Origin of the sequence: Nocardia anaemiae NBRC 100462, assembly GCF_001612725.1 — a bacterium.
Classification (GTDB): Bacteria; Actinomycetota; Actinomycetes; order Mycobacteriales; family Mycobacteriaceae; genus Nocardia; species Nocardia anaemiae.
On record NZ_BDAZ01000034.1, the window covers coordinates 1 to 57,671 of the forward strand.

A 57,671-nucleotide genomic window follows, 5' to 3' on the forward strand; every position below is an offset into this window, starting at 1 on the left:
ACGCACAAACATTCACTCCGGCCTTAAATCCGGAGCTTCAGTGAGGCAACTTGATGAAGCTTAGTCCAGCCGACTCCCGACACAAAATCGGGAACCTTCCGAACCAGTGTGATCGTCAGGCGCTCCTCGTCCTACCTCGTTTCCCAGGCCTTTCGGCTCCGGGTCGGTGTCCGTGTCGCTCTGACTTGGACAAAGTTACTTACCGCCGTGCACGATGTCAAATCGCCTGGCCAGCGGGTGTTTACAGCGAGTTCACCCAATTGCGGAGCAGCTGTGCCCCCGCATCACCGGACTTTTCGGGATGAAACTGGGTCGCCGACAGCGGACCGTTCTCGACGGCCGCCAAGAATGGGACGCCGTGTTCGGCCCAGGTGAGCTTCGGCGCGGCGAAGTGTTCGCTCGGTGGCAGGTCCCAGGTCTGTGCGGCATAGGAGTGCACGAAATAGAAACGGGTATCGCTGGCCATTCCGGCGAACAGGACACTGTCGGTAGGAGCCGACACCGTATTCCAGCCCATGTGCGGGAGCACCGGTGCGGACAGGCGCTCGACCACACCCGGCCATTCCGCGCATCCTTCGGTTTCCACACCGAATTCCACTCCGCGCTCGAACAGGATCTGCATTCCGACGCAGATACCGAGCACCGGACGACCACCGGCCAGCCGCTGACCGATGATGCGCTCACCTCTCACCTCGCGCAGGCCGGCCATGCAGGCGGCGAACGCGCCGACGCCGGGGACGACGAGTCCATCGGCGGCCAGCGCGATGTCGGCATCGGCGGTCACTTCGACATTCGCACCCGCGCGGATCAGCGCGCGGTGCGCGGAGTGCAGATTGCCGGAGCCGTAGTCGAGCAGTGCGACGGATTTGGTTGTCACAGCGTCCCCTTCGTCGACGGCACACCGCTCACCCGCGGGTCCAGTTCGACGGCGGCGCGCAAGGCCCGCGCCACCGCCTTGAATTCGGCCTCGGTGACGTGGTGCTGGTCGCGGCCATACAGCACGCGCACGTGCAGCGCGATGCGGGCGTTCAGTGCGATCGACTCGAAAACGTGCCGGTTGAGCACGGTTGAATAGGGCGCGCCGGGTCCGGAACCGGGAATCACCGCGTGCAGCAGGTGATCGGGTTCGCCGGTGTGTACGCAGTACGGGCGACCGGAGACGTCCACTGCCGCGTGCGCCATGGTCTCATCCATCGGGATGAAGGCATCGCCGAAACGACGGATGCCGGACTTGTCGCCCAGCGCCTTACCCAGCGCCTGGCCGAACACGATGGCGGTGTCCTCGACGGTGTGGTGCGCCTCGATCTCGATATCGCCCTCGGCGCGCACCGTCAGATCGAAGCTGGCGTGTGCGCCGAGCGCGGTCAGCATGTGATCGTAGAACGGGACGCCGGTGGCGATATCGGTCTTGCCGGTGCCGTCGAGGTCCAGTTCGACGACGATATTCGATTCCTTGGTGACGCGCTCCACCCGCGCGGTGCGATTCATCTTTGCTTCCTCCACAGGCGGATTCATCGGATGGTGAGGTCGGTATCGGCCAATGTGCCGCTGACGCGCAGGAATTCGTCGTTCTCGGCGGCCAGGCCGATGGTGGCGCGCAGATATCCCGGAATTCCGACATCGCGGATCAGCACGCCGCGGTCCAGATAGTGCTGCCAGGCGCGGGGGGCGTCGGTGAAATGACCGAAGAGCAGGAAGTTGGCGTCACTGGGGATCACCTCGAAACCCATGGCGGCCAGCGCTTGCGCGACCCGGTCGCGCTGTGCCGCCAGTTCGGCGACGCTGGCGAGGGTTTCATCGGCGTGGCGCAGGGCCGCGCGGGCGGCGGCCTGGGTCACGACCGACAGGTGATACGGCAGTCGCACCAGCAGCATCGCGTCGATCACCGCGGGGGCGGCGACCAGGTAGCCGAGGCGGCCGCCCGCGAAGGCGAAGGCCTTGCTCATGGTGCGGCTGACCACGAGTTTCGTCGGATACCGGTCGATGAGGGCGATTGCGCTCGGCTCTGCGGAGAATTCGCCGTATGCCTCGTCGACGACCACGATGCCCGGTGCGGCCGCGAGGATCCGGGCCAGGTCGGCCTGCGGAATGCTGTGTCCGGTCGGGTTATTGGGGCTGGTCACGAAGACCACATCGGGTCGGCGCTCGGCGATGACGGTGAGCGCGTAGTCGATATCGAGGGAGAAGTCGGCATTGCGTTTCGCCTCGACCCATTCGGTATCGATGCCCTCGGAGATGATCGGGTGCATCGAGTAGGACGGCACGAAACCCAGTGCGCTGCGGCCGGGTCCGCCGAAGGCCTGGAGCAATTGCTGCAGGATTTCGTTGGAGCCGTTGGCCGCCCAGACATTGGCGGTGTGCACCGCGACACCGGTCTGGCGGGTCAGGTATTCGGCCAGGTCGGTGCGCAGCGCGACGGCGTCGCGGTCCGGATAGCGGTGCAGGTCGGTGGCGGCGGCGCGAATGGATTCGGCGACGTCGTCGATGAGGGCCCGGCTCGGCGGGTGCGGGTTCTCATTGGTGTTCAGCTGCACCGGCACCGTCAATTGCGGTGCGCCGTAAGGCTTCTTGCCGCGCAGGTTCTCGCGCAGCGGCAGGTCGTCCAGGGTGATTTCGGAGCCGGGCACGGTGCCTGTGTCTATTCCCGCCCCGCCACCCCCCGGCGTCATGCCAGTGCCTCGAATCGTGCTTGTACGGCCTGGCCGTGTGCGGGCAGGTCTTCGGCATTGGCCAGGGCGACCACGTGACCGGCGACGTCTTTGAGTGCGGCCTCGGTGTATTCGACGACGTGGATACCGCGCAGGAAGGTCTGCACGCTCAGCCCCGATGAGTGCCGCGCGCAACCCGCCGTCGGGAGTACGTGATTGGAGCCCGCGCAGTAGTCGCCGAGGCTGACCGGGGCATAAGCACCGACGAAGATCGCCCCGGCGCTGCGTACTCGGGCCGCGACGCTCGGCGCATCGGCGGTCTGGATCTCCAGGTGTTCGGCGGCGTAGGCATTCACCACCCGCAGGCCCTGCTCGATACCGTCGACGAGCACAGTGCCGGATTGCTTGCCGGACAATGCCTCTCGCACCCGGTGCGCGTGCTTGACCACGGTCATCTGGGTGGTGAGCGCGGCGTCCACCGCGTCGGCGAGTTCGACGCTGTCGGTGACGAGCACGCTGGCGGCGAGCACGTCGTGTTCGGCCTGGCTGATCAGATCGGCGGCGACGTGGGCCGGATCGGCGGTGGCATCGGCCAGGATCGCGATCTCGGTGGGGCCCGCCTCGGCATCGATGCCGACCAGGCCGCGGCACAGGCGCTTGGCGGCGGTCACGAAGATATTGCCGGGGCCGGTGATCAGGTCCACCGGCTCGAGCTGTGCGCCGTCGGTGTCGATACCGCCGTAGGACAGCAGCGCGACGGCCTGCGCCCCACCGACGGCCCATACTTCCTCGACCCCGAGCAGCTTCGCGGCCGCCAGGATGGTCGGGTGCGGCAGCCCGCCGAACTGTGCCTGTGGCGGCGAGGCCACCACCAGCGAGTCGACTCCCGCCGCCTGTGCGGGCACCACATTCATCACGACGCTCGACGGGTAGACGGCATTGCCGCCGGGCACGTAGAGCCCGACCCGCTCGACCGGCACCCACCGTTCGGTGACCGTGCCACCTGGCACGACCTCGGTGGTGGTGTCGGTGCGGCGCTGATCGGCGTGCACCTTGCGGGTCCGTTCGATCGCGACCTCGAGCGCGGTGCGTACGGCCGGATCCAACTTCTCCAGCGCGGCATCGAGTTCGGCCGCGGGCACCCGCACGCTCGCCGGAATAACGCCGTCGAACTGCTCGCTGAACTCCAGCGCCGCCGCGACCCCGCGGTCCCGGATCGCCTCGACCACCGGTCGCACCTGATGCAGCACCGAGTCCACGTCGACTCCCCCGCGCGGCAGCGCGGTGCGCAGCTCGGCAGCGGAGGGAGTACGGCCGCGCAGATCAACGCGGGCGAGCTCGAGGCGGGATGTCATGAGGTCTGCGATCCTGTCTGTCCTGATTCTCGGACGCCGTGGCCGACGCCGAGCGGTCGGTATTTTCCGCTCCGCTCCAGTTACCAGCCTATCGGTCCGGTGCCATCCGTTATCCGCTGCGGTCGCCGGATGTGTTCCGGAGTACGGCCGCCTGCCCCGGTCCGGATAGGGACCGGGGCGCGGCGGGGTGTCAGGCCGAGACGAGACGCTTGATGATCATCGGTTCGGCGAGGATACGGCCGAGTACGTCACGCACATGGAAGAAATGTGGCGTCGTGAAGTGCTCGTCGAGGGCGTCGAGGCTGGTCCACTCCTCCACGAGGACCATGTGGGCGGGATCGTTGGGGTCGGTATACGGGTGGTAGTTCAGACAGCCGGGCTCGGCGAGGGACGGTTCGATCATTGCTTCGAGTGCCGTGCGCAGGCGGTCTTCGCGGCCAGGGGTCGCACGGAATTCGGCGACGACATGCAGTGTCATGGTGGTTCCTCGGAAATTACGCGCGGGCGGGGCCGGTGCCCGCGCCGGTCGTGGTGATAGCGGTCTCGATCGCGGCCAGGTCGTCGGTGGTGAGCGTCAGGTCACGGGCACCGAGCCAGCCGTCGATCTGAGCGGCGTTGCGCGCGCCGACGATCGCGCCGGTCACGCCTGGCCATGCGGTCGCCCAGGCCAGGGCCACCTCGGCGACGGTCACGCCATGGCGGGCCGCGATCGGGCGCATGGCTTCGACGAGGGCGAGCTTGGCGGACAGGCCGGTGGTGAAGTCCGGATGCGAACCGCGCCAGTCCTCATCGGGCAGATTGCGCAGGCGTTCCTCGGTGAATGTGCCGGTCAGCAGGCCCGATTGCAGTGGTGAGTAGACGATGACGCCGGTGCCGTTCTCGTGTGCCCAGGCGATATCGGCCGCGGCCGAGCGGTTGATCGCCGAGAACGGCGGCTGGATCGCATCGACATGGGCGATGGATTCGGCGACCTCGAGTTGCGCCGCGTCGTGGTTGGACAGGCCGATCGCGCGAACCTTGCCCTCCTTCTTCAGATCCGCCATGACCTGCCAGTACTCCTCGAGCGGGGTCGCCTGGTCGGTGGCCTCGCCCTCGGCGCCGTAGACGAAGACCGCGCCGGTATCCGGCCAGTGCACCAAATACAGATCGATGTGGTCGGTCCGCAGCCGACGCAGCGAATCCTCGATTTCCTTGCGCACCACATCGGGTCGCATGATCCGGCGCGGCGGGCCGGAACGGTCGTCACCTTCTGCCCAGATCAGGCCGGTTTTGGTGACGAGATAGGGCCGCTCAGCCTCCGGGATGTCGGTGAGCGCGCGGCCGAGGACATCCTCGGCGTGGCCGACGCCGTAGGCGGCCGCGGTATCGATCCAGTTGATTCCGGCGTGCACCGCGTGCCGAATCGCGGCGACCGAATCGGCGTCATCGATGGCGCCCCATGAGTACTCCCAACCGGATCCGCCGAAGACCCAGGTGCCGAAGCCGAGCGGGGTGATGTCCATGCCGGTGTCGCCGAGGGGGCGGGTGTTGCTCATTGTGTCCGTCTCCGTTCACTGCCGGAACCGTTCCGGCGGTGATCACTACTTTCGGCGCGGACAGCGGTGGTAAACAGCGCCGCGCGAGCCTGGGCACGGCATGACCAGGATGCGGCCCGGCACCCGCCTGGATACTGGACGACGTGAGTCTGGATCGACGTGCCGAACTCGGCGAATTCCTGCGTTCCCGGCGGGCGCGACTGAGCCCGGAGCAGGTCGGCCTGCCCGACTACGGCAGCCGACGACGGGTGCCCGGTCTGCGCCGCGAGGAGTTGGCCATGCTGGCCGGGGTCAGTGTCGATCACTATGTGCGCCTGGAACAGGGCCGCACCCTGCACTTTTCGGAGTCGGTGCTGGATGCCGTCGCGCAGGCGCTGCGACTTGATCCCGTGGAACGCGAACATCTGTATCGGCTGGCGCGGCCGTGGTCCGGCGAGGAGCCACCGGCCGAACAGGAAGTCCGCCCCGGACTGCGCAGACTGCTCGATACCGCCGCCGACGTGCCCGCCTACATCGTGGGCCGTGGCACCAATGTGCTCGCTTGGAATTCCCTTGCCGCCGCGCTGATTACCGATTTCGGCGCCCTACCGCCGCGCGAACGCAATCTCGCGCGACTTGTCTTCCTGGACGAGGGGATGCGCGAACTGTACGAGGACTGGGCGGCCAAGGCCGCCGATGTCGTGGCCTATCTACGCCTGGACATGGCCCGCAATCCCGGCGATGCCGGAATCGCTTCGCTCATCGAGGAATTGAGCGTGGACTCCGCCGACTTCGCCACCATGTGGCAGCGTCACGAACTCAAGGACAAGACGCACGGGCGGTACAGCTATCTGCACCCGGTTGTCGGTCGACTCGATCTGGGCTTCGAAACCTTGCGTCTGCCCGATGACCCGGATCAGGCGCTGATCATGCACACCACCGAACCGGATTCGCCGAGCGCGACTGCTTTGCAGTTGCTGGCGACGTGGGCGCGGACGTCGGTGCGCTCCGGATCGCGCTAGACCCGTGCGGGACAACTCGTTTCAGCGAGCGTCGCTGCTGCGAGTGTCGCTGTCGATGAGTGGAGCCCCGCTACCAGGGTTGATCAACCGAAGCGTCACCGACCTGTTCTGGCCTGCATAGGTCACGCTGGCCACATTGACGTCCACCGAACCGTCTGGGTTGCTGCCCGTACCACCGGCCGCATCAACAGTGTTGAAGCCCGTGACGCGATTCTGCGTCCAGTAATCCTGGAAAGCCGACTGATTGCTGTAGACCCGCTGGGCAGCGGGAGTCAACTGTTTCCACGCGGCCGTGAACCTCAGATAGATGAGGTTGTTGTAGAAGTCCACCACTTGATCGATGGATTGCCGCGAGTCTGCCGGGCCGACGCTCTTCGTCTGCCCCGGCGTACCAGCGGCAGTCGTGGAACTGGCCCCTTTGGACACCGATGACGAAGGCGGACTCGCTTGCACCGATGGCGTATTGGTGCCCGACTGATTCAGCGCACCGATCAGGATGGCCACGACGGCCACCACCGCACCGATGGTCGCACCGACCAGCACGGCCTTGCGCTTGCCACCGGACTTGCGTGGCGCCGGACGCGGCTGCGTCGCGGTCCGCGGATGGGCGGCGGTGCTCGGATGCGACGCAGCGGAGTTGTTGGGACGAGCGGAATTTCGCGGCGGCGGCGCCGGGCGGGGCTGCCGCGCGGTCGGCTGGTGCTCCCGCGTCGGATTCGCGGGCGGGCGCAGCGCACGGGTCGCGGATTCGCCGTGCCGACCGAAAGCCTCACTGGCGGGCACGAATCCGGCGTGCACCGGCGCGGAACCGGAATCGGCGAGCGCGGAAAGATGTTCGCGGGCCGCACGCATCGTCGGTCGCTCGGCGGGATCCGGGCTGAGCAGATCCAGCAGGAAGTCGGTCGCCGGGCCCGCGTGCCGCGGTTCGCTCACCTGGCCGTTGGCCGCGGCGTAGAGCACGGCGAGCGGATTGGCGCTGGAACCGTACGGCGGTTCGCCCTCGAGTGCGTGGAAAAGCGTTGCCCCCAAGGCGAATACATCGGCGGCCGGCGTCGGGTCGGCGCCGCGGGCCACCTCCGGCGCGAGATAGGCGGCGGTACCGCAGATCAGGCCGGTCTCGGTGAGGGTGACGTCACCGGTGGCGCGGGAAATGCCGAAATCGGTGATCTTCACCGTGCCGGTGTCGTCGAGCAGGATATTGCCCGGTTTGACATCGCGGTGCACGATTCCGGCGTGATGCGCGGCGATGAGCGCCGAGGCGACCTGTTCGCCGATCCGCGCGACCTGGGTCAGCGGCAGCATGCCCTGCGCGGAGATCACTCCGGCCAGACTCTTCGACTTCAGGTATTCCATCACCAGGCACGGATCGCCGTTGTGCTCGGTGATATCGAAGACCACGATCGCATTCGGGTGCTGGAAGCGGGCCGCATTGCGGGCCTCGCGGAACGCACGCTGACGCACCACGTCGCGCTCGGCTTCGGGCAGGCTGGGCTTGATGTGGATCTGTTTCACCGCGACCGAGCGTTGCAGGCGTTCGTCGACGGCACGCCAAACAACACCCGTGCCGCCGCTACCAATCCGCTCGACCAGGCGGTAGTGCTCCGCGATCAATTGACCGGTATCGATGGCGCCTACTCCGAACCTTCTCGAAATCGTGACATCACGCGTATTGACCATCAACGCGTTCCGCCGACGAGTGTAGCGGGGCGCAATCCTCGGCACGCGGCTGCGGGGGTATATTCGCCGCCCACAACGCGCCGAATGCTAACGCAGTGCCGATTCGACAGTATCGCTTAATGCCGTGCACGCAGCATACGGCCTGCGGCCTCCACTGCCGGACCCGAGCTGTTCGCATCGCTGACGAATACGGCGAAGGCCAGGTCACCGTCTATGCCGACGAACCAGCCGTGCGCGTGCTTGTCATCGATGTACTCGGCGGTGCCGGTCTTGCCGATCAGGCCGGGAATATCGCGCAGCGCGGTAGCGGTGCCGCCGGTAATGGTTTCGCGCATCATGGTTTTCAGCTGCTCATCGGTGGTCGGCGGCAGTGCCGCCTGGGTACGGTCGGCCGCGCCGGGCCGCCCGTCGACGACCATCGGCAGCGGCATCGATCCGCGCGCGATGGATGCGGCGACCAGCGCCATGCCGAACGGCGAGGCAGTCACCTTGCCCTGACCGATGCCGGACTCCACTCGCTGCGCGGGGGTGTCCGCGGTCGGCACTTTGCCGGTGACGGTGGTCAGGCCGGGTGTGACGAAGTCGATGCCGAGACCGAGCTGTGCCGCGGCGTCGGTCAGCCCGTTCGGTGCGAGGTTCACCGCGAGTTGCCCCATGGTGGTGTTACAGGACTGGGCGAAGGCGGTGTGCAACGGCACAGTGCCGAGATCGAAGTTGTTGTCGTTGGGGATGCGGCGGCCCTCGATATTCGCCGTGGCCGGGCACGGCAGCACGGTGTCGGGTGTCACCGCGCCGGATTGCAGTGCGGCCGAGACCGTGACGGTCTTGAAGGTCGAACCCGGCGGATACAGGCCGGTGAGCGCGATCGGCCCCTGTGCGTCGGCGGCCGCGTTCTGCGCGACGGCCAGCACCTTTCCTGTGGAGGGCTGCAGCGCGACGATCGCGGCGGGCTGGGGGATCGGCGTCAACGCGCTCTCCGCGTAGCGCAACAGATCGGTGTCGAGTGTGGTGACGATATCCGCGGTGGGTTTCGGATCCTGTCCGGCGACGCGTTCGGTGCCGTCGGCGGTCTGCGCCCGCACCGCCCAACCTGCCGCCGCGTCGGCGGAGCTCTGCCAGAGGTCGGCGAGGCCGGACAGCACCGGTGATGCGAGGGATTTATCGGTGGCGAGCAGGCGGGTCTGCGGCGCGAGGGTGACGCCGGGAATCGCGGCAAGCGCGGTCTGGATCGGGGCGATATCGGCATCGCGCAGGGTGACCGCGGTGATCGACTTGCCCTGTGCTGACTTGCCTTGGGCCGCAGCCAGATCCGATTGCAGTGACTGGGCGGTGATGTCGGCGGCGACAGGAGCGAGCACCGCCGCGAGCGCGACGGTGTCGGCGCCCGGGGCGACGTTCACCAGGGTGATCACCTGCTCGGTCATCAACTCACCGCCCGATGCCTCCAGCACGCGCGCGGGCTTCGGATAGGTGGTGGCGTAGCTCAGCGGACCGAGAGCGAGACCGGGTGCGATGGCATTGGGATCCCATTTGATCTTCCAGCCGTCGCCGGAATCGCTCGCCGAACCGTTGGTGGTGTAGCTCCACTCGTTCTTGCCGAACTTCCAGGTGGCGGCGAGGGTGAAGGAGTTCTTGTCCGCGCTGCGGACCTCGAATTTCACCTCCTTGCCGAGCCCGTCGTATAGCTTGCCCAGCGCATCCGACGCCTTGGTCGGATCGTCGGTGAGTGCGGCGGCCGCGGCGATATCGTCGCGGCTGAGCGCATCGGCGAACTGCCCGGCGACGGTGTCGGGCTGGTCCGGCGCTGAGCTGCAACCACTCAGGGCCAGGGCGGAGGCTGCGAACAGAACGAGAAAATTCCGGTAAGCACGCACCCGGCCGACTCTAGTGCCGGACGGCAACGAGCCTGGGTAACCCGCACGGAGCGGATTCTCAGGTGAGCAGCCAGGGCCCCTGGGCGAGCGCGGTGGCGTCGGGTTCGGACAGGTCGATATCGAAGACCTCGCTGAGGATTTTCGGCAGTTCGGCGAGTTCGAGTTCGCGGGTTTCGCTGGAGCCGTCCGGATATTCGGTGATGAGGGTGAGGTTGTCCAGTACGTGGTGGACGTCCGGGAGGAAGCGCTGCACGAACGGTCGGGCGGTGAACGGTGAGCGCGGCGAGGTGGAGACGAAGTGGTTGCCGACCGCGAAATCGATGCGGTACTGCGGGTTCAGCGTGAAGGTGTAGCGGTCGATCCAGCCGTCACGGCCGAATTGGTGCAGCACCCACAGGTCGCTGTCGAGTTCGCCGGTGGTGCGTTCGAGGCGGAAAAGCCAGTCACCGAGCGCGAATTCGCCGCCCTCGACCAGTTCGTAGGGCGCGAGCGGTCCGGAGCCGAAGCCGACATCGCAGATCCAGACGCGATCGTCATCGTCGGTGGTAACACGCAGCAGGGCGTGGGTGGCCGGGCGCAGACCGTCGGATACACCCATGGTGACCCGCCCGCTGAGACCGGTCACGCCGAAGCCGAGCCGTTCCAGCGCGGCGGCGAACAGGCCGACGTTCTCGTAGCAGTAGCCGCCGCGTCGATTCCGGATCATCTTGTCCTGCAAGGATTCCAGATCCAGCGGGACGGGACGGCCGAGAATGGATTCCAGGTTCTCGAACGGGATCGTGGTGGTGTGCGCGTAGACGAGGGCGCGCAGGGTGGCCAGCGTCGGGGTGCGCTCGCCGGTGTAGCCGATGCGGGCCAGGTACGCGTCGAGGTCCAATTCCGCGCCGTTCCAGTGGTACGCGGGGTCATTCGGCTTCATTGCACCTCTCCTTGTATCCGATCCTGCCCGAATGAACCACAACACACCGACAGGTGTTCCCTAAGCGGCGCATTTGGCGTTCGGCGGGGCCGCGGGAGCGGTCATGATGTCGTGGCCGACATCGACGAGATAGTCACGGTCGGGTCCGTCGACGGGTTCGGTGCCGAGCAGCAGGCGCTCGACGACGCAGCCGCCCTCGAAGTACGCAGGACCGACGCTGTGATCGCCGGGGACAACGGCGCCGTTCAGATCACGACCGGTGACGATGGTGTACATCGAGGTGGGTTTGCCCGCGGCGAGCAGTCCGGCGCGCATTTCCAGGGTCGCCGGGTACGGCACCACATCGTCACTGGTGCCGTGGATGAGGAAGGCGCGTTTCATGCTCATCCGGGCGGCAAGGAGAACGGGCGAGCGTTCGGCATAGGCCTGCGGGCAGACCGTCGGGGCGCAGCCGCCCGCATCGCGTTCGATCTGGGCGGGCAGTGCCGGATCGACGCCCGCCGAGGCGATCCACATGGTGAAATCGTCCGCCGGGCCGTAATTGTCGACCCAATAGTCGAAGAGTCCCCGTGGACCGTGCGCCACCGCGAGTCCGCTCATGGTGCCGCCCTGGCTCCAGCCCCACAGCACGGTGCGGCCGATCGTCGGGTGCTCGTTCTTGTACCACTGGGTGGCGGTGACGATATCGCGCCAGCCCGCCCACAGATTCCAGTCGCCGGTGCGCCAGACGCTTGTCGCGCTGCGGGCGTCCATGGACAGGATCGGGGTCGCGGTGCGGCGGACGATCGAGGTCAGATATCCGGCGTAATCGGCGGAGGTGCCGTCGTGGCCGTGGACCGCGACAACCAGATCGCCCGGTGTCAGATCGCCCGCCGCACAGCGATACGGCTCGTAGACCCGGCCGGTGGCATCCTCGCCGTCCACCGTCACGGTCACCGGCCGCACGTCGACCTGGACCGCGCATTCGGGTTCGGCCGAAACCGACGGTGCGACAAGGCTTGTCGTCGACACCGCGGCGAACAGCGCGCAGCCGAGCGTCAGCAGGAGGTGTCTCATGCTGGAATGATGACATGCGGCTATCGCTGTCCGGTCACGGTAAAGGGGCGAGTCGCGACGAATACCGCGCCGAGTACCGCCGCGGCACCCACTATGCCCGCGAAGGTGGTCGCGCCCGCGGGCAAACCGATTGCGTCGCTGAGGAATCCGGCCGATAGCGGAAGCACCGCGGCAGGCAGATAACCGCCGACGTTCTGGGCGGCATTGGCCTCGGCGAGCCGATCGGCTGGCACGCTCGCGCTGATCGCCGTGAGGCCACCGAACTGGCCCATGCCCTGGCCGATGCCCGCGAGGATCGCGGCGGCGGCGAAGAACGCGATCGATGACAGTCGCAGCGCCACGACCAGGGTGATCATGCCGAGCAGGGTGGCCGCGGTGCCGCCGAGCAGGATCGTGCGCAGGCGCAGCCGCCGCACCGCGAATTGGATGCCGGTGGCGCCGAGGAACATGACGAAGGCCAGGCCGCCCGCGAGTACTCGGTTGGTGGCGCCCAAGAGGTTCGACAGGACTGAGGGGCCGAGCGAGAGCACGAATGATGTCGCCGTGATACCCGGCGCAAAGACCGCGATGCCGAGCAAGACGGCCGTGCGTCCGGCGGGTGCGACCGCCGGAATGCGGATCCATGGGCCGCTTCCGCGAGCGCCCCTCGGCAGGTCGAGCCGCGCTATGACCGCGAAAGCCGTAGCGAGTAAGACGATTTCGACGACGAAGATGGTGACAGTCGGGCCGGGAAGGAGCTGCGCAAGCAGACCCGCCAGAAACGGACCGAAGCCCGCGCCGAGCACCATGGCCGATGAGGCCGCAAGGGCGGCAAGGCGTTTGCGCTCCGGGCCGCCGATATCGGTCACCGCCGCCATCCCCGCCGAGACGGCCGCGCCGACCGCTATTCCGGTGAGCAGGCGCGCGATCGCCAGCATCGCGACCGAATTCGCGGTGGCGAACAGTACGCACGCGAGCATCGCGAGAATTACCGCGGGTAGCAGTACGGGCTTGCGGCCGATGCGGTCCGAGACAACTCCCGCGACCAGCAGCGCACCCAGCAAACCGACTATGTAGCAGGCGAATACGGCGGTCAACGTGCCCGAGGAGAAGCCGAGCCGGTGCTGCCATACGACATAGAGGGGAGTCGGCGCATTCGAGAGCACGAATACCGCGAGCACAGGCCAGGCCGCCAGCCATACCGCGCCGTCACGCCGCACCTCGGTTTCCGGTTTCGCCGCGAGCGTCGTCATCCCAACCTCCATAGTTCGATATTTCTCGTACCAGTACGACGGGAGTCGAACCTAACATCTAGTACGATAGAAGTCGAACCAAGGATTCGCCGATCCGCAGGAGAGCCGATGCCATCGACCGACACCGTCGCGACCACGCTGCCCGAACCGACGCGTGCCGAACTGCGGCTCGAGGATGTGCTCGGCGTGCTCAGCGATCCGCTGCGGCTGAGCATGGTGCAGAAATTGCTGCTCGAATCTCCCGAGACCGATCGCTCCTGCGGCTGGTTCGAGATCGGTCGGCCGAAATCGACACTGACACACCATTTCCGGGCGCTGCGCGAGGCCGGTGTCACCCGTCAGCGGCAGTACGGATTGGAGCGCCGCAGCCGGGTGCGAATCGAGGATTTGGACGCACGTTTTCCGGGCCTGCTCGATCTGGTACGCGCCTGGCAGCCGAGGTAATTCCGCGGTGTTTCGGGGGCACGCGTGTCCCGGTGGGTTCTGCTACCTTCGCGATAGTCGATCCAGAGTTCGGGCCGGTCTGTCGTCCGAACCTCGTTCCGGGGAGTTTCCATGGCCTTCTTGAACCGTCTCATCAGCAACGCGAGCAGTATCAGCCGCTTGATGGATCTGGTGGACAAGGCCCCGCAGTGGCGAGCGCAATTGCTGGCCAAGAAGAACGAGCTGCGCAGCGGCACGTTCCGGGATGCGAGCATGGGCATGTGCGCACTCGTCGCCGCGGCCGACGGCAGCATCGATCCGGCCGAGCGCATGCGGGTGGCCGGACTCATCGGCTCCGATCCGGTGCTGCAGAACTTCCCGACCGATGAATTACGTGACCTGTTCGAGGACAACTGCAACCGACTGGTCAGCGATCCGGCCTTCGGGCGCGCCCATGTTCTGCAGCAGATCGGCAAGGCGGCGGGTAAGCCCACCGAGGCACGAGCGGTCGTCCAGATCGGCATCATGATCGGCAATGCGGACGGGAATTTCGATCAGGACGAGATCGCGGCGGTGCGGGAGGCGTGCCAGACGCTGCGGGTGGATCCGGAGCAGTTCGGCATCTGACCGCTACCATTCGCATATGCGTTCGATTGATGCGGCGGAACGGCGGGCCCGGCTCGGGCGACGACATCGGCTCACGCCGGCGTGTCGCACCGATGACATTGCCGAGATCGTTCGATCCCTCGTTGTCCTGCATGCGACCGATCCGGCGACGGTGTATCTATCGGTGGGCGCGCGCAGTCTGACCGCCGAGCCCGCACATGTCGAGAAGGCGCTGTACGACGATCGGACGCTGCTGCGCTTGCTGGCGATGCGGCGCACGATGTTCGTCGCGCCGGTCGAATTGCTGCCGGTATTGCAGGCGTCGTGCGCGGATGCGTTGGCGGACAAGCAACGTCGCACCTACGGCAGGTTCATCGAACAGGCCGGGGTTGTGGACGGGGATGTGCGCGCCTGGCTCGCCGACGTCGAAGACGAAACGCATAAGGCGCTTTTGGCGCGCGGGGCGGCGACCGGCGCACAGTTGAGCAAGGACGTGCCTCGGCTGCGCACGCAGGTGAATCCCGCTCCGGGCAAGGCGTATTCGCGTCCAACCAGCATTACCACCTGGGTGCTCGTGATTCTCGGTGTCGAGGGGCGCATCGTGCGCGGTCGCCCGAACGGCGGCTGGACGAGCAGCCAATACACCTGGTCGCCGATCGAAACCTGGCTGCCGCAAGGCGTTGCGACCATGTCCGCCGATGCGGCCCGGGCCGAACTCGTCCGGCAGTGGCTCTACGCCTTCGGCCCCGCGCCCGTCACCGATATCAAGTGGTGGACCGGCTGGACACTTGCGGAGGTTCGGAAGGCCCTGGCCCAACTCGATGTGGTGGAGGTCGATCTCGACGGCACCACCGGGCTATTACTCGCCGACGACCAGGACCCGACCCCCGAGCCCGAACCCTGGGCGGCCCTACTTCCCGCCCTCGACCCGACCCCGATGGGCTGGCAGTCCCGCGACTGGTACCTCGGCCCACACGCCCCGATCCTCTTCGACCGCAATGGAAATGTCGGCCCGACCATCTGGTGGAACGGTCGCATAGTCGGCGGCTGGGCCCAACGCAAAGATGGCGAAATCGTCTACCGCCTACTCGAAGACATCGGCTCCGAAGCCGAATCGCGCATCGAAGCCGAGGCCGCTCGCACCGCCACCTGGTACGGCGAAGTTCGCGCCATCCCCCGATTCCGCACGCCGTTGGAACGCGAACTCACCGCCTGACGACTACATGTCCAGGCCGAGATCGAGGACACGCACGGAGTGGGTCAGGGCACCTACGGCCAGGTAGTCGACACCGGTGCGGGCGTAGTCGGCGGCGTCGGCGAGGGTCAGGCCACCGGAGGATTCGAGCTTGGTATCAGGGGCCTTGGCGTTGCGGCGTTGGACGGCGGCTTGGGTTTGCCACAGCGGAAAGTTGTCCAGTAGCACCAGTTCGACGTTTTCGGCCAGGACGGCGTCGAGTTGTTCGAGACTGTCCACCTCGACCTCGCAGGCGATATCGGGGGCCAAGTCGCGGACAGCGCGCAGGGCGGCGACCACCGAACCGGCGGCGACCACGTGGTTGTCCTTGATCAAGGCGGCGTCGCCGAGGCCCATGCGGTGGTTGACGCCACCGCCGACGCGCACCGCGTACTTCTGCAGGGCACGCAGGCCGGGTAGGGTTTTGCGGCTGTCGCGGATGCGGCAGTTGGTGCCAGCGACCTCGTCGACCCAGGCGGCGGTTGCGGTCGCGATGCCGGAGAGGTGGCAGACCAGGTTGAGCATGGTGCGTTCGGCGGTGAGCAGGCCGCGAGTCGGCGCGACCAGCCCGAGCACCGACCGCCCCGGCTCGACCCGGGTGCCGTCGGCGACCCGATCGGTGATTTCGTAATTACCCGCACCGATCACCTCGTCGAGCACGAGCAGCCCGACATCGAGCCCGGCCACCGTGCCCGGCTGGCGCGAAACCACCGACGCCTTCACCACCGCGTCGGCGGGAACCGTTGCCGCCGTGGTGATATCGGGGCCGTAGCGCAGATCCTCATCCAGTGCGGCGCGGATCAGGGCCAGCACCTCGTCACGATCCAGGCCGGTATCCAGTCCCATCAGTGCACTCCTCGTCCTACTGGAAATTCGCTGTGCTCGTGCAGTGCCGCGGTCATGAGGCGCTGGGAATGGCGTCCTGGGTCCATGTGGTGAGGTCGAGACCGTCGGGGGCGGGGACGGGATGACCTTCTGGGCCCAGACGCACTGCGCGACTGCGGGATTGGTGGTCGTCAGGGGTTGGGTGGTCGGAGCGGGTATGTGAGCCGCGGCTTTCGGTGCGGGCCGCCGCGGAGAGCAGCAGGACCTGGGCGGTGAGGGTGAGGGCGGCGTCCTCGAATGCGGTGATGCGTTGTGCCGCGGCGTTGCGGTCCGCGGTGTCGACACTCACCGCCCCGCTGGTGTTGAGCGCCGAGAGCTCGATCGCCGCACCCGCGAATCGCTGGTTGGTCAGCTCGGCGCGCAGGCGACTTGCCGCACTGTGCGACACGGCATCACGCAACCGCACGGCCGCATCCGACAATCCGGCGGCGTCGCGAACCACCGAGGCGTGCAATGTCATCGACTGCTGCACCAAGGCGCGGGCCGCGCGCGGAATGGTATGGAATGACACGTCGGAGACGTGTGCCTCCTCGTCGAGACGTTCGGCGGCGGCTATCCCGGCCCGCTCGCCGACCACCAGCCCCTCCAACAGACTGTTCGAGGCCAGCCGGTTGGCGCCGTGCAGGCCGGTCCGGGCCACCTCACCCGCGGCATATAGACCGGGAACCGCGGTCCGGCCATGGGTGTCGGTCACGACCCCGCCGCATTGATAGTGCGCGGCGGGTGCGACCGGAATGAGATCGTCACGCGGGTCGATCCCGGCGGCCAGGCAGGATGCGGTGATCGTCGGAAACCGCTGTGGGAAGCTGTCGATCGCGCGGGCGTCGAGATAGACGTGATCGGTGCCGAGGGCGCGCATCCGTGCGGCGATCGCCCGCGACACCACATCGCGCGGTGCGAGATCCCCACGCGGGTGCACCCCGGCGGTGATCGAATTCCCTTCGGAATCGACCAGTATCGCGCCCTCACCGCGGACGGCCTCGCTGATCAACGGGCGTCTGCCGAGTCCACCAGGGGTGTAGAGCACCGTCGGATGGAACTGCACGAATTCGAGATCGGCCACCGTGGCACCCGCCCACAGCGCAAGCGCGATGCCGTCCGCGGTCGCGCCCGGCGGATTCGTACTCAGCGCGTACAGCTGTCCGAGCCCGCCCGTGGCCAGCAGCACCGCCGGTGCGTGCACGACCCCGAATCCGTTCTCCGACACCGCTATCACGCCCTGCACACCGGTCCGCCCGGTGACGACTTCCAGTGCCGCGGCGCCGAACAGGACCGGCAGCCCGGCCGCGTTCAGCGCGCGCTGCACCTCGGCGCCGGTGGCGTCACCTCCGGCGTGGATGATCCGACGCGTGCTGTGTCCGCCCTCGCGGGTGCGCGAGATCTGACCGTCCCGAGCGAGATCGAAGACCGCGCCCAGATCGGTGAGCGCGGCGACGGCGGCCTGACCGCCCTCGACGATCGACCGCACCGCGGCCTCGTCGCACAGTCCGGCACCGGCCTCGACCGTGTCGAGCACATGCGATTCCACCGAATCCTCATGCGGCGCAACAACGGCGATACCACCCTGGGCATACTGGGTCGCGGTATCCGTCGGTCCGCCCTTGCTGAGGATGAGCACCCGCAGACCGCGCAGCGATGCCGTCCGTGCCGCGGTCAACCCGGCGACACCTCCGCCGATCACGACCAGATCGGCGGCGGCTTCCCAGTCGATCCGCGGCGCGACGCTCATGCGCCCCTGCCCTTCTCGACTCGGTCAGCAGCGGTATCGCTACCGACCGCCCCGGCGCTCATTCCGCACCGCCACTCCGGACGAGCGCGCACGTCGCGCTCCGATCGCGGCCGTTCATTCGCCACCACCCGGGTTGCCGATTTCGATCATGCGCTGCACCGAATTGCGGGCCAGCGCGGCGGTTTCCAGGTCGACGTGCACCTCATCGGTGTTCTCCACGAGCGAGCGCAACAGCGCCGCCGGGGTGATCATCTTCATGTACTTGCAGGACGCACGATCGTTCACGGCCTGGAAGTCGATGCCGGGGGCGGCCTTGCGCAGCTGGTGCAGCATGCCGACCTCGGTGGCGACCAGGACCTGATTCGACTTCGCGGCCTTGGCGGCATCGATCATCCCGCCGGTCGAGAGAATGTGCACCCGGTCGGCCGGGAACGAGCCCTCGCCCGCCAGGTACAAAGCCGAAGTGGCGCAACCGCATTCGGGGTGCACGAACAGTTCGGCATCCGGGTGGGTGCGGGCCTGTTCGGTCAGCTCGTCGCCGTTGATACCCGCGTGCACATGGCATTCGCCCGCCCAGATGTGCATATTCGCGCGGCCGGTGACCCGCTTGACGTGCGCGCCGAGGAACTGGTCCGGCAGGAACAGCACCTCGCGGTCGGGATCGATGGAGGCGACCACATCGACGGCATTCGAGGAGGTGCAGCAGATATCGGTGAGCGCCTTCACCGCGGCGGTGGTGTTGACATACGAGACGACCACCGCATTCGGGAATTCGGCCTTCCAGGCCCGCAATTCGTCGGCGGTGATGGAATCGGCCAGCGAACAGCCCGCCCGCTGGTCCGGAATGAGCACGGTTTTCTCGGGGCTGAGGATCTTGGCCGTTTCGGCCATGAAGTGCACACCGCAGAACACGATGGTGTCCTCGGGCGCCTCGGCCGCGATGCGCGACAGTGCCAGCGAGTCACCGACGTGGTCGGCCACGTCCTGGATCGCGGGCAACTGGTAGTTGTGCGCGAGAATCGTCGCGTTGCGCTCCCTGGCGAGGCGTTTGACCTCGGCCGCCCACTCCGGTGTGGCCTCGACACCGGAGAACCCGGTCGGACCATCGACTACCTGCCCCATCAGCGGGGGCGCCAGCTTCACACCCATGGTCGCCATGGATGGCTCCTCTCCTCGTGCGCTCGGCTCTTGTGCCTATTCACATGCCAGCCGATTCGCACCAAACCAGGTTTTCGACTTACAATCGAAAACGTGGCCCATAGTAGCACCATCCACGAAACCCTCACCGCGGTGTTCCAGGTTCGGCGCTTCCTCGAGGACATCAACGCAGGTAGCAGCCCTGCACGCATGACAGATGAGCTGATTCGGCCATGTCCGCCCGGTCAGCGGACCGAACTCGCCGTGCTGCTATGGGAGCGCGCACTCGACCCGCAGAAGGGCACCTGGTCGCTGCCCGGCGGGCGGTTGCGCGATGACGAAGACCTCAATGTCTCGGCCCGTCGCCAGCTCGCCGAGAAGGTCGATGTGCGCGAGCTGGCGCATCTGGAGCAGCTGTCGGTATTCAGCAATCCGGACCGAGTGCCCGCGCCGCGCCGGATCGCCTCGGCCTATCTGGGGCTGGTCCCGCTGACCGCGGACCCGCAGCTGCCCTCGGACACCACCTGGCATCCGGTTTCCCAGCTGCCGCGCATGTCGTTCGACCACGGCACGGTCGTGGAACACGCGCGCACCCGGCTCGCGGCGAAGCTGTCCTATACCAATATCGCCTTCGCACTGGCACCGGAGCGGTTCACCATGTCAACGCTGCGCGAAATCTACTGTGCCGCACTTGGTTACGATGTCGATACCACGAACTTGCAGCGCGTCCTCACCCGCCGCAAGGTGATCACGCCGACCGGCGCGACCGCATCCCCCGGCCGGGCGGGTGGACGCCCCGCAGCGGTCTATCGGTTCACCGACTCCGAGCTCCGGGTCACCGACGAATTCGCCGCATTGCGTCCACCCACCTGACCTCCCCGCGATCGCCTGCCCCACGATCGCCCCCTTCGTTCGGCGACCGCTTCCCCGCAAGCGCTCGCCGAATTCGAAATGGACTGTGCCGTGGCCACTGCCGTAGGGGCCACGGCATCCGAGCGTGCCCTCGTCACCATCGACCAGGGCACTCCCCTTCTACTCGGACAGCCCGCCGGGCGCCCCCAGGCGCCCGGAGCTCAAAACGCACACCGGCCAGATACACGGGAACGCGGCCGAAGCCTCGACCCGGGTGACCGGCACCTCGCCCGGCGGTTCGGCGATCGCTTGTGCTGCGCCGGAAATCATTCCGATCGCCAGCACGGCACCCGCCACCGCCGACTTGCCATACTCCGATTTCCAGGACATTGCTCTCCCCCTCCGAATCGCTGAACCCTTCCGGTGTTTCGCGGAGTCGAGACCGAAATCCGGGCTCCGCGGTTCGAACGATTCGAACAACTCGGACGGTACGGACCGATCGCTCGCAGCGGTACGGAGTGCTGGGGGGCGTCGCCGAATACAGCTGGTCACAGTCGGATACGAGTTATCCGGACCGGAAGGGGCAGGCCGCTCCGCATTCCGGACCGGATGGCCACACGGTGCCGCGAGACGGTGAAAGCCCTGTGGCAGAACACTTTCCGACCTCGCCGCCAAATCCGCCGCAGACCGGTTGCTCAGCGGATGCGACCAGACGGTTGCGCCCGGAAGATCAGGCGCCGGAGAACCTGCGCGCCAGCACCCGGCCTTGTTCGTTCACGTAGCGCCGCGGCGTACTCGGGAGCCGACGGAGCACATCGTCGAACTGGACGGCTCCTCCCCCAGCCAACAACGAAGACCCCGCCTTCACATGCAATCGCACGCGAACGCGGGGGTCACCCACGGATCACGGGAACCTCAATCCCGCTCTCGCCCCTTATGTTTCGCCTTCCGCCGATACCGCCGCGCACTGGGAATCGGCTGCGCGGCACTGGACCGCCGCAACGCATCCCGCCGCCGCCAAGCCGCCAGATCAGCCCGTTCCCCCGCCTCCGGAACCAGCACCCCCTGCCCGTGCCTGATCAACACATCCTCGCTCATCGCCACCTCCTTCCCACTGCTCGACCTTGTGCGCAAACGGTATCCGCGCGATCGCCAGCGCGACTACCGATTTTTCGCCGGCTATTCGCACGTCTGGCGGTATGGCAGCCCCGCCAGGTGTTCCTGCCACACCTCCCGGCTCAGCATCGGCTGTACAGCGTCGCAGATACGGCCGATAGCCTGGTGTGGATCCAGATCCCAAAGCTGGAGTACTCCCCCACCCGCCGCGGCCAGGTACTCGCCGCTGGGATGGAATGCGGTGACCCAATACGTCGACGACCCAGTGGCCGTAATCGCGTGCTTGATCGGCTTCGGCTGGCGGGGGGACGAAAAATCCCATAGCCGAACCGAATCGAATCCACCTGATACCAGGAGGCGGCCATCTGGGCTGAAGGACATCGAACCGACCAGACCGGTGTGGCCGACCAGCGGAACGTCTACCGCAACCGGTTTGCTCGGATGCCCGATATCCCACACGCGGATTCGCAGATCATCACCGGTAGTCACCAGCGTGCGTCCGTCGGGTGCGAAGGCTAGGGCCATTCCGGACTCCGCCTGCCCAGTCGCTAAGTGTCCGAGGTGCTTTGGTGCGGCCGGGTCCGCCATATCCCACAGCGTCACCGATTCCTGCCTGCGTGCGACCGCTAATATGCGGCCATCCGGACTGAACCGCACATCGAAGATGTAATCGTGCGCGGTGGACATCGGCCCGCCTACAGCCCGTGGATGCGCAGGATCAGCCATATCCCAGATGCGAATGACATCGTCCGGAACTGCACCCGACGCCCCAATGATTCCAGCAGTCACCAGGAATCGGGAGTCCGGGCTGAACCGAATGGCGCTGATTTGCCCTGTGTCATTGGGCAATTCAGTGATCACGCGCATGGCGGCCGGTTCGGAGATGTCGATCAGCACGCCCTGATATCGCTCACCAGCGACGATCAGAAGGCGTCCATCCGGTGTCATCGCCATATTGGTGGCGCCGGTAAGCGACAGATTCAGCCTTCCAAGTCGACCGGGCGCCTTCGGATCGCTGGTCTGCCACACCTCGATGACGTCCTCGGCAGGTTGAACCGCCATCTTCGTGCCACTGGCATCGAAGATCGGCTCCGATGCGCGGATCCTGCCGCCCCCACCGATCGTCGGCACCGACCACACGCGAACAGTGCCGTCTTGTCCGCTGGTCACAACGGTCTGACCGTCCGGAGCGTAGGCGACCGCACTGAGCGCTCCCTTGGTCCCAGCCAGCGTTGCGCCGACTGTCGGGGGGCGATCGGGATCGTCAACATTCCAGACGGTGGCGATCCCGCGTGCGGACACGCCGACCAACGCTCGCCCGTTCGGGCTGAATGCGATCGGCGACCCCGTCGAAGGCGGGGCGATCCGCACGGGCTCCCCGAGCCTTCGGGGGCTGGACGGGTCGCGCACGTCCCAGCGGTGAATACCGTCTCCGTTCACCACCGCGACTGCCGCACCGTCCGGACTGAATGTCGCCGACACGGCTCCGTCAGCCCCCGCCCGCGTCGGCGTGACGTTGCTCGTCAACTGTGCGACGGGTTCCGCGGAGATGTGGTGCTCAGATACCCGCCATAGCCGTGTCGCTCCGGTCGTTTCGGCGGTGATCACTGTGCGTAGGTCCGGACTGACCGCAGCGACATCCAATGGCCCGGAGGGCCGCGGTATCGGAGATCCGAGCGGTGTAGGGCGAGCGGGATCGGTGATGTCCCAGAACGCGATCGGGCCATTTCTGCTCGCCGTCACCAGTACCTTGCCGTCCGGACCGAAGGCAAGCACTTTCGGGTAGCCGCTCGGCAGCGGCGTGCCTATCGGAGCTGGATGGGCTGGATCGCGCACGTCCCACAGTCGCACGGTGTCGTCGGCGGCGGCCGAGGCCAGGATTACGCCGTCGGGACTGAACGCTACAGCACGGAGGAACTCTGTATGTCCCGTCAGTGGTTGACCGACCGAGGTTGGGTGTCGGCGATCGGAAATATCCCACAGCCGAACGGTTTTGTCGGAACCGCCCGAAGCGATGAACCTTCCGTCCGGCCGAACCGCTACCGCGTAGACGAACCCGTCGTGGCCTGGCAGTGCAGTCGCCAAGGCGAGGTTCTGTGTATTGAGCAGACGTGCCCGGACTTCAAGATCATCGGGCCGCAATTTGTCAGCAGCCAGCACCAATTGCGCCGACAGTGACGGGTCGCTTGTCTCGAGCCGGTCCGATTCGGCGAGAATGGCCGCGAAAATTGCATTGTCTCGTTGGGTTTTCGCGGTGCCACTCTGCACGAAGGCCACACCGGCCAGCACGAGGGCGATCACACCGAGCAAGCCCAATGCCACCACGAGGGCCGAGGAGCGCCGCTGAGTCCGCCGCCGCGCCGCATGCGACGCTGCGAGGAATTCCTCCGCCACAATGCCGATTGCGCCCTTGTCCGCATGCTCCTGCATGGTGATCAATCGCGCACCGCGATATAGCAGCGACGGATCGCGATCACCCGTCGCCCAGTCGGTCGCATCCGCTTGCAGCCGTTGGCGTTCCAAATATCCGACTCGGTCCTCATCGATCCAGGTGCGCAGGCGGGGCCAGGCGTCGAGAACGATTTCGTGGGTGAGGTAGGCGGATTCGGCGTCGAGGGTGATCAGTCTTGTGCGGGCCAACACTTCTAGTGCGGTCTCGGCAGCTTCTACGGTCTGTTGGATCAGTTCGGTGCGGGTTACTTTGCGGCGGGTGTCGCGGGAGTCGTCGCCGACCGCTACCAGGCCGAGAAGTACCTGTTTGCCGATGGACTGTTGGAATTCGGTCAGTTCGGCCCAGGCCTTTTCGGCGGTCGCGGCGACAGAGCCGATGACGCCGCCCGCTGCGCGGTAGCCGTCGATGGTGAGGCGGGTGCCGTCGCGTCGTTGCCATACGGCCGCCATCACATGCGATACCAGGGGCAGTGCGCCCGGATCGTAGGCCCTGCGGTCGCCGCCGAGTCCGCACAGCTCGCTGATGACGAGTTCTTCCAGGCCGGATTCCAGTTTGTAGCCTGCCGATTCAGCTGGCCGGGTGATGGCTTCGGCGAGTTCGTCGAGGCGCATCGGGCCGAGGAGGTAGCTGCGGTGTTTGAGGGCGTCTTCCAGGACTGGGATGTCGAGGCAGCGGGCGTAGAAGTCGGCGCGGACCGCGATGACGACGGCGGCCGGTTCACGTTCGCCGCGGATGGCGAGGTGTTCGAGGGTCGCGAGGAAGATCGCGCGCTCTTCTTCGTTGCGGCACAGTGTGAACAGCTCTTCGAACTGGTCGATGATGAGCAGTCGACGCTTGTCCCTCCCCCATTGCGCCGCATCGACGGATTCCATAGGGCCGCCGGACTTCTCGGAACCGGATTCGCGGCTGCGCCCAGCGGCGGATTCGGCGCCGTCCTCGCCGCTGTTGTCCGCAGACACGGTCGCGTCCGTCGAATCCGATTCGGAATCAGCGGGCAACGTGGCGGGCCCGTCGCGAAGGGCGGCCAGCAACGCCTCGACGGGCGCGCTGCCCGGAGTCATCGTCGCCACTGCCCATTGATCGACCGGATCCGCCAGCGCCGGAATCAAACCGGCTTCCAACAGTGAGGATTTGCCCGCTCCGGACGCACCGACCAGCATGACGATTCCGCCGTCCCCCTCGGGACCTGCTGTCGCGCTGATCAATTCGGCCAATTCCGCGGTCGGCCTGGAACGACCGAAGAACAACTCCGCATCGGCGCGCCGGTAGGAGGTCAATCCGAGATAGGGGCATTCGGTGGCTTCGGATTCCGGGTCCCAGGCAGTCGAAGCCGCCCACAACCGTTGCCACTCCTGCACATCCAGCAGCGCGGGCGGCACCGGTTTGCTGGACTTGCGCGCTTCGTCGATCAGTGTGAGCAGGACGGGCAGCAGGGATTCGAAGCGCGCGGGAACATTGCGCCCGGACTTCCAGTCGCTGATGCGCTGGACAGAGGCTCCGCTCTTCTGGCCAGGTGCACGCGTCGCCCGCATCCGCGTCTGCGCTGCGGTCGCGACCCGACGTAATGTCGGATTGCCCGCGGCCTCGAACAGCGCGGCGAATTGCTGTGCGAAGACGGTTCTCGGCGACGTTCGCAGACGCGATTCCATCTGTCCTCCTGCACTTTTCGAAAGCGGGAGCGATACCCCCGGCGTGCAATGAGATTAGGACGGGTCGCGCACGCGAACCTGGATCACGAGAGGCGAATACGCAGGTGGGACTGCGGAAAGTGGGTTCCGGACCGGACGGTCATGCGGTCTTCATCTGGGGTTGTGGCGGTGGGGCCGCGGTACGCTGGCCGACGCGTGCCACCACCCAGAACACCAATTCCACCACCCAGAACAGCCAGAGGAATACCTGTACCACGGCGACCGGGACGGCCAGGAACAGAATCGAGGGGACCGCGACGAGCAGGAAGCGTGCGATATCGCCGAGTGTGGCCCCGCGCAGTCCGCTGCCCAAACGCACTGCGGCCCACATCATCCACCGGCGCGGAATCGACACATTGAACTCGTGCAGGCAGCGGCGGAACAGGCCGTCCGCGTCGGCGGTGCTCACCTCATGTGAGCTCCGTAGATAGTCGTGCAGGATGGCGGCGCGGGTGTAGGCGCCGTAGCGGGGTATCAGCCAGACCAATGCCCGTGGCACCGAGGCGAAGTCGGTGCGGAAGCCCGCTGGGATGACGAATTCCTGTGTGGCACCGTGATAGACGAGCGGCTCGACGACCCGCCAGAATTTCGCATCGAGTTCTTCGACCACTGGTCCGCTACCGACGAACGCCATGATCCGTTCCTCTCTGAACGCACAGCGTGTCCCACAATTCTAGGCCGTTCTGGTACGTCTGTGCCGCCGCGCGGGCAACGGTTCGGATAACGTCAGCGCGCGCGATCCGAACCGGGCGGTCCGAAGCCGCCATAAGGCACACCGTAGGGCACCGGCCCGCCGTTCGCAGCGCCACGATACGAATCGGCATTGTCGACGGCCGCGAATCCGCTTGCCGCAGTGAAGTATGGCCGCGCATCGCCGAACGGTCCGCTGAAGCCGGTGCCGAGATCCTCTGTCGGACTGAGTGCCGCGAGGAACAGCACGATCAGCGAGGCGAGCAGCGGTTGCACGATCAGGGCCAGCCAACTGCCGACCTCCACCGGCAGCCGCACGATCTGTCCGACCGCGGGGTCGTACGGCATCGGATGCTGCCACTGCATGATCTGCTCGCCGACCTTCGACATCAGGTAAGCGCCTGCGCCGGAACCGATCAGCAGACCCAGCTGCAGCAGCGGTCCGCGCACGCGGCGCCAACGCCATACGCCGATCGCCGTCACCACACCGAGCACCGCGCCGATGCACACGAAGATCGCCAGCGCGTCGAACTGGTGCACACTCTCCCCGGTCAGGGCCGCGCCCTTGGCCGGTACCGCACCGGCGCGCGCCTTGACCACCAGATACTGCTCGGTGGGCGCGATGAAGGCCCACACCACACCGCCGAGCACGCCCAGCAGTGCCACCCCAACCGCGATCAGCGCTGATGCCCGCAGCTCACGCCGCACGCCCACCATTCGGGCCGCTGCGGGCGGCGCGGGGGCGACATCGCCGTATTCGGCCACCACTAGCGGTGTTCCAGATTCTTCGAATCCAGCACACCGTGCCGCGAGCACTTCGCCCACCAGCCGTCCGGGCTGACCTGCACGATCATCCGCCGACCGCACTGCTCGCAGAAGCGCGGCGGTTCCAGTCCCAACGCCGCGGCGGCCGGGACCGGATCGTCGAGCCCCGGCACGACGCGTTTGCCGGTGAACGGGTTGTAGCGCTCGTCCATATCCATGACAGTACTCACGGCGCCAGCCTCTTTCGTGACCGATCCCACCCGGATCAGAGTGTTTCGTTGAGCGCCTTGATCGGCATCTTCAGCTCACCGAGCAGATCCAGGTCCGCTTCGGCGGGACGACCGAGGGTGGTCAGGTAGTTGCCGACGATGACGGCGTTGATACCGCCGAGAATGCCCTGCTTGGCGCCGAGGTCGCCGAGAGTGATCTCGCGACCGCCCGCGAAGCGCAGCATGGTGCGCGGCAGCGCGAGTCGGAACGCGGCCACCGCGCGCAGCGCGTCGGCGGCGGGCAGCACCTCGAGGTCGCCGAACGGGGTGCCCGGACGCGGGTTGAGGAAGTTCAGCGGCACCTCGTCGGGCTCGAGCTCGGCCAGATTCGCCGCGAATTCCGCACGCTGCTCCAGGGTTTCGCCCATGCCGAGGATCCCGCCGCAGCAGACCTCCATACCGGCCTCGCGCACCATGCGCAGGGTGTCCCAGCGCTCTTCCCAGCTGTGCGTGGTGACGACATTCGGGAAATGCGAACGGGAGGTCTCGAGGTTGTGGTTGTAGCGGTGCACGCCCATGGCGGCGAGCTGGTCGACCTGCTCCTGGGTGAGCATGCCGAGCGAACACGCGACCTGGATGTCGACCTCGTTGCGAATGGCCTCGACACCCGCGGCGACCTGCGCCATCAGCCGCTCGTCCGGACCGCGCACGGCCGCGACGATGCAGAATTCGGTGGCGCCGGTCTTGGCGGTCTGCTTGGCGGCCTCGACCAGGCTGGGGATATCGAGCCAGGCGGCGCGCACGGGCGACTGGAACAGACCCGACTGCGAGCAGAAGTGGCAGTCCTCGGGGCAGCCGCCGGTCTTGAGGCTGATGATGCCCTCGACCTCGACCTCGGGACCGCACCACTTCATGCGCACCTCGTGTGCGAGGGCGAGCAGTTCCTCCAGCCGGTCGTCGCCGAGCCGGAGCACCTCGAGGGTCTGCTCCTGGGTCAGGCCTTCGCCGCGCTCGAGCACCTGCTCGCGGGCGGTCGCCAGAATATCGGTGTGGACGGGTGCCTGGGTCACTGCACGAATCCCTTCGTCCGGCCGAGGTGGCCGTGCAACTTGAACGGTGTTCAGGCTAGGGTAGCGGTAACAGTGAGTCAAAACACGTCAGGGAAGGAAACACCGTGCAGCTGCACCGCGCGGACGTGGTCGACGGCGCCATCGCCATTCTCGACCAGTACGGTCTCGCCGACCTGACCATGCGCAGGCTCGCCGGTTCACTCCAGGTCCAGCCCGGTGCGCTGTACTGGCACTTCCCCAATAAACAGGCACTGCTCGGCGCGGTGGCCGACCGGATCCTGGCCCCGATGGAGGATCCGATCGAGGCCGAGGACTGGTCGGGGCAGATCACCGAATTGGCGCATCGGTTGCGCGGTTGTCTGCTCGCCTATCGCGACGGCGCGGAACTGGTCTCGGCGACCTACGCTTCCCGACTCACCACGAGCAAGGGACGGGAACGACTCGTCGGCGCGGCGATCCGCGGCGGAATGCCGCGGCCGGAAGCGGAACTCGCGGCGTACACGCTGCTGTACTACGTACTCGGACAAACCGTGGACGAACAGTCCAGAATGCAAATGGATTCGGCCGGTGCATTGACCGAGGACGCCTCGCCGCTGAACGAAACCCCCGACGCGACAGCACGTTTCGACTTCGGTCTGCAGCTGTTCGTCGGCGGTGTGCGTCATCTGCTCGGTACCCGCGTACGCTGAATTCCTCGTCGGCGCGCAGGCCAGGAGGGAACGTCCAGATGTCTGATCCGGATGGGGCAGTCGAGGACGGACGCGTGGTTTCGGCCGAGGAATGCGAAAGGCTGTGGGCGGCGTGGACGCCTGCCGAAGTCGCGGAGCGGCTATCGGGTGTCACGGTTCCGTGGTGCGTGACCGCGGGGTGGGCACTGGATTTGTTCACCGGCGGTGCGGCTCGGGAACACAGCGACCTCGAAATCGGTGTGCCACAGGACAGATTCGGCGAGGTTGTCGCCGCCTTTCCCGGCTTCGAGTGGGACGTTGTCGGTGACGATCGGATCCGGCCGTTTCCGGCGAGGTCGGCGGAGTTCCATCAGACCTGGCTACGCGAACCCGAGACCGGGTTCTATCGGCTCGACGTGTTCCGTGAACCGCACGTCGGTGATCGATGGTCCTGCCGCCGCGACCCATCGATCACCCTGCCCTACGACGAACTGATTCGCCATACCAGCGAGGGCATCCCGTACGCGACTCCCGAGGTCGCACTGCTGTTCAAGGCGAAGGCGCGCCGCGACAAGGACGAGGCCGACTTCCGTCGTGCGCTACCCGTGATGGACCGATCCCAGAGGTCCCGGCTGTTCGAGTGGCTCTCCCGGGTGCACCCCGATCACCCTTGGCTGGAAAGCATTTCGCTGCACAAGGATTGACGGATCGACCGGACTCGAACCGATACAACCGTCGGCGCTCTCGAACTGGCGGTCCACGCCTGGGATATTGCCGCCGCCCAATCGGATGCACCACCTATCCCGGACCGCCTCGCCCACGAATTACTCGCGGTAGCACCGGATCTCGTCCCTGTCGCCGACCGATCACCGCTGTTCGCTCTGCCGACCGTGCCCCCGACCACCGCCCCCGGCGACCAACTCCTCGCCTACCTCGGCCGAACCCGACCAGCGCCCTGAGCTGCCCACCCGTGGCCTCGCATACCCAGCGAGCAACTCGCACAAAGCGCAACATATGGGCGCGCCGCGCCCTAGTGTGCGCCACAACAGACCACGCGCGCCGAACCCGACCAGAGTGCTGAAGTACCCGCCGTCGAGCGTCCAGACATCACGTCGCATACCCAGCGAGGACCTCGCAGAGCCTGCAACCTATGCGAGGTACGCACTAGATATGCGCCATAAACGGGACGAGCGCGGCGGACCGATCGGCGGCGGTGTGAGCGCTCAGTCGGTCGGGCGGCGGGCGTCTCGCAGGGAGACGGGGTAGGCACCTGGGAACCAGCGATGCATGGCGACGGCGCCCGCGAATACCGCTGCGGCGACGGCGAGCGCCGCGGCGCCGAGAACTGTTGCGGCGCTGATCAAGCCGACCGCGATGGGACCGGCGAACATGCCTATGTCGTGGGTCAGCCGCCAGGCGCCGAGGAATTCCGCACGTTGGCCCGGCGGTGCGACGTCGGCGCCGACGGTCATGATGATGCCGTTGCTGACACCATTGGCGAGCCCGAGCAGTACTGCGGCACCGGTGAGTTCGACCGCCGTCGAGGTGAATGGAAGAGCCGCGAAGCCGACCCCGAACAGCAACATCGACGGAACCCCCGTGGCGCGGCTGCCGAACCGATCGAGCAGGATGCCGCCCGGATAGGACAGCAGCACGTCCATGGCCCCGGCGATGCCGAATATCAGGCTCGTTGCGGCAGCACTCACACCGATATGCGCGGCCCACAGCGGTAGCAGCGCGGTGCGGGTCGCGCGGGCACCGCCCATCAGCAGCGCCGCCAGACCGAGTGTGCCGAGTACCCTGCGGTTTTCGATGACCACCGAGCGCAGGGTGTGATCGGCGGCGTCCGCATCGTCACCGTCGGCCGACCGGATGGCGAGCATCGCAGCGCCCGCTACGACGGTAGTGCCGAACTGCAACCACAGCGCACCGCTCGGACCCATCGCGTAGACCATTCCGGCCCCGACGAACGGCCCGCAGAACGATCCGAGGCGGGAGGCGCCAGCCAAGGCCGAGAACGCACGCCCCCGCTCATCCGGTGGCACCACGGCCACGATGTAGGACTGTCGCGCCAAACCCCATACCGCACTGGCGGTTCCATTGAGCAGCACACCAACCGCGAGCACCCCGGTATGCGGGGCAACGATCGCACACAGCACCCCGACCAGCCCGAGGCCCGAACCAACCGCGATCGCCCAGCGTTCCCCGATGCGCGCGACGATCCGCCCCGCGGGCAGATCCGCCAGCACCATCCCCAGCCCGCTCAGCGCGACGACGATTCCGGCAACACCGGCCGACGCACCGAGATCCAATGCCCGCAACGCGTACATCGGTGCCGCCGCACCGGATCCGATGCCATAGAGCACCACCGGCACGAACACCGTCCACAGCAGCGAGCGCAGCCGAACGGATTCCGCTGTGGCACCGACCTGCTCGCTCACAGCGGCCGCGTCGTGGGTGGCTGAACTTCGACAGGAACAACATGCCGCTGCCTGAGCAGTTCGACAACCTGATCATGATCGCGCGCAGTTGAACGGATTCCGCTGTGGCGCGGGCCCTCTTGCTCACGGCGGCACGTCGTGGGGTACGGCAGCGGTGGCTGAACTTCGACAGGAACAAGATGCCCGGGCGGTTTCAGATCGGCCCGCGTGCCGCGCAGCAACGTCTGCGCGACAAGCTGATCATGATCATCGATCCGGGGCTCCGGCGCATGCCGCTGGGCACCGAGCGGCAGCGGTTCGAAATGCGGGCGATCGGCGAGGAGAACGACGCCGACTTGCATGATGTCGACCTGCGAATGGACCTGCGCCCGACCGCCCAGGCCAAGCTCACTTCGAAAGCTCATGCAGCACAAGCCCTCCCGCTGCGATGAGCCGCCGCCGGATTCCGGCCAGCACCTGCGGCTGCGCGGTCTTGCCGGGTGCCATCACGCCCGAAGTTGCCGCTCCAGGCTCGATACGGCCGGGTACAGGCGCTCACTGCGCGAGTGCCGGTCGCCGGGCGTACCGGCTCTCCGGTCGCGGCAGACCGAAGTGGTCGCGCAGCGTGGTTCCGGTGTATTCGGTGCGGAACAGACCGCGCCGCTGCAGGATCGGGACGACCTGCTCGGCGAAGACCTCGAGGCCACCGGGATAGTAGGGCGGCATCACGTTGAAACCGTCGGCGGCGCCGTTGCGGAACCATTCCTCGATGGTGTCGGCGACCTGCTCCGGCGTACCGGCGAAGACCCGATGTCCGCGGGCACCGGCGAGCCGGTGCAGCAGTCCGCGCACGGTGGGCCGTTCCCGCTGCACGATTCCGGCGACCACCTGCCGACGGCTGCGCTCGTTATCGGTGACATCGCCCGCGTCGCTGAACAATTCGAGCGGCACGGGTTCGTCCAGCGGCAGGTGCCGTAGGCTCTCACCCGCGATTCCCTCCAACTGCTTCAGTCCGTATTCGGGCACCGTGAGCTCGTTGAACTCGCGCTCCAACTGTTTGGCCGCCGCCTCGGTATCGCCGATGAACGGGCTGATACCGGGCAGGATCTTGATCTGCTCGGCGGCACGGCCGAATTCGGCGGCCTTGGCCTTGATATCGGCGTAGAACGCCTGCGCATCTTCGAGCCGCTGGTGCGCGGTGAAGATCGCCTCGGCGTATCGGCCCGCGAACGCCCGACCGTCATTCGACGCACCGGCCTGTACCAGCACCGGATGCCCCTGCGGAGTGCGCGGTGCGTTGAACGGCCCACGCACACTGAGATATTCGCCGACGAAATCGATCGGATGGATCTTGTCCGGATCGGCGTAGACGCCCGCCTCCTGGTCGAGCAGGATGGCGTCGTCCTCCCAGCTGTCCCACAGCGCGACGACCGCATCGACGAATTCCCGCGCCCGCGCGTACCGCGTCGCATGATCGGGATGCTTGTCGAGCCCGAAATTCGCCGCGGCGAGGTCGGTTCCGGTGGTGACGATATTCCAGCCAGCCCGCCCGCCGGAGATGTGGTCCAGCGTGGAGAACAGCCTGGCCAGGTTGTATGGCTCGTAGTAGGTTGTCGATGCGGTGGCGATCAGCCCGAGATGGGTGGTGGCCGTCGCGATCGCGGTGAGCAGCGTGATCGGTTCCAGCCCGGCGGCCGCATTGTGCTTCACATTGGCGCGCAGTGCGGGCCCGTCGGCGAAGAACACCGCGTCGAGTTTCGCGGCTTCGGCCGTGCGGCCGATCTCCTGGTAGTAAGCGACATCGTAGATCCGGTCGGGTCGGCTCTGCGGGTGCCGCCAAGCCGCCTCATGATGTCCGGAGGGGTAGATGAACGCATTCAGACTGAGTTGACGTGTCATGAGGCTTTCTTCTCATCGTACAGGGCCGCGACATCGACGCCGAGGCTGGACAGCAGCAGCTCGCGCAGTCGGTTGAAGTCCGGATCGATGTGTCGGCGTGGACGTTCCAAATCGATGCGCTGGTCGACGGCGATGCGCCCCTCGTCGAGGACAAGCACCCGGTCGGCGAGCAGTACCGCCTCATCGACATCGTGAGTCACCAGCAAGACGGCTGGCTTGTGCCTGACGCACAGATCCTGCAGCAGCACATGCATTTTGATGCGGGTGAGTGCGTCCAGTGCCCCGAAGGGCTCATCCGCCAGCAGCAACTCCGGCTCCCTGACCAGCGACCGCGCCAGGGCGACACGTTGCTGCTCGCCGCCGGACAGCTCCTTGGGCCATGCCTTCTCCCGACCGGCAAGTCCGACTTCCGCCAAAGCGGTGCGACCGCGCTCGGCGGCATCGGCGCCCTTCAAACCGAGAGACACATTGTCCAGCACCCGATTCCACGGCAGCAGCCGAGAATCCTGGAAGACCACCGCGCGTTCCGTCGGCACCCGCAACTCACCCGACCCCAGCACGTCGCGGTCCAGCTCGGCCAGCGCGCGCAGCAAGGTGCTCTTACCCGAACCACTGCGGCCGAGCAGGGCGACGAATTCGCCGCGCGCGATATCGAGATCGATACCGTGCAGCACAACGCGATCGCCGAAACCCCTACGCAGCCCGCGGGTTCGGACCACATTCAGTCCGCGATCGTCTGTCGCCATGACAGCGCCCTCCGTTCCGTCGCGCGCACGGCGAGATCGCCGAACAGTCCGAGCAGGCCGTAGATCACCAAGCCGACGACGATGACATCGATCTGGCCGTAGGTGCGCGCCTGCGTCATCAGATAGCCGATGCCGCTGGTGGCATTCACCTGTTCCACCACGACCAGCGCCAGCCAGGAAATCGTGACCGCCAGCCGCAGCCCCGTGAAGAATCCGGGAAGCGAACCGGGCAGCGCGATCCGGCGAATGAAGCCCCACCGCGAAAGCCCCACCGTCGCGGCCAATTCCACATATCGACTGTCGACGCCGCGCAGCTGCGCGTGGGTATTGATGTAGATCGGAATCGCCACACTGGTCGTGATGACGATGAGCTTCATTTCCTCACCGATGCCGAACCACACGATGAACAGCGGAATCAGCGCGAGCGTCGGAATCGAGCGCTTGATCTGAATCGGCCCGTCCAGCAAGGCTTCTCCGACACGGCTCAACCCGGCGATCAAGGCGAGCACCACACCGATCACCACGCCGAGCCCGAGACCCCAGGCCGCGCGCTTCAGCGAGGTCATCAGATTCGACTGCAGTCTGCCGTCGGCGAGCAGATCGCGTGCGGTCTCGGCGACCGTCCATGGCGCGGGCAGTGTCTGCTCGTCCAGTGCGCCCGTGGCGGATCCGATCAACCATGCCGCGATCAGCAGCACGGGGCCGATGGCGATTCCGAACGGAATCGGGCGACCCGGTCCCAGGCGGGGCCGAGTCGACTTGCGGCGCGCCAGAACCGGCTCGGCGGCAGTACGCGAACTTTGTCCGATCCGGCCGAGTACGCCGACATCCACGATGGCCATGACTATTTCGCCTTCGGTTCGAACGACGCGCCGCTCTCGGTGACGGCCTGGGTGACGACGGCGTCGAAGCGCAGATCGAAACCGTCCGCGGCACGCACCTTCTTGGGCAGTTCGCCCGCCTTGTCGATCGCGTCGATGGTGCCCTGCTGGCGATCGACGAGCTGCTGATCCAGATGCGGGAAGACATAGGTGCCGAGCGAATCGACAATGCGCTTGGCATCATCGGCGCTGACCTTCTGGTTCTCGACGTAGTACTTGCGCGCCCACTCCTCCTGGTGGGTATTCACCCACTGGTAGGCGCGAATATATGCGGCGACCAGTGCTCGGGTCGCCGCGGCCTTGGCCGGATCCGTCACCACGCTGCGGCGCGCGTACAAGTAGGCGAGGCCGCTGTAGATGCCGGTGGTCTCCGAATCCGGGATCAGCGATGCTCCGGGGGTGCGCAGCAGCCGGGTGACATTCGGCTCTATCAGTGGCGCGACATCCACCTGCCCGGTGCGCACCGCATCCAGGAATTCCGCGAGCTGCAACCGAACCAGTTGCACGTCAGCGGGCTTCAGCCCGGCCTTGGCCAAGGCCCGCAGTACCGCGGCCTGTTGGGCGGTGCCTTCGGCGTAGGCGATCTTCTTACCCTTGAGATCGGCGAGCGTGGCGACCGTCTTGCCGGGTGCCACCGCGAGTTTCAATGCGGTGGGATTGGTTTGGTAGGCGGCGATGATCGGCACATCCTGCCCGGCCACCTGCGCGTGAATCGGCGGAACATCGCCGACCGTCGCGACATCGGCGGCGCCCGCACGGAAGGCCTCCAGAATTGCCGGTCCGCCGACGAAATTGGCGAATTCCACCTTGAACGCCAACTTGTCGAGCTCGCCAGAGAACTGCAGCACCGACTTGAACCGCTCGGACTGATCGGCGAGCACGAGCTTGGTGCCGGCGGGGATTTCGGTGGGCAGCGGGGCGTCGGTCTTACCGACCGGCTTATCGTCGCTCGCGCAGCCGGTCACACCCAGGCTCGCAACGGTCGCCGCAGTGAGCAACGCGGCGATTGTGCGGCCGCGCAGGCCGGTCAGGAACGTACGTGGTCGGAACATGCGGTGATTGAATCAAGACGAAACCGGCGCGCATACGGTTTGCCTTGGCCTGATTCCAACTCGGCGTCCGATTCGAATTCAGCGCGGTGCCGCCGCGGAGATCGTCGCGCGCACCTGATCCTGATATCGCTGGATGAACGGCAGGATCTGCTGGTCGATGATCTTGTTGTACTCCTCGGGGCGCTGCATCGGATTGGCGTGCCCGGTATTTCGCGGCATGACGACCAGCAGCGAGCCATCGACGCCACCGGCCCGCTCGACCAGCACCTGATGGGAGTACTCGACATCCACCACCCGGTCGTTATCCGGATCGCGCGGGCGAATGAAGACGATGGCCGGGCGCGGTTTGCCCTCGGCGGGCCGGGACAGCGCGCGCAGATCGTTGATGGCACCGCCAGCCACGATCGCCAGGAACTGCGTCTCGATCAGGCCGTTGCTGGCCGCGTCTTTGGAGAACACCTTCTCGCGCAACACTTCTTCGACGACGTCGCGCAATGGCTCGAGCCGGACCCCGGGCAGCCCATTGGCCCCGCGATCGACGAATCGGTCACGGCGCGCATAGGTTTCGACCGCAAGCCGCAGGGTACGGCTCTCCCGAGCCCCCGGCAGCCAGCCCATCCAGCGCACCATATCCTCGCCCGCGCCGCGACTCTCCGGACGCACCGCATTCAAATCCACCGGGGTGCAGTCCAGGATCACCCCGACCAGGCGCAGGTCGCTGTCGAGGTGGACATGCCGCGCGACCTCGAGCGCGATCACCCCGCCCATACTGTGTCCGACCAGCACGATGTTCTTCAGCCCCGACATCTGGGCGGCGCGGATGATCAGATCCGCGATCACCTTGGTGTCGATACCTTGATTGTCGTATTTGATGGCCCACACCACGCCCATATCGCTGAGGGCGGGCAGTGCGGCCGCGGTATTGCTGGCATTGAGCCCACCCAGACCGACCATATCGACGACGACGGTGTCCCAGTCCCGATCGTGCGCGGGGGTGGCGATAGGCAGGACCGCGGGTTCGGTGCGCGCGAGCCGATCGCGTTCCGGGGTGACGTCGTGCACCCAGTACTGGGCGAACACGATAAGCCCAGTGAGCAATATCAAGGCGACCCGCAGCAGCGCCAACCTGGTACGACGCAACGTCTGCCACCCGTGCCCGAGACGAGTCTCCCGAAGCCGAGCCCTCCGTCGCGCGTCATCCCAGTCCGAGACGGTGGACGGGTGCCGATCGTCCAACGGCGACATCTATTCCACTGTAGGTACGGTTCGCGAGTGCTGCCAGGCGAGTACGCGCTCCCGCCACCGAGCCGCAGGCGGTCATATTCGCCGACAGCCCTACGACCAGCAGATCGAGGTCGCAGAACTGAGCACAGCTCGAGCGCTGGAATCTGGTGCCTGCCTCCAGCCCACCGCGGACCAACCCGGCCTCAGAGACCTACCAGCGCAGCGAAGTCCGAACCCGGAGTAAACCAACCCGGTGCAGCGGCAGTGAACCGCTCACGTTCCCACGCCCCCGCACCCGCGGGCACCGCACCGACCAACTCCACTCCGGTAACCCGAGGCAGATCAGTGCGATTGCACTCTTCGGCCAGCCCCGGTGAACCGGGCCAGGAACCGATCACCAGCCCCGCACAGCGGACACCGGCGGATGACAGTGCGCGCGTGGTCAATTCGCTGTGGTTGAGGGTGCCGAGCCCGGCCGCCGCGACCACCAGCACCGGGGCATCGAGCTTCTGCGCCAGCTCGAGCAGCGTGAATTCGCCGAGGCGGACCAGCAATCCGCCTGCCCCTTCGACCAAGGTCAGGTCCGCATCGGCGAGGGAATCGATGGCGGCGGCGGTTCCAGTCAGCGTCAACAGCGGCTGCCCGCACCGATGCGCGGCGGTATCCGGAGCCAGCGGATCGGGATAGCGGGCAATCTCGACCGTTCTCGTCACGCCGGTGAGGCGTTCGATTTCGGCGAGATCCCCGGGCTCGCCCGGTGCCACACCTGTCTGGGCCGGTTTGCACACGGCTACCGACCGACCGGCGGCCAACGCGGCAGCGGCGAGCGCGGCGGTCACCACGGTCTTGCCGACCTCCGTCGACGTACCGGTCACGAACAGCACACTCATGCGCTCACCAATCCGCGCGCCCGCGTCAGCACCTCGCCGAGAACTGTTGCGATGGTGGCGAGTTCGTCGGGAGTCAGATTCGCGCGTGCGGTGAGCCGCAGCCGCGATGTCCCCTCGGGCACCGTCGGCGGACGGAAGCAGCCGACGTCGAGTCCACGTTCGCGGCATGCCTGCGCGGCGTCATAGGCGACCTGCGCCTCGCCAAGCACCACCGAGACAACCGCCGAATCCGGTTCCGCCACACCGGCAATGCGCGCGATATCGGCGGCCCGCTCCAACACTCGCCCGGCCAGCTCGGGCTCCCTACGCAATATCCGCAGCGCCGCCCGCGCCGCACCGACGGCGGCGGGTGCGAGCCCGGTATCGAAAATGAATGTGCGCGCCGCATCGATCAGATGCGCACGCACTCGCTCGCTCGCCAATACCACGCCACCTTGTGCGGCAAGGGCTTTCGACAGGGTCGCGGTCACGACGAGATCCGGTTCCCCCGCCAATCCGACCTCGTGCACCAGCCCGCGCCCACCCGCGCCGCGCACACCGAGCCCGTGCGCCTCATCCACGATCAACACCGCACCATTGGCCCGGGTGACGCGATGCAATTCGACCAGCGGCGCCAGATCACCATCGGCGCTGAACACCGAATCGGTAAGTACCAGTGCCCGTTGCTCACTGCGCTCGGCCAGCAACCGCTCGACCGCCTCGACATCGCGATGCGGCGCGATCTCCACCCGCGAGCGCGAGAGTCGGCAGGCATCAACCAGCGAAGCGTGACTGCCCGCATCGGAGACGACCAGCGCACCCCGCCCGGCGAGTGCGGTCACCACGCCAAGATTGGCGGCATAGCCGGAGGCGAAGACCAAACCGGCCTCGGCGCCGACGAATTCGGCGAGTTCGGTCTCGAGCAGCTCGTGTTCGGCCGTGGTCCCGGTGACGAGCCGAGATCCGGTCGATCCGGTGCCCCAGCGGCGCACGGCGTCGATCGCGCCCTCGATCACCTCCGGATGACGCACCAGCCCCAGGTAGTCATTGGAGGCGAGGTCGATCGACGGCGACTGTGCCGCACGAGGTCGAAGCTCACGGCGCAACCCGACGCGCACGCGCTCGGCGGCGCGTTCGTCAAGCCAGCCCAACGGATCGGTAGTCACAGCTCCGCAGCATACTTGAACACCGTTCAGGGCGCCTGTCCCGGGTCAGGTGCGGTACCGTGGGAGCCAATCGTTGTAGGTCGCCACCGACCAACGGTGGCGCGGCATTTCCGCCAAAGGGAGCAGGGCCGGATGCCACGGTGGGCGATAGTCGTCGAAGAGACAACAGGTTCCGGCGATCACAAGCGTTGGTCGCCTCGGGTACTCGCGGAGGTGGTCGGCACTCGCGAGCAGGCCCTGACCAAATTGCACTCGCTCGTGCGCACCTTCACCCCGCAGCATCCGAGACTTCCTGGCCGCCGGATCCTGCTGCGCGACGGCGACACCTATCTGCTGATCGCCTGCGGCTGGGCCGATGACTACCACTGCGTCTTCCGGATCTGGGAGATCGTCTCCGACACCGACCGTCCCCAGAGCGCGGGAACCGAACACAGCATCCACAAACGCGCGTGACCCATCAGGCCTGGGCGGCGGCGACCATACCGGCGGTTATGCGTCCGATGTCCTCGGTCGTGCTGATGAAGGGCGGCATGGTGTAGATCAGATCGCGGAACGGGCGCAGCCAGACGCCCGCTTCCACGGCGGCATGAGTGGCCTTGCGCATATCCACCGGATGATCGAGTTGCACGACGCCGATCGCGCCGAGCACCCGCACATCCGCCACCCCGGGCAGCGAACGCGCCGGGGTCAGACCGGTTTCCAGTTCCGATTCGATCCGGCTCACCTCGGCGCGCCAATCCCGTTGCAGCAGTAATTCGATCGAGGCCACGGCCACCGCGCAGGCCAGCGGATTGCCCATGAACGTCGGACCGTGCATGAGCCCGCCGTGCTCGGCGCTGATGGTCTGCGCGATCCGGGAGGTGCACAGCGCCGCGGCCAAGGTCAGATATCCACCGGTGAGCGACTTGCCGACACACATCACATCCGGACTCACCCCGACGTGATCGGCCGCGAAAAGCGCTCCGGTGCGCCCGAATCCGGTGGCGATCTCATCGAAGACCAACAGCACCCCGTACTGATCGCTCAGCCGCCGCAGATCGGTCAGATACTGCGGATCGTGCCAGCGCATCCCGCCCGCGCCCTGCACGACCGGCTCCACGATGACGGCCGCGAGTTCGTCGGCATGCCCGGCCAGCAACCGTTCGAACTCGGCCACATACTCGGCCGAATACTCGCGTGGTGGCGCCGGGGCGAAGATCTGCTCGGCGAGCACATCGGTCCACAGTGCGTGCATGCCCCCCTGCGGGTCGCACACGCTCATCGGGGTGAAGGTGTCGCCGTGATACCCGCCGCGCCAGGTGAGCAGCCGCCGCTTCTCCGGCTTACCCGCCGCGCGCCAGTACTGCAGACACATCTTCACCGCGACCTCGACCGATACCGAACCGGAGTCGCACAGGAAAACCTTGTCCAGTCCGGCGGGCGTCAGCTCGACGAGCAGTGCGGCCAGCCGGGCCGCCGGTTCATGGGTGAGCCCGCCGAACATCACATGACTCATCCGCTGCGACTGCGCCACCAGCGCGGCATCCAGCACCGGATGCCGATAACCGTGGATGGCGGCCCACCACGAACTCATCCCGTCGACCAATTCCCGACCGTCGGCGAGGGTCAGCCGAGTTCCGGAAGCACCGGAAACCACCAGCGGTTCGGTCGTCGCAGGGAAGCCACCGTAGGGATGCCAGACGTGTTCGGCGTCGATGGCGCTGATTTGGTCGGAGGTCAATGCCACAGGATTCCTCGCGGTCGCGTGACGGCCCAGCAGGGCTTGAACGGTGTTCAAGTTACCACTCGAGCTGCGCGCGCACGATCCCGCGTCGAATTCCGCGCCGACGGGAGCGTTCCGACGTATCCTTTGACTCAGTCAAAGATTGGGAGCCGCCGTGACCACTGTTGCCGCCGCCGATATCGACGCCGTGCGCGAATTCAACCGCCGCTACACCCGAGTCATCGGGGTACTGCGCGAGGGCCTGTTGGACAGCGAATATTCACTCACCGAAGCGCGAATCATGTTCGAACTGGCCAACTCCGGCGCCAGCGAGGTCGTCACCCTGCGACGCACGCTCGACCTGGACCCCGGCTATCTGAGCCGCATCCTGACCCGCTTCGAAAAGGACGGACTGGTCCAACGCAATCGCTCCGAATCCGACGGGCGACGCCAAGAGGTCCGGCTCACCGAACGCGGCAGGGAGATCTTCGCCGTGCTCAATCGGCGCTCGAGCGCCGAAGTCGGCTACCTGCTCAATGCGCACAAACCGGCCGAGCGCGCACGACTGATCACCTCGATGCGCACCATCCAGCGCATTCTCGACGGACCGAGCCGAGGCGAAGTGGTGCTGCGCGCCCCGAAACCAGGAGATTACGGCTGGGTCATCCAGCGCAATGCGGCGCTCTACGCCGCCGAATACGGGTGGGACGCCAGCTACGAGGCACTGGTGGCCCGGATTGTCGCCGACTATCTGGACGACCACGACGAGCGTCGCGAAGACGCCTGGATCGCCGAATACGACGGCGAGCCGGTGGGCTGTGTCTTCTGCGTCGCGGAGAACGAGACCACGGCGCGTCTGCGGCTACTGCTCGTCGAGCCGACCGCGCGCGGCCTCGGCGTCGGCTCCGCACTGGTCGAACGTTGCGTGCGATTCGCCACCGAGGTGGGCTACCGCGACATGGTGCTGTGGACCAACGACATCCTCACCTCGGCGCGACATATCTATCAGCGCGCGGGTTTCGAACTCGTGGAATCGAATCCGCACCACAGCTTCGGCCACGATCTGGTCGGCCAGACCTGGCGACTGGCACTGCCGACGCGGCAGTGAAACCGGCCCCGACCAGGTCTGACTCGCCAGGCCGCAACCACCCGCACGGCGGGCATTCCGGCTGGCGCTAGTGTCGTTGACATGGCTCAGCCCGACGCAGCGCCCGGTGAGGTGACACCCCTCGGTGTCTGGCCAGGAACCGCCTACCCATTGGGCGCCACCTACGACGGCGCGGGCACCAATTTCTCGGTGTTCTCCGAGGTTGCCGACGCGGTCGAACTGTGCCTCATCGCCAGGGACGGCACCGAAACCAGAGTGCCGTTGGAAGAGGTCGACACCTACGTCTGGCACGCCTATCTGCCCACTATCGGACCGGGCCAGCGCTACGGCTTCCGAGTGCACGGACCCTACGATCCCGCGCACGGATTGCGCTGCGATCCAAGCAAACTGCTGCTCGATCCCTACGGCAAGGCCTTCGACGGCGAATTCGACAACGACTCCGCGCTCTACACCTACGGCCAGGATTCGCTGGGGCACACCATGACCGGCGTGGTGATCAACCCGTTCTTCGACTGGGGCGCCGACCGTCCGCCGAATCGTCCCTACCACGAAACGGTCATCTACGAGGCGCACGTCAAGGGCATGACGATGACCCATCCGGAAATTCCGGAGGAATTGCGCGGCACCTACGCGGGTATCGCGCATCCGGCGATCGTGGCACATCTGAAGGAACTGGGCATCACCGCGATCGAGCTGATGCCGGTGCACCAATTCCTGCACGACCGCGTCCTTTTGGATCAGGGCCTGCGAAACTACTGGGGCTACAACAGCTTCGGCTATCTCGCCCCGCACAACGAATACGCCGCGAGCCCGCGCGGCGGCGCCGCGGTCACCGAATTCAAGGCCATGGTGCGGGCGCTGCATGCGGAGGGCATCGAGGTGATCCTCGATGTCGTCTACAACCACACCGGCGAGGGCAATCACCTCGGGCCGACCCTGGCCTTCCGCGGCATCGACAATGCCGCCTACTATCGCCTGGTCGACGAGGACCCATCGCACTACATGGACTACACCGGCACCGGTAACAGCCTGAACGTGCGCCATCCGCATACCCTGCAGCTGATCATGGACTCGCTGCGGTACTGGATCCTGGATATGCACGTCGACGGCTTCCGCTTCGACCTCGCCGCCACGCTGGCCAGGGAACTGCACGATGTCGACCGGCTCTCCACCTTCTTCGATCTGGTGCAACAGGATCCGGTGGTCAGCCAGGTCAAGCTCATCGCCGAGCCGTGGGATGTCGGCGAGGGCGGCTACCAGGTCGGCAATTTCCCCGGCCAGTGGACCGAATGGAACGGCAAGTACCGCGACACCGTTCGCGACTACTGGCGCGGTGAACCCGCCACCCTGGGCGAATTCGCCTCCCGGCTGACCGGATCCTCGGATCTGTACGAGGCGACCGGGCGCAGGCCGAGCGCGAGTATCAACTTCATCACCGCGCACGACGGCTTCACCCTGCGGGATCTGGTGTCCTACAACGAGAAACACAACCAGGCCAATGGCGAGGGCAATCGCGACGGCGAAAGCTACAACCGCTCCTGGAACTGCGGGGTGGAGGGACCCACCGACGATCCCGAGATACTCGCATTGCGCGCCAAGCAGAGTCGCAATCTGCTGGCCACGCTGGTGCTCAGTCAGGGCACCCCGATGCTCGCGCACGGCGACGAGATGGGGCGAGCACAGCAGGGCAACAACAATGTCTACTGCCAGGATTCACCGCTGGCCTGGATGGATTGGTCACTGATGCGGACGAATTCGGACCTGTTCGAATTCACCAAGCGGGTGATCGCACTGCGCACCGCGCACCCGATATTCCGACGCCGCCGATTCCTCGCGGGCCGACCGATCCGATCGAAAGACCATGCCCGCGATATCGCCTGGCTCACCCCGGCGGGTGAGGAGATGACACCCGCGGACTGGGACAGCGGCTTCGGCAAATCGCTGACGGTTTATCTCAACGGCCTCGGCATCAACGAACCCGGACCGCGCGGCGAGCGCATCACCGACGATTCGTTCCTGCTGTGCTTCAACGCCCATGACAGCGGCCTGGACTTCGCGTTGCCGAACTCCGACTACGGCACGCAATGGGCTGTCGCACTGGATTGTTCGGCACCCGACGGCCGCGCCGATGCCACCTATCCGGCGGCGAGCACGATCGCCGTCCCCGCCCGTTGTCTGCTCGTCCTGCACTGCCCCGCATAACCGAAACCGCCGATGACCGAGACGCCGAAGATCGAGACGCGCAAGTCCGATATGCAGACCCAACACACCGATCCCATCTCCCGCGGCCGCACTCCGGCCCGGCAGACACCGGTCCGCAGCACCTACCGACTCCAGCTGCGCCCCGACGCGTTGACCTTCACCGATGCCCGCGCCATCGCGGAATACCTACAGCAGCTGGGTATTTCGCATCTGTACCTGTCGCCGATCCTCACCGCGACGGTCGGCTCGACACACGGCTACGACGTCACCGATCCCACCACGGTTTCGGCGGCCCTCGGCGGCCCGGCCGGACTCAAGGCGCTCGCGGACGAAGTGCGTAGCCGCGGTATGGGTTTGATCGTCGATCTGGTACCCAACCATGTCGGCGTGGCCGACCCCCGGCAGAACCCGTGGTGGTGGGATGTGCTGCGCAACGGCCGCCAATCGCAGTTCGCGCACTTCTTCGATATCGACTGGAGTGCGGGCAACGGCGCGGGCGGTCGGCTGGCGCTACCGGTGTTGCAGAGCGAAAACGATCCGGCCGCGCTGACGGTGGACCGGTCCGGTTCGGAACCGATGCTGGCACTGCACGATCTGCGCTTCCCCATCGCGGCGGGCACCGACGGCGACAACGCGCTGCGCATTCACGACAAACAGCATTACCGGCTGGTCAGCTGGAAGGCCGGGCTGTGCACGTACCGGCGGTTCTTCGCGGTCGGCAGCCTGGCCGCGGTGCGCCAGGAGGATCCCGAGGTCTTCGAGATCACCCACCGCGAGCTGGCCGCATGGTGTGAACACGATCTGATCGACGGTGTCCGGGTCGATCATCCGGACGGATTGTCCTATCCCACCGCCTATTTGACGAAGCTGCGTCGGCTCATCGGCCCGCACCGGCTACTACTCGTGGAAAAGATCCTCGCCAACCGGGAACCGCTGGATGCGACGCTGCCGGTCGACGGCACCACCGGTTACGACGCCCTCGCCGATTACGGCGGCGTCCTGATCGACCCCGACGGCGAGCAGACGCTGACCGAACTGTCGCGCAAACTCGCCGGGCACGGCAGCGACCGCGCCTGGATCGGCGAGACCGAACATCGCATCAAACGCGCGGTGGCGGAGAATATTCTGGCCCCGGAGATCCGGCGCCTGGTCGCCGCGATCAAGCGTGACGCACATGCCGAAAGCTTCGACACCATGGCATTGACCAATGCCACCATCGAGGTGCTTGCCTTCATGCCGGTCTACCGGGTGGATTACGCGCCGCTGGCCGGTATGACCGGCGCGGTGGTCGCCGAGGTGGAGAAGCGCAATAGCGAGCTGACGGCGCCGCTGAGCGTGCTGGTGGCGGCGCTGGCATCCGACGGCGAGGCGGCGGTTCGATTCAGTCAGGTCTGCGGTGCGATCACCGCCAAGGCCGTCGAGGACACCATGTTCTATCAGGCGGCGCGGCTGGTATCGCTGCAGGAGGTGGGCGGCAATCCGGCCCGATTCGGCCACTCGCTCAACGAATTCCACCTCTCCAACAGTGAGCGCGCGCAACGCTGGCCCGCCACCATGACCACACTCTCGACACACGACACCAAGCGCGGTGAGGATGTGCGGGCCCGGATCGGGGTGCTGTCTCAGGCCGCGGAGAGCTGGGCGCGTGCCGTCGAATCCTGGCAGGAGATCACCCCCGGTCCCGACGGTGCGACGACATTGTTCCTGTTGCAGAACATGTTCGGTGTCTGGCCCGCCGATGGCCGCCCGGCCTCCTCGGTGGCCGGACTGCGGGAACGACTGCATCTGTTCGCGGAGAAGGCGATTCGCGAGGCCGGGGTCCATACCTCCTGGGAGGAGCCGGATGCCGAATTCGAGACCAAGGTACACAGCTGGCTCGACGCGGTGATCGACGGGCCGGTCGGCTCCGAAATCGGTGATCTGGTACACGAACTCGCCCCGCACGCCTGGTCGGATTCGCTGTCACAGAAGCTGCTACAGCTGTGCGGACCCGGAATTCCGGATATCTATCAGGGCTGCGAGCTCTGGGAGGACACGCTCGTCGATCCGGACAATCGCCGCCCGGTGGACTTCGCGGCCCGGGCCGGGCTGCTGCAATCACTCACCGGCACACCGGCTTTGGACACCACTGGCGCGGCGAAGATGTGGATCGTCGCGTATGCGCTGTGGTTGCGCCGCGAACGCCCGGACTGTTTCGTCGGCGGCACCTACCTGCCCTTGTTCGCCACTGGCGAGCAGGAGAGCAGACTGGTCGCCTACGCGCGTGGCCGGGCCGGAGAGACGCCCGAGGTGATCGTGGCCGCCACCCGGCACAGCCTCGGTCTGGCCGAAACCGGGTGGGCCGATACCACTTTGGAGCTGCCGCAGGGCAATTGGACCGATCGGCTGACCGGCCATACCTTCCAGGGCCGGGCCCGATTGGAAAAGCTTTTTGCCCGGCTGCCGGTGGCGCTACTGGTGCGCTGACGGCTCCTCCGGCGTGATGGCGGTTACCGTGCCGATCTTCTCGATCAGCGTCTCGGGGACCATCCCGTCGTTGTCCTTCAGCCAGCGCCCCAGATTCGCGGGTCGGTAATCCGTGGCGTCCTGCACGGTGGAGGCCAGGCGCACGCCGCGGTCCCCGTCGGTGTACAGCCGCCGCCAGGAGTCCCAGTAGAACCGCGGGTTGCGCGGCTGACGAATGGTGCGCAGCACATTGAGGATTCGGTATCCGATGCCGAGTGAGCGATGCAATTCCATATGCTTCGCCCCCGCGGCCGCGCACCGCTGGGACAGGCCCTCCAACCGGTCGCGGTCGAAGGCGAGCCCGACCGCCTCGGCCTGCTCGACCATCCAGCGCAACGTGATATCGGAGAGTCCGCACTCCTGATAGCCGCCGCCGATATCGCTGTGCACGCCCTCGAACCAGACCTGCTTCACCCGGTCGTAGTTGTGGGAGTACTTCACGTCCGGCTCGATCGGCACCTCCCAGAGGCACGGTTCGAAATTGCGCCGCCGCTCGTCGAGCGCCAGCGCCTGCCGCGCACAGTAGACATTGCGTCCGAGTTTCACATCGTGGAACCGGTGCCGCAGCGAGGTCAGTCCGGGCACGCCCAGTGCGCCGACGGTATCGAAGACCCCGATGAAGTCGATCTTGGCCGGGGTGTCCCAGCAGTTCTGCTTGCGGAAGTCGATCCACTCCTGCGGTTCCTTCGGATCCGGGTTCTCCGGGGTCCGCGGCGGCGCGGGCTGATGGTGAATTCGCAAGGCGTCCGGATACTTTCCCTCGATCATCGCATCCGGTGTCATGATCCCGATGCGGCCGATCAGACCGGCCAGGCTACGCGCGGTGAACGCACCGCGACTGAAACCGAAGATGTAGATCTCGTCGCCCGGCTGCCAGTTCAGTGCCAGATGCCAGTACGCCGAGGACAGATTCGCCTCGAGTCCGAGTCCGAACGCACCACCCATCAGGCGATCGGCCAGGAAGCCGCGCGCCCCAGGCCCGGATACGTAGCTGACCCACTGCTGGATCGGCTCGCCCGACGGTCCCGGCGCCTCGTACCGAATCGTCTGCGCGATCTTGATGATATTCGATACCGTGTTGCTGGATTCGGCCTTCCATGTGCCGTCGCAGCAGACCACCAGTCGTTTCATGGGTGAATCCTCCGCCCCGATTACCGTCGAAACCTGCGTACTCGACTACCCGAATCATCGATGCGTCGGCTGCGGATGTTAATGAAAATATTGCCTTTCAACGCAAAAGGCCTGCGCCGAGCGGGATTTTCGCGAGTATCCTGGCGCGGCTACAACCAGATGGGGTCACCGAAGACCGCACCCATATCGTCGGTCTCCGGCGAAGTCGCCGTGACATACGTGTATTGCCGCAATGTCACCGGAGCGGTGCAGGTATCGACCTTGATATGGAAGTCCCGGACCACTGTCTGGATGAGCTTGCCCGGAATGATTTCTTTCTCCGCCATGGGTACATCGGCGATCTCACCAGGGGAGAGATTCACTGTGACCACCGGGTTGGGGTTTATCAAGATCCGATCGGCTGCCGTCGAAGCGCCGATGAAACGGGTGTCGGTCACTCGGGGTTCGGTCGGCGGTTACGGTGGGCAGATGCTCCACGGAAGAGAAGTCGAACTAGCTCGGATCGATCGGCTTCTCGAGGCGGCTCGCACCGGACGCAGCGGGGCGCTCGTGGTGCGCGGGGAGCCGGGGATCGGTAAGACGGCATTATTGGATTATGCGGCGGCGCAGGGTATTCCGGCGGTGCGCAGTGCCGGAATCGAGTCCGAGGCGGAGTTGCCGTTCGCGGGGCTGCATCTGCTGATCAAGCCGGGGATGGCACTGGTGGACCGGTTGCCCGCGCCCCAGCGGGACGCGTTGCACGGGGCATTCGGTCTGGCGCAACATGATCCGGCGGATCGGATGTTGATCGGATTGGCGGTGCTGTCGCTGCTGGCCGAGGAGGCGGCCGAGGGGCCGCTGCTGTGTCTGATCGATGACGCGCATTGGCTGGATCGGGCGACGGCTGAGACGCTGCTGTTCGCGGCGCGGCGACTCGATGCCGAAGGCGTGCTGATCATCTTCGCGACCCGCGCCGGCGAGCAGGATTTTCCCGCGCCCGGCCTGCCCGAACTCACGCTGACCGGCTTGACGCAGGAGTCGGCGGCCGCGCTGGTGGACAGTCGCGGTCCGGATCTTTCGCCCGCCATCCGCTACCGGTTGCTGGCCGAGGCGGGCGGCAATCCGCTCGCGCTGCTGGAGTTGCCCGCCGTTTTGGCCGCCGAGGGTGCTGAATCAGGTCACGGGCCGAATCCGCTGCCGCTGACCCAGCGGCTCCAGGTGGCATTTCACGGCCAAGTGTCCAGGCTGCCCGCGGCCACCCGGACCTTGCTCCTGATTGCGGCCGCGGCGGGCACCAACGATCTCACCATTGTGCTGCGCGCCGCCGAGGCACTCGGGGCCCAGCTGCCGGACCTGCAACCGGCCGCGGATGCCGGGCTGATCGGTAGCGATGGAGTGAGCGTGAATTTCCGCCACCCCCTGCTGCGTTCGGCCGTCTACCAGGGTGCGCCGCTGACGCAGCGGCTCGCCGCGCATGCCGCCCTCGCCGCCGCACTGACCGAGCCCGAGGATGCCGACCTACGCGCCTGGCACTTGGCCTCGGCGGCGACCGGACCGGATGAGACCACCGCCGCAGCGCTCGAGGACACGGCCGATCGGGCCCGGCGGCGCAGCGGCTATTCCGGGGCCGTGGCCGCCTACGAACGCGCCGCGGGTTTGAGCACCGACGCCTTCGCCCGGGTCCGGCGACTGGTGGCGGCCGCCGAAACCGCCAGCGAAGCGGGCCAATTGGACCGCGCGAGCCGACTGGCCGATCGCGCGTCCGGATTGAGCACCGACCGAATGCTCAGCGCCCGACTGGATCTGGTGCGGGCCACCGCGGAATTCGGTGCGGGCAAACCACTCTCGGCACACCAACTGCTGCTCGCGGGCGCCGAGCTGGTGCGTACCGACGATCCGGCCCGCGCCGCGCGCATCCTCATGCAGGCGGTGCATACGGCCTGGTACCTCGGCACACCGGAACTCGCGGAGATCGCCGCGCACATCAACGCATTGGACCTGCCCGACACCGAACCGATGACACCCATCGCCCACTACACGGTCGCGGGCATCGACAGCAGATTCACCATCGACCTGCGCGACGCGGCCGCCGCCGCCCGCCGCAACGGCGCCGACAGCCCACGCGATCTGGTGCAGATGTGCGGTGTCGGGCTGGTCGTCGGGCAGGATGAGCAGGTCGCGGAGCTGGCGCAGACCCTCATTGCCGAATGCCGCGACCAGGGCCGCATCGCACTGCTGCCGACCCTGCTGTTCTTCCGCGCCGAGACCGAACTCTTCCTCGGCCGACCGCGCGAGGGTCGCATCGCCGCGCTCGAAGGGCTGCGGATCGCCGAGGATATCGGGCAGCGGCATTGGATCAGCCAGATGTCGAGCTACCTTGCATATCTGGCGGCATTGGAGGGGCGTGAACAGGAATGCCGAGAGTCGGTCGATCGCGCCCTCGCCGAGGAACTGGGTGGTGCGGCCGCGCCGGGCGCACCGTGGACGCTGGCGGCGCTCGGCGTACTCGATCTCGGGCTCGGCAAGGTCGACAGCGCGCTGTCCCGGCTGGAACTGCTGACCGCGGAACCCGCCCGCCACCACGTGATCGGTCTGCGCGCCCTACCGGACCTGATCGAGGCGGCGGTGCGCATGGGCAGCCCGGCGCGCGCGGGTGACGCACTGGATCGGCTGCGCGGCTGGGCCACGGCTTCGCGACAAGAGTGGGTCAGCGCGCTCGTCGAGCGCTGTCTGGCTTTGACCGGCCCGGAGGCCGATGCGGAGGCCCACTTTCAAGCCGCGCTCGAACGCGGCGGACGTCCCGTCGAACTGGCGAGAACCCAATTGCTTTTCGGTGAATGGCTACGCCGCAACCGTCGAAAGACCGAGGCGCGCAACCACCTTCAGCCTGCCCTGGAGACCTTCGACCGCCTCGATGCGACTCCGTGGGCCGACCGAACCCGCACCGAACTGGCTGCCCTCGGCGTCGGCACCACAAGCCGCCCGACCACCGGCGTCCTGGCCCGTCTCACCCCGCAGGAACTCCAGATCGTCCGCCTCGCCGCCCAAGGAATGTCCAATCGCGACATCGCCGCCCAACTCTTCCTCAGCCCCCGCACCGTAGGCCACCACCTCTACAAGGCCTACCCCAAACTCGGTGTCCTCTCCCGCACCGAACTCACCAGCCTCCCCCTCGACGTCGCCTAGGCGCCGCGATCAAGATCAGGTGGCACTGGTGGCGGGGCTTCTCGGCCGATGCCGCCATAGTTTCCACCTGATCTTGAAATGGGGTGGCGTCCATGGCCACGCTGACTGTTGGGTGGCTGTGGTTGCGTATGGGCCTGGGTGTCTCGGGCAACCATTCGACCAAGAGTCACTCGCCTCAGCTGGGCGACAATCCGCGTTGGGCCTACGCCCGGCAGTGCGCGCCGACTCGGCCGACGATCCAGCGGCCGGTTCCGACTCCGGCGGCGACCAGCACGGCGACCTGCAGCGATCCGGTGATCAGCGTGAGGACCAGGCAGACGACCAGCGCGAGGGCGAGCGCCTCGAGTTTGTACATCGGCCACGCGCTGCCAGCGATATCTACCGCCGTCGGGCGGGGCTGAAGGGGGACCACTGCCATGTCGTCAGGCTACACGGATAGGGAAGTTCGGGCCACCTAACATTTTGCCGGGAACAGAGGCGGGCTTTGCGTTGTTGCCGGTGTCATGCCATTGACAGGTGAGTACGCACCGAGCACATCCGATTGGGCCCGTGAGCAGGCCGAGCTGATCGAGAATTCCGGCGGCACCGAGGGCCTGACGCTGCAGGGCAAGCCCGTCATCGTCCTGACCACCAAGGGCGCGAAGACCGGGCTGCTGCGCAAGACCGCGCTGATGCGGGTCGAGCACGACGGCGAATACGCGGTCGTCGCCTCGCTGGGCGGCGCGCCGAAGCATCCCGTCTGGTACTGGAATATCAAGGCCGAGCCGCATGTCGAGCTGCGCGACGGCACCGTGAACAAGGACTACACCGCACGCGAGGTCTTCGGCGAGGAGAAGGCGCTGTGGTGGGCTCGCGCGGTCGAGGTCTGGCCCGATTACGCGAATTACCAGACCAAGACGAACCGTGAGATTCCGGTTTTCGTCCTGACTCCGCGGTAGCTCGCGCCGGGAAACCGGGCGTTCGCCCGCCTCCGACTCCCACCCGCCGCGTCCGCTCGACGCGGCGGGTGGCAGCATATTTCGAGTGTCCAATCCGCTTGAACTTCTCGACGACCAGTCCACATCCCGTCCCGCGCTGACCGCGGATGAGATCGACGCCGCCGCCAAGCGAATTGCCGACATTATCGAGCCCACCCCGCTGCAGCACAGTCCCCGGCTTTCCGCGCTGACCGGGGCGCAGGTCTATCTCAAGCGCGAAGACCTGACCGCCGTGCGTTCCTACAAGCTGCGCGGCGCCTACAACCTGATCGTGCAGCTCACCGATTCCGAGCGCGCAGCGGGCGTGGTCGCGGCCAGCGCCGGAAATCACGCCCAGGGCGTCGCCTTCGCCTGCAATGCGATGGGTATCCAGGGGCGCATTTACGTACCGACCACGACGCCGAAGCAGAAGCGCGACCGCATCCGGGTGCACGGCGGCGAATTCGTCGAGCTGATCGCGGTCGGCGAAACCTATGACGCGGCCGCCGCGGCCGCCGCCGAGGATGTCGAGCGCACCGGCGCGACCATGGTGCCGCCGTTCGACGATCCCCGCACCGCGGCTGGCCAGGGCACCATCGCGCCCGAATTCCTGGAACAGCTCGGCGGCCGGACCCCCGATCTGGTGGTCATCCCGGTCGGCGGAGGTGGCTGCCTTGCGGGTATCGGCACCTATCTGCGGGAGCGCTCACCGAGCACCGGCATCCTCGGTGTCGAACCGGCGGGCGCGGCCTCGATGACCGCCGCGCTGGTCGCGGGCGGCCCGGTGACGCTGCCGGAGATCGATCCGTTCGTCGATGGCGCCGCGGTGCGCCGGATCGGTCAGCTGCCCTACGCGGCGGTCTCCGGATTCGGCAGCCGGGTTGTTTCCCACGGTTCGCTGCCGCTGCTGACCGCGACCGAATCGCCAAGCGGCGCGGGCGCTTTCCGCATGATGCAGGTCGACGAGGGTGCGATCTGCACCACCATGCTCGAGCTGTACCAGAGCGAAGGCATCATCGCCGAACCCGCGGGCGCGCTGTCGGTGACGGCGCTGGCCGAAATCGCGATCGAACCCGGTTCGACGGTGGTGTGCCTGGTCTCCGGTGGCAATAACGATGTGTCCCGCTATGGCGAGATCATCGAGCGCTCACTGGTGCACCGCGGGCTCAAGCACTATTTCCTGGTGGACTTCCCGCAGGAGCCGGGCGCGCTGCGACGCTTCCTCAACGAGGTGCTCGGTCCTGACGACGACATCACCCTGTTCGAATACGTCAAGCGCAATAACCGGGAAACCGGTGCCGCGCTGGTCGGTATCGAGCTCGGTGCGCCGGACGGGCTCGGCCCGCTGCTGCAGCGGATGGAAGAGTCGCCGATCCAGTGCGAGCGGTTGGAACCGGATTCCCCGGCATACCGCTACCTCACCTGAGCGCCGAACCGACCTGAACATCCAGCTGTCGAGCCCGCCAGTGCCATCGTTCGACGAATGCCTCGATGCGAATCGCACTTGCGCTCCACTGCGCGAGCCTCATGATGGTCGACGCGTCGACCGCCGAGGTCTTCGCCACCGGCCGCGCGGACATGGTCCGCGCGGCCGCACTGTGAGCGTCAGAATTCCAGCGCTACAGGGCGACATTCGGAACGCGAAGGACCAGCACGACGCGGCGGTATCGCCGGACCGAGCAGGATCACAGTGCCAGAGGAGCGGATGTGGCGGTACAAGCCGCGCCGCTACGGCCGTCAGCTCGGACTCGCCCTGTGAGTGCAGAATCTGCTCCTCGATATGCCTACCGAGGCGAATAGTCTCTCCCATCGTCAGCGCGCTCGGCGCGCTGCCCGGCAGGTGATGGCGGGTCGTCGATTACGCGGCCTCGGGCGTCTCCACCGGTACGACGGACCGTCGCGTCGTGCGAAGGCCCTGCATGACCATCGGCAACAGCCAACCGGCCGCGGCCTGATCGAAGCTCAGCTGTGCGGCCGAGAGGCGGTTGTGCACGAATCCGACGGACAGGCCGAGGCGGGGTTCGGCCCAGCCGAAGGAGCCGCCGAGGCCGATGTGACCGAAGCCGCCGTATGCACCGGGCATCGGCAGTGAGTGGTAGCCAAGGCGCCACAGCATCGGCGCGTAGAACAGGGCGCGGTCGAGTCGGAAGGTCCGAATTCGACTGAGCGCCTTGATGGTTTGCGGTGTCAGGTACGGCACGCCGCCCGCCATACCGCCATTTGCCAGCGCCCCGTACATGGTGGCCAGGGCGGGGGCGGTGCAGACACCGTTGCCCGCACCGAGTTCGGTATCGAGGATCGGCGGCATTGCCCCCTCCAGGATGGTCTCCAGTCCGGGTAGGAACAGGCACCGGGCGGCCGCGCCGAGCGCGCCAGGCAGGCCATAGCTGCGACCCAAAACCCTTGTGCTGACCGGCTTTCCGATCAGACTTAGCTGAGACCCCGCCAACGGCGCATAGACGGTCGAGGATTGCGCGGACGGCTTGCCCAGGTGTAGGCCATCGATGCCGAGCGGCTCGGAAACCTCGGTGCGGAACAGCTCCGCCATTCCCTGACCGGTAATGGCGCGGGCCAATCCGGCGAGCAGCCAACCGAACGTGAGCGCGTGATAGGCGGGGGTGCCGAGCAGGCGATCGGGTTTCGCGGCGGCGAGGCGCTGCTCCATCAGCTGGTGGTCCAGCACATCCTCGAGTCCGGCCGCGATCGGGTTGAGGCCACCGAGTCCGGCGCTGTGCGTCATCACCTGACGAATGGTGATATCGCCCTTGCCGTTCTGGCCGAACTCCGGCCAGTACTCGGCCATCGGCGCTTCGTAGTCGAGCAGACCGCGATCGGCCAGCCGGTGAATGACCGTCGCGGTGATGCCCTTGGTGGCGGAGAAGATGATCGTGCCGGTGTCCTGGCTCCATGGCTTGTCGCCCGCGTTGCCGGTCCAGATGTCGACCAGCGGCTCACCGCGCAGGTGGACGGCCAACGCGCCGCCCGCCCCCCGACGGTGCCCGAAGACCTTCGCGAATGCGCGTACCAATGGTGCGAATTCGGCGGCGGCGCTGCCACCCATCCCATCGGGGAGATTCGCTAGATCCCCGGATGGAGCCACGTTGCTCATATTCCCAAGGTAGTGGCGCTGGTCACACTCGGCAATATTGTGTCTCGGACAGTTATATTCAGCATGTTTTCGGCAATCGCTATCCGAGCTGGGGTTCCGCTATGCGCCCGCGAGTATCACGAAGGAGTGCCCCGGTATCTCCGTCGCGGAGACGCCTTCGGTCGCCGGTTCCCACGACAGCAGCGAAAGACCGGCGATAGGCACGCTGACCTGCTCTTCGGAGAGATTGCACAGCAAAGTCAGCGGGCCACGATGCACCGCGATCCAGCGGGCGTGCTCGTCGTAGTCGACAGATACCTGGGTGAGCCACGGGTCCGTTATTTCGGCGCGCTCGCGTCGCAAACCGATCAGCGTTCGATAACAGGACAGCAGCCGTGCGTGGCGATCATGTTCGAGTTCGGACCAATCCAGCTTCGACCGAAGGAAGGTTGCGGGGTCCTGCGGGTCTGGAACCTCGTGACTGTCCCAGCCGTGTTCGGCGAATTCCTGCTTGCGGCCGGTCGCGGTGGCGGACGCGATCAACGGATCGGTATGCGAGGTGAAGAACTGGAACGGGGTGCGCGCGCCCCATTCCTCCCCCATGAACAGCATGGGCGTGTATGCCGAGAACAGCACCAGCGCGGCCTTGATCGCCAGCTGTCCGTCGGTCAGGTAGGCGCTTGGCCGGTCACCGATCGCCCGATTGCCGATCTGATCATGGGTGCAGGTGTAGGCGAGCAGCGCACTCGCCGGAATGAGTCGAGCGTCGATCGGGCGGCCGTGCACGCGACCGCGGAAGCTGGAGTAGGTTCCGGCGTGGAAGAATCCGCGCGTCAGTGTCTGGGCGAGACAGCGCAGCGAACCGAAATCGGCGTAGTAGCCCTGTCGCTCACCGGAAACCGCGGTGTGCACCGCGTGGTGCAGGTCGTCGTTCCATTGGCCGGTCAGGCCGTAACCACCCGCCGCGCGCGGGGTGATGAGACGCGGATCGTTGAGGTCGCTCTCCGCGATCAAGGTCAGTGGCCTATGCACATGTGCCGCAAGGGATTCGGTTTCGGCGGCCAGTTCGGCGAGCAGATGGGTGGCGGTGCGGTCGACGAGTGCGTGCACCGCATCCAGGCGCAGGGCGTCGATATGGAAATCGCGCAGCCAGCGCAGGGCGTTCTCGATTATGAAGCGGCGCACCGGATCCGAGGCGGGACCGTCCAGATTGAGGCTTTGCCCCCAGGTGTTGCGGCCCTCGGTCAGATAGGGCGCGAAGCGGGGCAGATAGTTGCCGGAGGGTCCGAGATGGTTGTAGACGACATCGAGGGCGACCGCCAAACCCTTTGCATGGCAGGCATTCACGAAGCGCTGCAAACCTTCCGGGCCGCCGTAGGGCTCGTGCACCGCATACCAGAGCACACCGTCGTAGCCCCAATTGTGGCTGCCGTCGAAGGCATTGACCGGCATCAACTCGACCATGGTGACGCCGAGTTCGACGAGATGGTCGAGACGCTCGGCGGCGGCGTCGAAGGTGCCCTCCGGGGTGAAGGTGCCCAGATGCAGTTCGTAGATGATCGCACCCGCCAGCGGGCGGCCGGTCCAGCCCGCATCGGTCCATCCGGCCGGATCGAGGGCGTGTACCGCCGAGCGGCCGTGCACGCCGTCGGGCTGCCGAACCGAGCGCGGGTCGGGCAGGACGGTCGGATCGTCGTCGAGCAGATAGCCGTAACGCATGCCCGGTACCGCGAGCACTTCGGCCCGCCACCAACCGTCGCCGGACCTGGTCATCGGATGCACGGCGCCATCGACCTCGATACGCACCCGTTCCGGTCGCGGGGCCCACACCTCGAACAAGGTCACCGAGTCAGCATCGCATGTCACCGGTCATGCGGCCCGGCGACATTGGTTGCGCCCTTTCGACCAGCTGATCATTGCCTGCGACACACCGACCCTGAGAGAGTGAGTGCGTGGGCATCTACAGCGATCAGGTCGTGCCACGGCTGGTGAATCTGGTCTGCGGGGCCAAGATGAACAATCCGCAGCGCGAGCGCGCCTGCGCCGGGCTGCATGGGCGGGTGCTGGAAATCGGCTTCGGATCGGGGCTGAACATCCCCTTTTATCCGGCCGCCGTCGAGTCGGTCAGTGCCGTGGAACCCGCCGACCTCGGCTGGCGTCTGGCGGATAAGCGCCTGGCCGAGGCCACCGTGCCGATCGAACGCGCCGGGCTCGACGGCCAGTCGCTCCCCTTCGCCGATAACAGCTTCGACTCCGCACTCTCGACCTGGACGATGTGCACCATTCCGGATATCGCGGCCGCGCTGGCCGAGGTGCGTCGGGTGCTCGTCCCCGGCGGGACCCTGCATTTCGTCGAACACGGGCTCGCGCCGGATCCGGGCGTCCAGGCATGGCAGCACCGCTTGAATCCGATCGAGAAGGCGATCGCGGGCGGTTGCAATCTCGATCGCGATATTCGCGGCACCGTCGAGAGCGCCGGATTCGAAATTCGCGAGCTCGACGAGTTCTACGCGGACGGACCGAAGTTCCTCGCGGCGCTCTCACTCGGCATCGCGGTCTCACCGTAGCAATATTGGACTGATTAGTTCAAAATATGCTAGCCTGCACCCATGGCGCGACCGAAGGCATTCGACGAGGACCGGGCGGTGGACGCGGCCATGCGGGCGTTCTGGTCCGCGGGCTACGAGGGCACCTCGACCCAAGATCTCTGCGAGGCAACAGGTTTGGGTCGAAGCA

General features: G+C 66.6%; 52 protein-coding genes (1 of these 52 running past the window's edge). 17 read left to right on the forward strand and 35 right to left on the reverse strand.

All coding sequences use genetic code 11. The features are described 5' to 3' along the window. Positions 1-241 precede the first annotated feature (241 nt). From hisH to NA5_RS20805, 6 genes are all read right to left on the reverse strand, one after another. A complete protein-coding gene (hisH, locus tag NA5_RS20780) occupies positions 242-877 on the reverse strand; it encodes an imidazole glycerol phosphate synthase subunit HisH (RefSeq protein WP_062988558.1) in 636 nt (211 codons plus the stop codon). After that, a complete protein-coding gene (hisB, locus tag NA5_RS20785) occupies positions 874-1,488 on the reverse strand; it encodes an imidazoleglycerol-phosphate dehydratase HisB (RefSeq protein ID WP_062988783.1) in 615 nt (204 codons plus the stop codon). The genes hisH and hisB overlap by 4 nt, the downstream gene beginning before the upstream one ends. Positions 1,489-1,511: 23 nt before the next feature. Continuing rightward, entirely contained in the window at positions 1,512-2,669 is a 1,158-nt protein-coding gene (locus tag NA5_RS20790) for a histidinol-phosphate transaminase (protein WP_062988560.1), read from the reverse strand. Then, positions 2,666-4,003, reverse strand: a complete 1,338-nt coding sequence (gene hisD / locus NA5_RS20795) for a histidinol dehydrogenase (RefSeq protein WP_062988562.1) — start codon at positions 4,001-4,003, stop codon at positions 2,666-2,668. The genes NA5_RS20790 and hisD overlap by 4 nt, the downstream gene beginning before the upstream one ends. A gap of 190 nt (positions 4,004-4,193) precedes the next feature. After that, on the reverse strand, positions 4,194-4,481 hold the full coding sequence (locus tag NA5_RS20800; RefSeq protein ID WP_062988564.1) for a putative quinol monooxygenase: 288 nt from the start codon (positions 4,479-4,481) through the stop codon (positions 4,194-4,196). 16 nt (positions 4,482-4,497) lie between these two features. Continuing rightward, the gene (locus tag NA5_RS20805; RefSeq protein WP_062988566.1) at positions 4,498-5,538 is read right to left on the reverse strand and encodes an aldo/keto reductase; all 1,041 of its coding nucleotides are present in this window, start codon (positions 5,536-5,538) and stop codon (positions 4,498-4,500) included. Between the two features lie 143 nt (positions 5,539-5,681). On the opposite strand from NA5_RS20805, the gene NA5_RS20810 reads away from it, so the two are divergent. Next, the gene (locus NA5_RS20810; protein WP_062988568.1) at positions 5,682-6,539 is read left to right on the forward strand and encodes a helix-turn-helix transcriptional regulator; all 858 of its coding nucleotides are present in this window, start codon (positions 5,682-5,684) and stop codon (positions 6,537-6,539) included. A 21-nt stretch (positions 6,540-6,560) separates the two neighbouring features. On the opposite strand, the gene NA5_RS20815 is transcribed toward NA5_RS20810, so the two are convergent. From NA5_RS20815 to NA5_RS20835, 5 genes are all read right to left on the reverse strand, one after another. After that, positions 6,561-8,216, reverse strand: a complete 1,656-nt coding sequence (locus NA5_RS20815) for a serine/threonine-protein kinase (protein WP_084484296.1) — start codon at positions 8,214-8,216, stop codon at positions 6,561-6,563. Between the two features lie 116 nt (positions 8,217-8,332). Continuing rightward, positions 8,333-10,090 (reverse strand): penicillin-binding transpeptidase domain-containing protein, encoded by a 1,758-nt coding sequence (locus NA5_RS20820; protein WP_062988570.1) that lies wholly within the window; start codon positions 10,088-10,090, stop codon positions 8,333-8,335. A 58-nt stretch (positions 10,091-10,148) separates the two neighbouring features. After that, positions 10,149-11,009, reverse strand: coding sequence for an arylamine N-acetyltransferase family protein (locus tag NA5_RS20825; RefSeq protein WP_062988572.1), 861 nt, complete (start codon positions 11,007-11,009; stop codon positions 10,149-10,151). 60 nt (positions 11,010-11,069) lie between these two features. Continuing rightward, complete coding sequence (locus NA5_RS20830; protein WP_062988574.1) at positions 11,070-12,065, reverse strand: alpha/beta hydrolase family protein; 996 nt, start codon at positions 12,063-12,065, stop codon at positions 11,070-11,072. Positions 12,066-12,085: 20 nt separating this feature from the next. Then, positions 12,086-13,297 carry an MFS transporter gene (locus tag NA5_RS20835; protein WP_062988576.1) on the reverse strand — a complete coding sequence of 404 codons (1,212 nt, stop codon included), beginning with the start codon at positions 13,295-13,297 and terminating at the stop codon, positions 12,086-12,088. 108 nt (positions 13,298-13,405) lie between these two features. On the opposite strand from NA5_RS20835, the gene NA5_RS20840 reads away from it, so the two are divergent. The 3 genes from NA5_RS20840 to NA5_RS20850 all read left to right on the forward strand — a co-directional run bounded on the left by NA5_RS20840 (position 13,406) and on the right by NA5_RS20850 (position 15,542). After that, complete coding sequence (locus NA5_RS20840) at positions 13,406-13,741, forward strand: ArsR/SmtB family transcription factor (RefSeq protein WP_062988578.1); 336 nt, start codon at positions 13,406-13,408, stop codon at positions 13,739-13,741. 111 nt (positions 13,742-13,852) lie between these two features. After that, entirely contained in the window at positions 13,853-14,347 is a 495-nt protein-coding gene (locus NA5_RS20845) for a tellurite resistance TerB family protein (protein ID WP_084484297.1), read from the forward strand. Positions 14,348-14,363: 16 nt separating this feature from the next. Further along, positions 14,364-15,542: a winged helix DNA-binding domain-containing protein gene (locus tag NA5_RS20850; protein ID WP_062988581.1), complete on the forward strand. Its 1,179-nt coding sequence runs from the start codon at positions 14,364-14,366 to the stop codon at positions 15,540-15,542. Between the two features lie 3 nt (positions 15,543-15,545). Here the strand turns inward: NA5_RS20850 and nadC are convergent, their stop codons facing one another. The 3 genes from nadC to nadA all read right to left on the reverse strand — a co-directional run bounded on the left by nadC (position 15,546) and on the right by nadA (position 19,332). After that, positions 15,546-16,406: a carboxylating nicotinate-nucleotide diphosphorylase gene (nadC, locus tag NA5_RS20855; RefSeq protein WP_062988583.1), complete on the reverse strand. Its 861-nt coding sequence runs from the start codon at positions 16,404-16,406 to the stop codon at positions 15,546-15,548. Between the two features lie 52 nt (positions 16,407-16,458). Next, positions 16,459-18,174 (reverse strand): L-aspartate oxidase, encoded by a 1,716-nt coding sequence (locus NA5_RS20860; protein WP_062988585.1) that lies wholly within the window; start codon positions 18,172-18,174, stop codon positions 16,459-16,461. A 114-nt stretch (positions 18,175-18,288) separates the two neighbouring features. Further along, entirely contained in the window at positions 18,289-19,332 is a 1,044-nt protein-coding gene (nadA, locus tag NA5_RS20865) for a quinolinate synthase NadA (RefSeq protein ID WP_062988586.1), read from the reverse strand. A gap of 93 nt (positions 19,333-19,425) precedes the next feature. On the opposite strand from nadA, the gene NA5_RS20870 reads away from it, so the two are divergent. Further along, the gene (locus tag NA5_RS20870) at positions 19,426-20,184 is read left to right on the forward strand and encodes an NUDIX hydrolase (RefSeq protein ID WP_062988588.1); all 759 of its coding nucleotides are present in this window, start codon (positions 19,426-19,428) and stop codon (positions 20,182-20,184) included. Positions 20,185-20,343: 159 nt separating this feature from the next. Here the strand turns inward: NA5_RS20870 and NA5_RS20875 are convergent, their stop codons facing one another. From NA5_RS20875 to bioB, 7 genes are all read right to left on the reverse strand, one after another. Further along, positions 20,344-20,553 carry a hypothetical protein gene (locus tag NA5_RS20875; RefSeq protein WP_062988590.1) on the reverse strand — a complete coding sequence of 70 codons (210 nt, stop codon included), beginning with the start codon at positions 20,551-20,553 and terminating at the stop codon, positions 20,344-20,346. A 525-nt stretch (positions 20,554-21,078) separates the two neighbouring features. After that, positions 21,079-21,261: a hypothetical protein gene (locus NA5_RS39440; protein WP_084484319.1), complete on the reverse strand. Its 183-nt coding sequence runs from the start codon at positions 21,259-21,261 to the stop codon at positions 21,079-21,081. A gap of 81 nt (positions 21,262-21,342) precedes the next feature. After that, positions 21,343-25,380: a WD40 repeat domain-containing protein gene (locus NA5_RS20880; RefSeq protein ID WP_062988592.1), complete on the reverse strand. Its 4,038-nt coding sequence runs from the start codon at positions 25,378-25,380 to the stop codon at positions 21,343-21,345. Positions 25,381-25,519: 139 nt separating this feature from the next. After that, a complete protein-coding gene (locus NA5_RS20885; protein WP_062988594.1) occupies positions 25,520-26,053 on the reverse strand; it encodes a DUF1353 domain-containing protein in 534 nt (177 codons plus the stop codon). A 92-nt stretch (positions 26,054-26,145) separates the two neighbouring features. Continuing rightward, positions 26,146-26,874 (reverse strand): DUF2567 domain-containing protein, encoded by a 729-nt coding sequence (locus tag NA5_RS20890; protein ID WP_245672320.1) that lies wholly within the window; start codon positions 26,872-26,874, stop codon positions 26,146-26,148. Positions 26,875-26,876: 2 nt separating this feature from the next. Then, positions 26,877-27,092 (reverse strand): biotin synthase auxiliary protein BsaP, encoded by a 216-nt coding sequence (gene bsaP, locus NA5_RS20895; RefSeq protein ID WP_174555251.1) that lies wholly within the window; start codon positions 27,090-27,092, stop codon positions 26,877-26,879. Between the two features lie 47 nt (positions 27,093-27,139). Continuing rightward, positions 27,140-28,153 carry a biotin synthase BioB gene (bioB, locus tag NA5_RS20900; protein ID WP_062988598.1) on the reverse strand — a complete coding sequence of 338 codons (1,014 nt, stop codon included), beginning with the start codon at positions 28,151-28,153 and terminating at the stop codon, positions 27,140-27,142. Positions 28,154-28,257: 104 nt separating this feature from the next. Here bioB and NA5_RS20905 point away from each other — a divergent pair, with 104 nt between their 5' ends. Next, the gene (locus NA5_RS20905; RefSeq protein WP_040688744.1) at positions 28,258-28,842 is read left to right on the forward strand and encodes a TetR/AcrR family transcriptional regulator C-terminal domain-containing protein; all 585 of its coding nucleotides are present in this window, start codon (positions 28,258-28,260) and stop codon (positions 28,840-28,842) included. 38 nt (positions 28,843-28,880) lie between these two features. Continuing rightward, positions 28,881-29,525 (forward strand): nucleotidyltransferase domain-containing protein, encoded by a 645-nt coding sequence (locus NA5_RS20910; protein ID WP_062988600.1) that lies wholly within the window; start codon positions 28,881-28,883, stop codon positions 29,523-29,525. A 519-nt stretch (positions 29,526-30,044) separates the two neighbouring features. Here NA5_RS20910 and NA5_RS20915 read toward each other — a convergent pair. Further along, entirely contained in the window at positions 30,045-31,262 is a 1,218-nt protein-coding gene (locus tag NA5_RS20915) for an MFS transporter (RefSeq protein ID WP_062988602.1), read from the reverse strand. Between the two features lie 104 nt (positions 31,263-31,366). Here NA5_RS20915 and NA5_RS20920 point away from each other — a divergent pair, with 104 nt between their 5' ends. Continuing rightward, positions 31,367-31,693 carry a hypothetical protein gene (locus NA5_RS20920; RefSeq protein ID WP_062988604.1) on the forward strand — a complete coding sequence of 109 codons (327 nt, stop codon included), beginning with the start codon at positions 31,367-31,369 and terminating at the stop codon, positions 31,691-31,693. A gap of 103 nt (positions 31,694-31,796) precedes the next feature. Here the strand turns inward: NA5_RS20920 and NA5_RS20925 are convergent, their stop codons facing one another. The 7 genes from NA5_RS20925 to NA5_RS20955 form a co-directional block, all read right to left on the reverse strand. Continuing rightward, the gene (locus NA5_RS20925; protein ID WP_062988606.1) at positions 31,797-33,140 is read right to left on the reverse strand and encodes an LLM class flavin-dependent oxidoreductase; all 1,344 of its coding nucleotides are present in this window, start codon (positions 33,138-33,140) and stop codon (positions 31,797-31,799) included. After that, positions 33,137-33,886: an ABC transporter ATP-binding protein gene (locus NA5_RS20930; protein WP_084484298.1), complete on the reverse strand. Its 750-nt coding sequence runs from the start codon at positions 33,884-33,886 to the stop codon at positions 33,137-33,139. The genes NA5_RS20925 and NA5_RS20930 overlap by 4 nt, the downstream gene beginning before the upstream one ends. Next, positions 33,862-34,728 (reverse strand): ABC transporter permease, encoded by an 867-nt coding sequence (locus NA5_RS20935; RefSeq protein ID WP_062988607.1) that lies wholly within the window; start codon positions 34,726-34,728, stop codon positions 33,862-33,864. Before NA5_RS20935 ends, NA5_RS20930 begins: the two co-directional genes overlap by 25 nt. Positions 34,729-34,730: 2 nt before the next feature. Next, entirely contained in the window at positions 34,731-35,819 is a 1,089-nt protein-coding gene (locus NA5_RS20940) for an ABC transporter substrate-binding protein (RefSeq protein ID WP_084484299.1), read from the reverse strand. A 78-nt stretch (positions 35,820-35,897) separates the two neighbouring features. Further along, a complete protein-coding gene (locus tag NA5_RS20945) occupies positions 35,898-37,064 on the reverse strand; it encodes an alpha/beta fold hydrolase (protein ID WP_062988610.1) in 1,167 nt (388 codons plus the stop codon). A 182-nt stretch (positions 37,065-37,246) separates the two neighbouring features. Next, complete coding sequence (gene bioD, locus NA5_RS20950) at positions 37,247-37,933, reverse strand: dethiobiotin synthase (protein WP_062988612.1); 687 nt, start codon at positions 37,931-37,933, stop codon at positions 37,247-37,249. Then, complete coding sequence (locus tag NA5_RS20955; protein ID WP_062988614.1) at positions 37,930-39,078, reverse strand: 8-amino-7-oxononanoate synthase; 1,149 nt, start codon at positions 39,076-39,078, stop codon at positions 37,930-37,932. Before NA5_RS20955 ends, bioD begins: the two co-directional genes overlap by 4 nt. A 132-nt stretch (positions 39,079-39,210) precedes the next feature. Between NA5_RS20955 and NA5_RS20960 the strand changes: the two genes are divergently transcribed. After that, positions 39,211-39,531 (forward strand): hypothetical protein, encoded by a 321-nt coding sequence (locus NA5_RS20960; RefSeq protein WP_157110547.1) that lies wholly within the window; start codon positions 39,211-39,213, stop codon positions 39,529-39,531. 4 nt (positions 39,532-39,535) lie between these two features. On the opposite strand, the gene NA5_RS20965 is transcribed toward NA5_RS20960, so the two are convergent. Next, the gene (locus NA5_RS20965; protein WP_062988794.1) at positions 39,536-40,804 is read right to left on the reverse strand and encodes an adenosylmethionine--8-amino-7-oxononanoate transaminase; all 1,269 of its coding nucleotides are present in this window, start codon (positions 40,802-40,804) and stop codon (positions 39,536-39,538) included. 151 nt (positions 40,805-40,955) lie between these two features. Here NA5_RS20965 and NA5_RS20970 point away from each other — a divergent pair, with 151 nt between their 5' ends. The 3 genes from NA5_RS20970 (at position 40,956) to treY (ending at position 46,556) form a co-directional block, all read left to right on the forward strand. Then, the gene (locus tag NA5_RS20970) at positions 40,956-41,888 is read left to right on the forward strand and encodes a bifunctional helix-turn-helix transcriptional regulator/GNAT family N-acetyltransferase (protein WP_062988618.1); all 933 of its coding nucleotides are present in this window, start codon (positions 40,956-40,958) and stop codon (positions 41,886-41,888) included. Positions 41,889-41,969: 81 nt separating this feature from the next. Further along, positions 41,970-44,090, forward strand: coding sequence for a glycogen debranching protein GlgX (glgX, locus tag NA5_RS20975; RefSeq protein ID WP_062988620.1), 2,121 nt, complete (start codon positions 41,970-41,972; stop codon positions 44,088-44,090). 51 nt (positions 44,091-44,141) lie between these two features. After that, positions 44,142-46,556: a malto-oligosyltrehalose synthase gene (treY, locus tag NA5_RS20980; protein WP_062988795.1), complete on the forward strand. Its 2,415-nt coding sequence runs from the start codon at positions 44,142-44,144 to the stop codon at positions 46,554-46,556. Here treY and NA5_RS20985 read toward each other — a convergent pair. Next, on the reverse strand, positions 46,542-47,726 hold the full coding sequence (locus tag NA5_RS20985) for a T6SS phospholipase effector Tle1-like catalytic domain-containing protein (protein WP_062988622.1): 1,185 nt from the start codon (positions 47,724-47,726) through the stop codon (positions 46,542-46,544). The two genes, treY and NA5_RS20985, sit on opposite strands and share 15 nt — an antisense overlap. Before the next feature lie 149 nt (positions 47,727-47,875). Beyond that, complete coding sequence (locus tag NA5_RS20990; RefSeq protein ID WP_084484300.1) at positions 47,876-48,163, reverse strand: MspA family porin; 288 nt, start codon at positions 48,161-48,163, stop codon at positions 47,876-47,878. Positions 48,164-48,194: 31 nt separating this feature from the next. On the opposite strand from NA5_RS20990, the gene NA5_RS20995 reads away from it, so the two are divergent. Next, the gene (locus tag NA5_RS20995; protein ID WP_062988797.1) at positions 48,195-50,891 is read left to right on the forward strand and encodes an ATP-binding protein; all 2,697 of its coding nucleotides are present in this window, start codon (positions 48,195-48,197) and stop codon (positions 50,889-50,891) included. A gap of 202 nt (positions 50,892-51,093) precedes the next feature. Here the strand turns inward: NA5_RS20995 and NA5_RS21000 are convergent, their stop codons facing one another. After that, positions 51,094-51,309, reverse strand: a complete 216-nt coding sequence (locus tag NA5_RS21000) for a hypothetical protein (protein WP_062988626.1) — start codon at positions 51,307-51,309, stop codon at positions 51,094-51,096. 85 nt (positions 51,310-51,394) lie between these two features. Between NA5_RS21000 and NA5_RS21005 the strand changes: the two genes are divergently transcribed. Next, positions 51,395-51,829, forward strand: coding sequence for a nitroreductase family deazaflavin-dependent oxidoreductase (locus NA5_RS21005; RefSeq protein WP_062988628.1), 435 nt, complete (start codon positions 51,395-51,397; stop codon positions 51,827-51,829). A gap of 85 nt (positions 51,830-51,914) precedes the next feature. After that, complete coding sequence (ilvA, locus tag NA5_RS21010; RefSeq protein WP_062988631.1) at positions 51,915-53,273, forward strand: threonine ammonia-lyase IlvA; 1,359 nt, start codon at positions 51,915-51,917, stop codon at positions 53,271-53,273. A gap of 432 nt (positions 53,274-53,705) precedes the next feature. On the opposite strand, the gene NA5_RS21015 is transcribed toward ilvA, so the two are convergent. Continuing rightward, positions 53,706-54,956, reverse strand: coding sequence for a serine hydrolase domain-containing protein (locus NA5_RS21015; RefSeq protein ID WP_062988633.1), 1,251 nt, complete (start codon positions 54,954-54,956; stop codon positions 53,706-53,708). 99 nt (positions 54,957-55,055) lie between these two features. Beyond that, positions 55,056-56,780 carry a malto-oligosyltrehalose trehalohydrolase gene (treZ, locus tag NA5_RS21020; RefSeq protein ID WP_062988635.1) on the reverse strand — a complete coding sequence of 575 codons (1,725 nt, stop codon included), beginning with the start codon at positions 56,778-56,780 and terminating at the stop codon, positions 55,056-55,058. Positions 56,781-56,887: 107 nt separating this feature from the next. On the opposite strand from treZ, the gene NA5_RS21025 reads away from it, so the two are divergent. Together NA5_RS21025 and NA5_RS21030 are read left to right on the forward strand one after the other, a co-directional pair. Further along, positions 56,888-57,502: a class I SAM-dependent methyltransferase gene (locus tag NA5_RS21025; RefSeq protein WP_062988637.1), complete on the forward strand. Its 615-nt coding sequence runs from the start codon at positions 56,888-56,890 to the stop codon at positions 57,500-57,502. A 42-nt stretch (positions 57,503-57,544) separates the two neighbouring features. Further along, positions 57,545-57,671, forward strand: partial view of a TetR/AcrR family transcriptional regulator gene (locus tag NA5_RS21030; RefSeq protein ID WP_062988639.1) — the beginning only. Its footprint extends 446 nt past the window's final position; only the first 127 of its 573 coding nucleotides appear in the window; it begins with the start codon at positions 57,545-57,547; its stop codon lies off the right edge, out of view.

Excerpts from the sequence above, each read along its gene's own strand:
- NA5_RS20815 (WP_084484296.1), bottom strand. The coding sequence starts at position 8,216 with ATGGTCAATACGCGTGATGTCACGATTTCGAGAAGGTTCGGAGTAGGC.
- glgX (WP_062988620.1), top strand. The coding sequence starts at position 41,970 with ATGGCTCAGCCCGACGCAGCGCCCGGTGAGGTGACACCCCTCGGTGTC.
- NA5_RS20850 (WP_062988581.1), top strand. The coding sequence starts at position 14,364 with ATGCGTTCGATTGATGCGGCGGAACGGCGGGCCCGGCTCGGGCGACGA.
- NA5_RS20880 (WP_062988592.1), bottom strand. The coding sequence starts at position 25,380 with ATGGAATCGCGTCTGCGAACGTCGCCGAGAACCGTCTTCGCACAGCAA.
- NA5_RS20845 (WP_084484297.1), top strand. The coding sequence starts at position 13,853 with ATGGCCTTCTTGAACCGTCTCATCAGCAACGCGAGCAGTATCAGCCGC.
- NA5_RS20840 (WP_062988578.1), top strand. The coding sequence starts at position 13,406 with ATGCCATCGACCGACACCGTCGCGACCACGCTGCCCGAACCGACGCGT.
- NA5_RS20995 (WP_062988797.1), top strand. The coding sequence starts at position 48,195 with ATGCTCCACGGAAGAGAAGTCGAACTAGCTCGGATCGATCGGCTTCTC.
- NA5_RS20945 (WP_062988610.1), bottom strand. The coding sequence starts at position 37,064 with ATGTCGCCGTTGGACGATCGGCACCCGTCCACCGTCTCGGACTGGGAT.
- NA5_RS20875 (WP_062988590.1), bottom strand. The coding sequence starts at position 20,553 with ATGTCCTGGAAATCGGAGTATGGCAAGTCGGCGGTGGCGGGTGCCGTG.
- NA5_RS21005 (WP_062988628.1), top strand. The coding sequence starts at position 51,395 with ATGCCATTGACAGGTGAGTACGCACCGAGCACATCCGATTGGGCCCGT.
- NA5_RS20940 (WP_084484299.1), bottom strand. The coding sequence starts at position 35,819 with ATGTTCCGACCACGTACGTTCCTGACCGGCCTGCGCGGCCGCACAATC.
- hisD (WP_062988562.1), bottom strand. The coding sequence starts at position 4,003 with ATGACATCCCGCCTCGAGCTCGCCCGCGTTGATCTGCGCGGCCGTACT.
- NA5_RS20985 (WP_062988622.1), bottom strand. The coding sequence starts at position 47,726 with ATGAAACGACTGGTGGTCTGCTGCGACGGCACATGGAAGGCCGAATCC.
- NA5_RS20885 (WP_062988594.1), bottom strand. The coding sequence starts at position 26,053 with ATGGCGTTCGTCGGTAGCGGACCAGTGGTCGAAGAACTCGATGCGAAA.
- NA5_RS20925 (WP_062988606.1), bottom strand. The coding sequence starts at position 33,140 with ATGACACGTCAACTCAGTCTGAATGCGTTCATCTACCCCTCCGGACAT.
- bsaP (WP_174555251.1), bottom strand. The coding sequence starts at position 27,092 with ATGGATATGGACGAGCGCTACAACCCGTTCACCGGCAAACGCGTCGTG.
- NA5_RS20960 (WP_157110547.1), top strand. The coding sequence starts at position 39,211 with ATGCCACGGTGGGCGATAGTCGTCGAAGAGACAACAGGTTCCGGCGAT.
- NA5_RS21015 (WP_062988633.1), bottom strand. The coding sequence starts at position 54,956 with ATGAGCAACGTGGCTCCATCCGGGGATCTAGCGAATCTCCCCGATGGG.
- nadA (WP_062988586.1), bottom strand. The coding sequence starts at position 19,332 with ATGGCGACCATGGGTGTGAAGCTGGCGCCCCCGCTGATGGGGCAGGTA.
- NA5_RS20825 (WP_062988572.1), bottom strand. The coding sequence starts at position 11,009 with ATGAAGCCGAATGACCCCGCGTACCACTGGAACGGCGCGGAATTGGAC.
- NA5_RS39440 (WP_084484319.1), bottom strand. The coding sequence starts at position 21,261 with ATGAGCGAGGATGTGTTGATCAGGCACGGGCAGGGGGTGCTGGTTCCG.
- NA5_RS20830 (WP_062988574.1), bottom strand. The coding sequence starts at position 12,065 with ATGAGACACCTCCTGCTGACGCTCGGCTGCGCGCTGTTCGCCGCGGTG.
- treY (WP_062988795.1), top strand. The coding sequence starts at position 44,142 with ATGCAGACCCAACACACCGATCCCATCTCCCGCGGCCGCACTCCGGCC.
- NA5_RS20800 (WP_062988564.1), bottom strand. The coding sequence starts at position 4,481 with ATGACACTGCATGTCGTCGCCGAATTCCGTGCGACCCCTGGCCGCGAA.
- NA5_RS20935 (WP_062988607.1), bottom strand. The coding sequence starts at position 34,728 with ATGGCCATCGTGGATGTCGGCGTACTCGGCCGGATCGGACAAAGTTCG.
- NA5_RS20790 (WP_062988560.1), bottom strand. The coding sequence starts at position 2,669 with ATGACGCCGGGGGGTGGCGGGGCGGGAATAGACACAGGCACCGTGCCC.
- bioD (WP_062988612.1), bottom strand. The coding sequence starts at position 37,933 with ATGAGTGTGCTGTTCGTGACCGGTACGTCGACGGAGGTCGGCAAGACC.
- NA5_RS20910 (WP_062988600.1), top strand. The coding sequence starts at position 28,881 with ATGTCTGATCCGGATGGGGCAGTCGAGGACGGACGCGTGGTTTCGGCC.
- NA5_RS20930 (WP_084484298.1), bottom strand. The coding sequence starts at position 33,886 with ATGGCGACAGACGATCGCGGACTGAATGTGGTCCGAACCCGCGGGCTG.
- NA5_RS20805 (WP_062988566.1), bottom strand. The coding sequence starts at position 5,538 with ATGAGCAACACCCGCCCCCTCGGCGACACCGGCATGGACATCACCCCG.
- NA5_RS21000 (WP_062988626.1), bottom strand. The coding sequence starts at position 51,309 with ATGGCAGTGGTCCCCCTTCAGCCCCGCCCGACGGCGGTAGATATCGCT.
- NA5_RS20835 (WP_062988576.1), bottom strand. The coding sequence starts at position 13,297 with ATGACGACGCTCGCGGCGAAACCGGAAACCGAGGTGCGGCGTGACGGC.
- NA5_RS20860 (WP_062988585.1), bottom strand. The coding sequence starts at position 18,174 with ATGAGCGTCGCGCCGCGGATCGACTGGGAAGCCGCCGCCGATCTGGTC.
- nadC (WP_062988583.1), bottom strand. The coding sequence starts at position 16,406 with ATGGGACTGGATACCGGCCTGGATCGTGACGAGGTGCTGGCCCTGATC.
- hisB (WP_062988783.1), bottom strand. The coding sequence starts at position 1,488 with ATGAATCGCACCGCGCGGGTGGAGCGCGTCACCAAGGAATCGAATATC.